The following is a 57671-nucleotide window of genomic DNA, read 5'->3' on the forward strand; positions in this document are numbered from 1 at the left end:
CGAAGTAGAGGGCAAACTTCTGACACCCATCGAAGACGGCGCGCAATGCGGTCTCCATTCGCCGCTCTCACTGACGGCAATCGGCAAGAATGAGCCGCTCAAGCTTGCCAATCCCGTCACGACGAACTGCGCCATGGCGGTGACACTCGCCCAATGGAGCAACGACGTTAAAAACGCAGCACAGGATATCTACGGCAAGGATATCAAGATTACCCAGATCGGCACCGGCTCTGATTATCAATGCCGCAAGGTGAATGGCGCATCCACAGGCCGCGTGTCGGAACATGCCTTTGGCAATGCGCTCGACATCATGTCCTTCACATTCTCGGACGGCAGCAAGACGCAGCTGGAAAGCGGCTGGAATGGCGCCGACAAGGAAAAGGCCTTCTGGCGCGCTGTGCACGGCGCAAGCTGCAAGCTTTTCATGACCGTCATCGGCCCGGATGGCGATGCGGCGCACCGCACCAACATGCATCTTGATCAGGGATGCCACGGCAAAAGCTGCACGGCCCGGATATGCCAGTGAGAAAAGTGCATAACCGCCCGGAATTCATAAAAAAATCCAAATCCGGTTTCTAGTTTGATGCGGTATTATCGATTCCAGAACGGGTCCGCCTGTGACAGAATCACTGGAACCGCTCTCTTTGCCTATTTTGCAGGGTTTCCGAAAAGGATATGGGGCATGCAATTGACCAAAATTATACTTTCCACCCTTTGCGCCATCGGCTTTGTGACCGCCGCTCACGCGGACGCTGTTCCGAAGCGCTCGAAAGATTTTACGGGTAATTACCAGACATTGGTCAAGGACCAGCAGGCCTCGCCACAGGTGGCCGATTGTGTGGCCAGCGGTTATGATCTGGTGAAAAAGGACAAGAAATACGACCGTCTAGGCTTCACAAAAGACGATATTTCGTCGGCCACAACCAATGACACATCATCGAAGTTCAGCGCCAAGGACCCGCGCAAGGTCTCAGCCGTCATCTCGGTGCCGGGCGAAGCGCGTATCAAGAGCACGGGCTATAAATGGGATGGCGTCAATCTGCGTTGCGGCATCACCAATGGTAAGCTGACGGCCATCGAACTGGTTCAAACGAAAGCCGCACAATAATTTGATCGGCAACAGCCACACAGAACCGAGCACCTGATCCCAAGTCAGGTGTTCTTTTTGTCGTCGACATGCTGAGGCAGACCGTTGCGCTTGGTCTCGGCGAATTCTTCCAGTTCTTTCTCGCTCATCGATTCGTACATCTCTTTCGATGCGCCGATTAACTCGCTGACCTTGATCTCGCCGCGCTTGGCCGCCAACGCAGCACCGGCAGCCTTTTGCTGGGCTTGAGATTTTGCAGGCATGAACTCTTCTCCTTTTGCGCCGCCCCAAGGCCAACGCGACGGATAGAAATCAGTTCCCGCCGCTAGTCCTGCTCGCTGTCGAAACGAGAGCGCGCACTGCGTAGCGACGCCCGGTTTGCAACCGCCCATTGCCCCAAACTGTCGATAGGCCCCGCCAGCGAATGACCAAGCTCGGTCAGCGAATATTCGACTTCCGGTGGTGAAGTCGGTCGTACATGGCGCGAAACCAGCCCGTCGCGTTCGAGCGAACGCAGCGTGACCGTCAGCATACGCTGCGAGATTCCTTCAATTTCTCGCCGTAAGGCATTGAAACGCATGGAACCGCTCTGCAAGCTGAAGATAACAAGAATGCTCCACGTGTCGCCAACCCGGTCGAGCACATCACGGATCGGGCAAGAACCCTTGCCGTCCGTCTCAAAGGCCGGTGTGGAAGACAAAAGCGGCGTCTTGGCGTCTGGTCGTGTCGGTATCGTCATAGTCACTCTTATCACATACTCGCTTGTTGGGATCAAACCGGATGCTTGCGTCTGCCCTTCCGCCAAGCCCATGGGCTAACAACCCCACACGTCCAAACGTCCTTATCTTGCCTTTTGGACGGTTACTTCCATGTTTCCTACCCATGTAGAAGTGCGTTCTTCACAAGCCCGGTAGCCTGACATATGTAGTTACCAGAAATAACCTGATTATGAAACATACCTTAAATGGCTGAACTACAAAAGCGTAAGGAAGGAACTGGAATGGCTAAAATCGCACTGATTGGCGCAACGGGTTTTGTTGGCGCAGCAATCTTGAAGGAAGCCGCATCGCGCGGCCATCATGTTACGGCGCTGGTACGCCACCCGGAAAAGGTGGAAAAGCTTGCCAACGTGACCGCCGTGAAAACGGACGTGTACGACACGGATGCGCTCGCCAGCCAGCTTTCAGGACATGACATCATCATTTCCGCATTCAATCCCGGCTGGGGCGACACGAATATTCGTGAAAACCACATCAAGGGCAGCCGCTCGATCAACGAGGCAGCCAAGAAGGCAGGCGTCAAGCGTCTAATCGCGGTCGGTGGTGCCGGTAGCCTGTCGATCAACGGCCAGCAACTTGTCGATTCCGCCGAATTCCCGGCAGAATGGAAAGAAGGTGCTCTGGGCGCCCGCGAAGCGCTGAACGAGCTGCGCAAGGAAAGTGGCCTCGACTGGACCTTCGTGTCGCCAGCGATCATTCTTCAGCCGGGTGAACGCACGGGCAAATATCGTCTTGGCGGTGACGAGCCCGTTTTCAACGACAAGGGCGAAAGCACTATTTCGGTCGCTGATCTGGCTGTCGCTATCGTCGATGAGGCCGAACAGGGCAAGCATATCGGCAAGCGTTTCACCGCAGCCTATTGATTACTGCTTCTTGATCGCATTTCTGCTTTAAAAGCAAAGCCGGACGGTAAATGCCATCCGGCTTTAGAGCGCATCCCGAAAAGTGTGAAACGGTTTTCGGAACAAGATGCGCGTTAAAACAAAGAGTTAGAGCGCCGATCTGATCCAATCAGATCGAAACGCGCTTTAACGTATCAAAACAACCTGCGGAGACCGTATGGAACTCGGAATCTATACTTTTGGCGATCTTGGTCCAGACGTGGAAACCGGAAAGCCGATCGCCCCGCAACAGCGTATCAGCAATCTGATCGAGGAAATCGAGCTGGCCGATCAGGTGGGGCTCGATGTCTTCGGCCTTGGCGAACACCATCGGCCCGATTATTCGGTATCCGCACCCGCCGTTGTTCTGGCTGCTGCGGCCTCGCGCACTAAAAACATCCGGCTGACGAGCGCAGTCACCGTCTTGTCGTCCGACGATCCCGTGCGCGTTTACCAGCAGTTTTCGACGCTGGACCTGATCTCGAATGGACGCGCTGAAATCATGGCCGGACGTGGTTCGTTCATCGAATCCTTCCCGCTCTTCGGGTACAATCTCGACGATTACGACACGCTTTTTGCCGAAAAACTCGATCTGCTTCTAACGATCCGCGACAACGAACGCGTGAGCTGGACCGGGACGACGCGCGCAGCCATTGACGGGCGTGGTGTCTATCCCCGTGGCGTGCAGGAACAGCTGCCCATATGGCTCGCCGTTGGCGGTACGCCAGCTTCCGTCGGTCGCGCCGCCCTGCTCGGATTACCATTGGCTCTCGCTATTATCGGCGGCTACCCGGAACGGTTTGCCCAGCTGACCGATTTTTATCGTGAAGCTGGCGTAAAAGCGGATCATGCGCCGGAAAAGCTCAAAATTGGAATCAATTCGCATGGCTATGTGGCTGAAAACGCTCAACAAGCAGCGGATGAATTCTATCCGTCCTATTCACAAGTCATGGCAAAGCTTGGCCGGGAACGCGGCTGGCCGCCAACCACGCGAGAGCAATTCGACGCAATGCGCAAACCGCGTGGATCTCTTCTGGTGGGCAGTCCGCAGCAGGTCATCGACAAGATTCTCGCCCAACACAGCTACTTCAAGCACGACCGCTTTTTGTTCCAGACAGCGCTCGGCAATCTGCCGCATAAATATACGATGAAATCGATTGAGCTGTTCGGCACCAAGGTTGCGCCGGAAGTTCGCAAAGCGCTCGGCGTGGTATCCGCGACATGAAAAAAGCCCGGTGTCGCGACCGGACTTTTTTTTAAACCAGTTCCACGTCCACGACGCCCTGAATGGCTTTCATTGCGCTCGCAATCTGCGGGCTGACGCGATAACGGTGGGGTAGTTCGATTTCAACTTCGCGCTGCCCATTGTCCTTGATGACGATGAGACTGACCTGTCCGTCGCCGCGCGTGTTGAAATGCGGCGCGATATGGCGAATCGCTTCCGCCGAGCGCAGATAAAGCCGCAGCGCCTTCTGCATGCGGCAGGCCTCGTCTTCCAGCGATTGCACGGTCTGGATGCGCAAGCCGATACCTTCCGGGCGATCCTCCGCCTGCACCGTGATCACCACCGATTTGCCGCTTTCCAGAAGATCGCGATATTGCGCGAGCCCTTCCGAAAACAGCACGGCTTCAAACTGGCCGCTGGCATCCGACAACTGAACAATGCCCATCTTGTTGCCGGTGCGGGTCTTGCGCTCCTGACGCGCCGTCACCGTGCCCGCCAGACGCCCGGCATTGGCGCCGCGCTTCACCGCAGCCGAGAAATCAGCCCAGCTTTGCACGCGCATACGATCCAGAACCGCGCGATATTCATCGAGCGGATGCGCCGACAGATAGAAGCCGACCGCCTGAAACTCTCGATGCAGCATTTCCGACGGCAGCCAAGGTGCGGCCTGCGGCAGAATAAGCTGTTCCTTCGGCGCACCGGACAGGCCGAAAATATCGGACTGGCCGCTGGCGGCATTTTCCTGCGTGCGCTGGGCGAAGCCCATGATGCGGTCCATGCCTGCGCTCATTGCCGGGCGTTCGCGCTTGAAGCAATCCATCGCGCCCGCATTGATCAGGCTTTCCAGCACGCGACGATTAACGATCCTCGGATCAATCCGCTCGCAGAAATCCTCAAGGCTTTCAAACGGCTTCTGGGCGCGCACATCCACAATATGGTCGACAGCAGCTTCACCGACGCCCTTGATGGCAGCCAGTGAATAGAAAATCTGCTTCTCGCCCACTTCAAACGGACGGAACGAGGTCATGACCGAAGGCGGCACGACCTCGATCCCCAGACGATTCGCTTCGCGGCGGAAATCGTTGAGCTTGTCGGTGTTCGACATATCGTAGGTCATCGACGCGGCCAGAAATTCGACCGGGTAATGCGCCTTCATATAGGCTGTCTGATAGGAAACGATGGCATAGGCCGCCGCGTGTGACTTGTTGAAGCCGTAATCGGCAAACTTGGCAAGCAGATCAAAGATCATATTCGCCTGAGCCTTGTCGACGCCGCCATCAATAGCGCCCGAGACGAAACGGACGCGTTGCTTGTCCATTTCCTCGCAGATCTTCTTACCCATGGCGCGACGCAGAAGGTCAGCTTCGCCGAGCGAGTAGCCCGACAGCACCTGTGCGATCTGCATCACCTGTTCCTGATAAACGATAACGCCTTGCGTTTCCTTGATCAGGTGATCGATCTTCGGGTGAATGGAAGCGATTTCCTCTTCACCATTCTTGCGCGCATTATAGGTCGGGATGTTCTCCATCGGACCGGGACGATAGAGCGCGACGAGCGCAATAATGTCCTCGATCCGGTCAGGACGCATGCCGAGCAGCGCTTTACGCATGCCAGCACTTTCAACCTGAAACACTCCGACGGTTTCGCCGCGCGACAGCATTTCATAGGTCAGCTCATCGTCGAACGGCAGCCGGGTCAGATCGATGTCGATCCCCTTGCGCGCTACGAGCTTGACCGCCGTTTCCAGCACCGTCAGCGTCTTGAGCCCGAGAAAGTCGAACTTGACCAGTCCAGCTTGCTCCACCCACTTCATATTGAACTGGGTGACTGGCATATCGGAACGCGGGTCGCGATACATCGGCACCAGTTCCGACAGCGGACGGTCGCCGATCACGATACCGGCGGCGTGGGTCGAAGCGTGGCGATAGAGACCTTCCAGCTTGAGCGCCATATCGAGAAGCCGCCCAACGACCGGTTCCTTCTCGCGTTCCTCGGTGATCTTCGGCTCGGTTTCGATGGCCTGCGCCAGCGACACCGGATTGGCTGGATTTTGCGGCACCAGCTTGCAGAGCCGATCCACTTGCCCATAGGGCATTTCGAGAACGCGGCCGACGTCGCGCAACACGGCGCGCGCCTGAAGCGTACCGAAGGTTATGATCTGGGCGACCTGATCACGCCCGTATTTCTCCTGCACATAGCGGATCACCTCTTCGCGGCGATCCTGACAGAAGTCGATATCGAAGTCGGGCATCGATACGCGGTCCGGATTGAGGAAGCGTTCAAACAGCAGCGAGAAGCGCAGCGGATCGACGTCCGTAATCGTCAGGGCATAAGCGACGAGCGAACCCGCACCCGAACCACGGCCCGGCCCGACCGGAATGCCATGCGCCTTGGCCCATTTGATGAAGTCCGCAACGATCAGGAAGTAGCCGGGGAACTTCATGCGGGTGATGATGCCGATCTCATATTCGAGACGTTCGGCATATTGTTCCGGCGTATAGCCTTCGGCAAGGCCCACGCTTTCCAGCCGCATCTGCAAGCCCTCACGGGCCTGACGTGCAAGTTCTTCTGCTTCCGCAGCGACAGCGGCTTCAGGATCGTCGGATTCACCCGTGAAGCGTGGCAGAATTGGAGCGCGGGTTTGCGTGTACCAACTGCAACGCTCCGCTATCTCAATCGTGTTGTCCAGCGCCTCGGGCAAGTCGGCAAACAGCGCCGCCATTTCGGCGCGGCTTTTCAGATAATGATCCGGCGTCAGGCGGCGGCGATCATCATTGGAAAGGATCTGCCCCTCGGCGATGGCCAGCAGCGCATCATGGGCTTCGTAATCCTCCGCCTTGAGGAAGAACGCCTCATTGGTGGCCACCAGAGGCAATTCCATCTCATAGGCTAGCGCAACAGTCTTGGCTTCCAGAGCACGGTCATAGCCCGCATAACGCTGTAACTCGACATAAAGCCGATTGCCGAATGTCTCATGCAGGAACGCCAGACGCGATTGCGCCCGGTCTGGCCGGTCTGCCGCAAAAGAGCGACCGATTGGCCCGAGCGGCCCGCCTGACAGGACGATGACGTCCTTGGCCAGTGCTGGCAGCCAGCCTGCATCTATATGGACCGGATCGCCCGCAGGCGTATCCAGAAACGAGCGGCTGACCAGCCGCACGATATTCGCGTAGCCCTCTTCCGTCGAAGCAAGCAGGACGAGAGGAGCCAGATCAAGCGCGAGCCTGCGATTGATACTGCGCCCATTGTCGTTGTGGTCGCCGAAGGCAACATCGACCTGACAGCCGATGATCGGCTGCACACCATCCTTCGATGCCTTCTGCGCAAATTCGAGTGCACCAAACAGATTGTTGGTGTCCGTTATCGCGATGGCCGGCGCTTCGTCGGCAATCGCCTGTTTGATGACCTTGCCGAGCGGCAATGCGCCCTCGAGCAAGGAATAGGCCGAATGAACACGCAGATGCACAAAACGCGGCGTGGAAACGCTTCCACTGGCTGCATTGTCTGCTGCTGCATCATTCATTCTATTCACCCTGATCAAACCGAACCGTGCGGGTGGACATACACCCGTTTCATAGGACCGCCTACTGAAATGCTGCTGGTCGCCGGCGACTCTGTCGCCTGAGGCTTTCAGTTTCAGGGAATGTCCCGGCGATGTCCAGAGAGACAGCCGCCGGTATCGAAAGGGTACACAAGAGAACCCTCAAAAGCGCGTTACTTCGAGCCGGTTCATACGGCGAACTTCAGTGATCGCACTCCAAGCTTTGTTACGCATATCAGTGTCCAAAACAGGTTTTCCGCTTTGGATGATATGCTTCAGTCACTTCAGATCGCGCTGACCCAGATGGCGAAGGTTGCAATAAACAGGCTGACGGAGACGAATGACAAAACGTCGTGGACGAGATCGGTCATGTGGAAAACTCCTCTTTGTTCACGTATGTTTATTTTTTGTTCTATTTTTGTTCCAAAGTCAACACCCTGTTTGAGTCGCCAGTTACATTAGGGTTTACGAATAATAAACGCGCAACCGCAGGCGGTATCACGCGCCTGCGGTTTCAATGGCTTAACGATGGAGAAAGTTGGCCGTCTTACAGATCGACGACCTGGCCGTCCTGCAAGGTCACGCGCCGGTCCATGCGGCGGGCCAATTCGTGATTATGCGTGGCGATCAGCGCCGCCAGACCGGACTGGCGCACAAGCGCCTCCAGTGCCCCGAACACATAGGAGGACGTCGTCGGGTCGAGATTGCCGGTCGGCTCGTCGGCTAAAAGCACAAGCGGCGCATTGGCGACGGCGCGCGCAATAGCGACACGCTGCTGCTCACCACCGGAAAGCTCGGCGGGACGATGCGAAGCGCGCTTGCCGATCTTCATATATTCGAGCAATTGCTGTGCGCGTTCCGATGCGGCCTTCTTGGTCAGGCCACGGATCATCTGCGGCATCATCACATTTTCCAGCGCTGAAAACTCCGGCAGCAAATGGTGGAACTGATAGACGAAGCCGATATCGTTACGACGCACCGCCGTACGGTCGTCATCCGAGAGCGCGCTGCAGGAGCGACCGTCGAGAAAGACATCGCCATTGTCCGGGCGTTCCAGAAGCCCAGCCGTGTGCAAAAGCGTGGACTTACCGGCACCGGACGGGGCGACGAGCGCCACCATCTCGCCGCGACGCAGCGTGAAATCGGCGTCTTTGAGGATAACCAGTTCGCGGTCGACTTCCTTATAGGCGCGACTGACCTTCTCCAGCCGCAGAATAATTTCAGCCGCCATTATTCGTACCTCAATGCTTCGACCGGATCGAGCTTGGCAGCGCGCCAGGCTGGGAAAATGGTGGCGATAAAGGAAAGCACCAGTGCCATGACGATGACGGAAATCGTCTCGCCAGGGTCCATCTTTGCTGGCAGCTGGCTCAGGAAATAGAGCTCCGGATTGAACAGCGTCGTTCCCGAAAGCCACGAGAAGAACTCACGCAACCGTTCGACATTCAGGCACACCACCACGCCGAGCACCACACCGGCGACCGTGCCGGTCACGCCGATGGCTGCACCCGTCATCAGGAATATGCGCATCACCGCGCCGCGTGTCGCGCCCATGGTGCGCAGAATAGCGATATCATGCCCCTTGTCCTTCACCAGCATGATGAGACCGGAGATGATATTGAGCGCCGCGACCAGAACGATCAGCGTCAGGATCATGAACATGACATTGCGCTCGACTTCCAGCGCCGAGAAGAAAGTCTGGTTGCGCTGGCGCCAGTCAACAAGTGTCAGCTGGCGACCTGCCGCCTCTTCCACCGGCGCGCGCATCGCATCCACCTTGTCGGGATTTTCGACAAAGATTTCGAGCGACTGCACCTTGCCTTCCTGATTGAAGAAAAAGCTGCGCCTCGGAAAGCGGCATCATCACGATGGAATTGTCATATTCCGACATGCCGATCTCGAAGATCGCGACAATCGGATAGGCTTTTACGCGCGGATTAACACCAAACGGGGTCACATCGCCATCGGGAGAAATCACCCGCAGCGTATCTCCGATGGAAAGCCCCAGATTTTCAGCCATGCGCGTGCCGATGGCGACACCGCCGCTCTGGTCGAAGCCTTGCAGTGTGCCCTGGCGGATATTGCCCGATACAAGCTTCAGCTTGTCGAGGTCTTCCTCGCGCAGACCACGGATCAGCGCTCCATTGCCCGCACCGATGGTGCCCTGCACGAGAGCCTGTCCTTCCACCACCGGAATAGCGAATTTGATGCCGGAAATGCCGTCGATACGCTTGATCAGGTCAGCATAATCATCCAGCGGACGATCAATCGGCTGCATGATCAGATGGCCATTGATGCCGAGAATGCGCGTCAAAAGCTCGGCGCGAAAGCCGTTCATCACCGCCATAACGATGATGAGGGTCGCCACGCCCAGCATGATGCCGGTGAAAGAAAACCCGGCAATAACCGATATGAATGTTTCACGGCGGCGCGCACGCAGATATCGCCACGCGATCATCCGTTCGAAGGCCGAAAAAGGGCCGGACTTCGGCGGCTTCACAGCTGCCTTGGCCTGCCCTTCGGACTTTGCTGCCGCCGCGCCGCTCATGCTTCAGCCGTCAGCATGTTGATGGCGGCTTCCACCGTCAGATTCTGGCGTTCGCCGGTCTTGCGGTCCTTGACTTCAACCTCACCAGCGGCAACGCCGCGCGGACCGACGATCACCTGGGTCGGCAGGCCGATCAGGTCCATGGTGGCGAATTTTGCACCGGGACGGTCATCCGTATCGTCCAGCAGCGGATCGATACCGGCATTGGTCAGTGCGTCGTAGAGCTTCTCGCTGACGCTATCGCAGCCTTCGTCGCCGGGCTTCATGTTCACGATGCCTGCGCCGAACGGTGCAATCGCCTTTGGCCAGATGATGCCCGCATCGTCGTGGAAGGCTTCGATAGCAGCCGCCACCAGACGCGACGGGCCGATCCCGTAGGAGCCCATAGACACCAGATGTTCCTTGCCGTCCGGGCCCTGCACTTTCGCGCCCATCGGTTCGGAATATTTTGTGCCGAAATGGAAGATGTGACCGACTTCAATGCCGCGCGCCGAAACCTGATCATCAGCCTTGACCTTGGCCCAATCGGCTTCGTCATGCATTTCGTCGGTTGCCGCGTAGGGCGTTGTCCAGCGATTGACGATATCGGTCAGCTGCGCATCGTTGCGGAAATCCGTATCCGCGCCTGGCACGGCCAGATCGAGATAGGCCTTGTCGCAATAGACCTGGCTTTCGCCGGTTTCAGCCAGAATTATGAATTCGTGAGACAGATCGCCGCCGATCGGGCCGGTGTCGGCGCGCATCGGGATCGCCTGCAGACCGACGCGCGCAAACGTGCGCAGGTAGGAGACGAACATGCGGTAATAGGCCATCTTCGCGCCCTCATAATCGAGGTCGAACGAATAGGCGTCCTTCATCAGAAACTCGCGTGAGCGCATCACGCCGAAACGCGGGCGGACTTCGTCGCGGAATTTCCACTGGATATGATAGAGGTTAAGCGGCAGATCCTTGTAGGAGCGCACATAGGAACGGAAAATATCCGTGACCATCTCTTCATTGGTCGGGCCGAAGAGCATTTCGCGCTCCTGACGGTCCTGAATGCGTAGCATTTCCTTGCCGTAAGCGTCGTAGCGCCCGCTTTCACGCCACAGATCGGCGGACTGGATGGTCGGCATCAGGATTTCGTTGGCGCCAGCGCGGTTCTGCTCTTCACGGATGATATCGCAGACCTTGTTCAGCACCTTCAGCCCAATCGGAAGCCAGGAATAGATGCCTGCCGACTGCTGGCGGATCATGCCCGAACGCAGCATAAGCCTATGAGAGACGATTTCCGCCTCTTTAGGATTTTCCTTCAGAATGGGCAAAAAATACCGCGACAAACGCATCGTAACCACCGATCCAGAGAGAATGCCTGCTTGCTTCAAGAATCAGGCAAAAATTAAGCATATTTGAAGGTTTCTTATCGGGTTATGCTTGCGTTGAAAACCCGCCTGAAAAAGCTTTGCGCGGAGCGGTTTTCACCATCCACAGGCGCGACAGGCAGGTAAAACGCCCAAAGCCACAAAACACCGCCTCCGAATTCACATTCAATTTCAATATATTACAGATATATCATTAGCTTTTAGGAAAATTCACGAAAGAATTATGACGCAGAAGAAGATTTTTCGTGACAAAAGCTGTGCAGTTCGCTATTTTTTTCATCATAAGAGCAACAACGGAATAAAACCGTTGTTTTCACGCGGTCAAAGTCTTGGGAGGATGGATCCAGGCGCGAGCTACGCAGCCGCCAGTAACATGGAAACGGATCGAACGCGTATTTTATTAGCAAGGCGAAAGCCTTGCTTTTTTTTTTGCATTTGCATTGATCGCGACCCTCGCCGTCAGCTTCCCGAAAAGCCGCGCAATAACCCATTGAATTTGTGTGATTTATAGACCTGCTTTTGCAGGCGACTATTTGCAATATGTTGCCAAAGTAAAACTAGTTTTATTCTTCGGCGCATATCGCGACCAGAGCGAACGAGGACCGAAGCGTGAAATTCCTTTAGTCCCTTATAATTCAGCACCTTACGATAAGATCATAAGTTTTTGATTCAGAGCGTATTTCCCAGCAGTCTGTTTTGCGCATAAAAAGAAAGACTGCCTAAAAATGAGGCAGCCTTGGATTTCTCATTCTGTTTTCGTAAATGCGATTACGTCAAATCCGGGAAAAAATGCGGAATGTCGTCCAGACCAAAACCGCTGATCTGCGTCACATAATAATAGACAGCGAAGATAAGCGTGGCGACAAAAGTGGTACGCAGAAAGGCGCGACCGATGCGCGGTGTTGCCGGAGCGCTGGCCACCGTGCCAAGCGTAACATTATTTTCCTCAGCCTGTGTGCGCAGGCCGACCGGCAGCAGCGCAAAAAGCGACGTCCACCAGATAATGAAATAGATCGCAATGCCGGACATGATGGACATGATTACACTTCCTCCAGCTCAATCAGCGTGCCGTTGAAGTCTTTCGGGTGCAGAAACAGGACCGGCTTGCCATGGGCGCCGGTCTTCGGCTCTCCATCGCCGAGAATACGTGCGCCTTCCGCCTTGAGCTTATCCCGCGCTGCGATAATGTCCTCCACCTCATAGCAGAGATGGTGCACACCACCGGACGGGTTCTTTTCGAGGAAGGCTGCAATGGGTGATCCCTCACCCAAAGGCTCCAGCAGCTCGATTTTCGTGTTGCCGACGTCGATGAAAACCACGGTCACACCGTGTTCCGGCAAGCGCCTGCGGTGCGCCGACATTTGCAGCCAGTTTGCCACGATAAAGCGCGGACGCAGCCTCGATATCCGGAACGGCAATCGCGACATGGTTCAAACGTTCGAGCATCAGCACCTCCCTTGCTGCATATTTATAGCGTGACGGTCAGCGTATCCTATTCACGAATACGGTCACCACAGGCTTTTTGCCCCACGTCTGATTTGCCGCAGCGCGCACCGCGCGGCGCGCGGATTCACGCACCAGCTCGACATCCTTGCGGCGGACGCGGGGAATGCTATCGACGGCCTCGACGACCGCATCGAGCAGGATGTCTTCCATCAACTCGCCCTGACCGTCTTCTTCCGGCAGACCAAATGTCACCAGATCGGGTTCGTCGAGAAGCTTGTGGTCGCGGTCCAGCAGGATGGAAACGGCGACATGGCCGACATAAGCGAGCTTGCGGCGCTCGACCATGCCGATCTCTTCCTCGTCACCGATCAGCTTGCCGTCCTTGTAGATACGGCCAATCGGCGCTTCGTCGATAATTTCGGCCTTGCCGGGGGCAAGACGCAGCACGTCGCCATTGCGGATCTGGGCGACCTGCCCGATCCCTTCCATCGCGCCAAGCGAGCCCTGCGCCACCAGATGCGCAGCTTCGCCATGCACCGGAACGAGAATTTGCGGGCGAACCCAGGAATACATACGCTTTAATTCGCTGCGACGCGGATGGCCGGAGACGTGCACCAATGCATCATCGTCGCCGATGATCTTGATGCCCCGGTCGATCAGGCAGTTCTTGATGTCGAGAATGGCTTTTTCGTTGCCCGGAATGGCGCGCGACGAATAAATGACCGTATCGCCCGGCGACAGGGCCAGACTGCGCATTTCATCGCGGGCCAGCTTGGCAAGTGCTGCACGCGGCTCGCCCTGACTGCCGGTCAGGATCATCACCACGTTTTCACGCGGAATATAGCCGTAATCCTCTTCGCTCAGATATTCCGGCAGGCCTTCCATATAGCCAAGCTCGGTCGCGACAGAAATCGCGCGCTTCATCGAGCGACCGACGACCAGAACCTGACGGCCCGCATCGCGCGCCGCCTCCGTGATGGAGCGTATGCGGCCCACATTGGAAGAAAAGGTGGTGATCGCCACGCGTCCACGCGCATTCTCGATCAGCTCGCGCAGGCTTTCACCGACCTGACGTTCCGACGGGGATTCACCCTCGCGCATGGCATTGGTGGAATCGCAGATCAGCGCCAAAACACCGGCATCGCCAATGGCGCGGAAGCGCGCTTCATCGATGACCGGGCCGAGCGAAGGTTCCGGGTCCATCTTCCAATCGCCGGTGTGAACGACAGTGCCAAGCGGCGTCGTGATCGCCAGCGACACAGGTTCCGGGATCGAGTGCGTGACAGCGACCGCTTCAACCTTAAACGGGCCAACTTCGAACTTTTCACCAGCCTTGTAGACCGTGACCGGAATTTCCGGCGCGCTGATCTCGGACTGGCGCTTGGCTTCCAGCAGACCGGCGGTGAACGGCGTCGCATAGACTGGAACCTTCAGGCGCGGCCACAGATCGAGCAGCGCACCAAAATGGTCTTCATGCGCGTGGGTGATGATGATACCGCGCACATTGTTCTTTTCCGCTTCAAGATAGCGAATATCCGGCAGGATAAGGTCGGCACCCGGCTGTTCCGGCCCGGCAAAGCTCACGCCCATGTCGACGACCAGCCATTCGCGATTATCCGCAGGTCCAAAGCCGTACATAGCGAGATTCATGCCGATTTCGCCCACGCCGCCGAGCGGCAGAAAGACGAGTTCCGGGTTATTGGATCGGGCCATGAAATTTCCTCTGTAATTATACCCTGCTTATAAAGTGGAACCGGATCAGTTTGCACTTCGGGAAGACATGCTTTCGCCGCATCCACTGAACCTAAATGGCTTTAGTTGCAACCCCGGCAAGATAAAAGAAAGCTGTTATTTACGCAGTGTTGCTGCCGTTCCGAAATAAACATCGCCCGCTGTGACCGTAATGCGCGCGCCGTCATTGTCGCGGATCACGAAACGGCAGGCTTCATCGATGGTCTCGAACCGGCCTTCGATGACCTTGCCTTCAACCTGCATCGTGACATTTCCACCAAGACCATGCGCCCGCTCCAGCCAGCGTTTGCGGATCGTATCCAGCCCGCGTCCCTCGTCCCAGACACGATAATTGACCGACCACGCATCGGAAAGAGCGGCAAACAATGTCTCGGCATCGCACTTGCTGCCAAGCGCCTGCAGCGACGTGGCGGCGTATGGCAGATCGTCGGGAAAGGCCACGATGTTGGTGCCGATGCCGATGGCAATCGCAAAGCTATCCTTGGCGAGAATTGATGATTCCAGCAGAATGCCCGACAGTTTCGCACCATCCAGCAGCACATCATTCGGCCATTTCAGGCCGATCTTCGGCGGCACGGCTGGTCCGGTTGCTGCAAAAGCCGCTTCCAGCGCATCGGCCAGCGACAGGCCCGCAACGAAACCGAGCGTTGCCGCCGTTTTCAATTCGTAGGATCTCGATCAGGAGAAGTGTGGAGGCCAGATTACCTTCCGAAGTAGACCAGGCGCGACCGCGTCTTCCGCGTCCACTTTCCTGCCTCTTCGAGACAAGCCAGAGCTTGCCCGGATCACCGCCAGCTGCTCGTTCCAGAGCCACCGCGTTTGTGGAGCCTACCGTCTCGAAAACCTCGAGACGGTAGCCAGCATTTTCGGCGACAGGCGAAAGCGCAAAATGCATTCGATCACCTGTCACAGTTTACTTAGAAGAACGTCTTTGCTGCGGCTTCGGCAAATCCGCCGATTGGACCAGCGAGGAAGACGTAGAAGAGCACGAAAGCGCCCGTAACGCCGAGAACGAGGCGCAGCTCGCCCGCGACCGGCACGAAACCACCAACCGGCTCATCGAACCACATGATCTTGATCATGCGCAGATAGTAGAACGCACCCACGACCGAAGCCACGATACCGATGATCGCCAGCGGGTAAAGACCAGCCTGCACAGCAGCAAGGAAGGTGTACCACTTGCCGAAGAAGCCGGCGAGCGGCGGGATCCCGGCGAGCGAGAACAGGAAGATCGTCATGATCGTTGCCAGCACCGGATTGGTGCGCGACAGACCGGCCAGATCGCCGATGTTCTCAACATTGCCGTCTTTGGTGCGCATGGCGAGAATGAAGGCAAAGGTGCCGAGCGTCATGGCAAGATAGATCGCCATGTAGATGGCCACGCCCTTCACACCGATGGCCGTACCAGCAGCCAGACCCACAAGGGCATAGCCCATGTGGCTGATCGACGAATAAGCCATCAGACGCTTGATATTGCGCTGGCCGATAGCGGCGAAGGCACCCAGAACCATCGAAGCGATTGCGATGAAGATCACAACCTGCTGCCAGTCATGGGTGACCGGAGCGAAGGCTTCGGAGACGACGCGGATGATGAGCGCCATGGCGGCCATCTTCGGAGCGGCGGCAAAGAAGGCCGTTACCGGGGTCGGCGCACCTTCATAGACGTCCGGCGTCCACATGTGGAACGGAACGGCGGAAATCTTGAATGCCAGACCGGCCAGAATGAAGACCAGACCGAACACCAGACCAAGCTCACGCTGGCCGCCCGAAACAGCCTGGGCGATTTCGGCGAAACCGATATGGCCGGTATAGCCGTAAACAAGCGAGATACCGTAAAGCAGCATGCCCGAGGACAGCGAGCCGAGAACGAAATACTTCAGACCGGCTTCTGTGGAGCGAACGCTGTCGCGGTTGAACGCAGCCAGCACGTAAAGCGCCAGCGACTGCAGTTCGAGACCGAGATAAAGCGACAGCATGTTGGAGGCCGACACCATCAACAGCATGCCGAGCGTCGAAATGACGATCAGGACCGGGAACTCGAACTTGTCGAACTTTTCCGCCTTGGCGAAACCGACCGACATGACGAGCGTGACGATGGAGCCGATCAGCGTCAGCACCTTCATGAAGCGGCCAAAACCGTCATTGACGATGGCGCCGCCGAAAGCGGAACCATTCGCCGGGAATAGAACAACCAGTGCCAGCGCTGCAATCAGCACTGCGACGGACAGTCCGTTGACGAGCGTGGTTGCACGCTCGCCAGAGAACACGCCGATCATAAGCAGTGCCAAGGCGCCTACAGCCAGGAGAACCTCCGGCGCTGCAAGGGTCAGATGAGCTATCAGATCAGTCTGCATGACCTTACGCCTTTATTTTCTTACTGTGCCAGCATTGCATTGGCGGCTCCGCCAATTGCAGCGTCGTAATGTTGAACCAGAGCGGTCACAGCACTTGCAGTCGCATTGAAGACCGGTGCCGGATACACGCCGAAGAAGATGGTGAGTACCACGAGCGGATAGAGAATGATCTTCTCACGCGGGCTGAGATCGAGGAGCGCCTTGAGGCTTTCCTTGTCGAGCGCACCGAAGATCACCTTGCGGTAAAGCCATAGCGCATAGGCCGCCGAGAGAATGACGCCCGTGGTTGCGAACAGCGCCACCCAGGTATTGACCCGGAACACACCGAACAGCGTCAGGAATTCACCGATGAAGCCCGAAGTACCCGGCAGGCCGACATTCGCCATCGTGAAGATGAGGAAGGCCACCGCATATTTCGGCATATTGTTCACCAGACCGCCGAACGCTGCAATCTCGCGGGTATGCATACGGTCATAGATCACGCCGACGCAAAGGAAGAGCGCGCCCGACACGATACCGTGCGACAGCATCTGGAAGATCGCGCCCTGAATGCCCTGCTCATTGGCCGCGAAGATACCCATGGTCACATAGGCCATGTGTGCGACGGACGAGTAAGCAATCAGTTTCTTGATGTCTTCCTGAACCAGAGCCACCAGAGACGTGTAGATGATGGCGATCACCGACAGCGTGAAGACAAGCGGCGCGAAATCGGCAGAAGCCAGCGGGAACATCGGCAGCGAGAAACGCAGGAAGCCGTAGCCGCCGAGCTTCAGAAGGATACCGGCCAGAATGACCGAGCCTGCCGTCGGCGCTTCAACGTGCGCATCCGGAAGCCAGGTGTGGACCGGCCACATCGGCATCTTGACCGCAAACGACGCGAAGAAGGCAAGCCATAGCCATGTTTGCATGCCAGCGGGGAAGCTGAACTTCTGCAGTTCGACGATGTTCATCGTGCCAGCCTGCCAATACATGGCCATGATGGCGATGAGCATCAGCACGGAGCCCAGCAGCGTATAAAGGAAGAACTTCAAGCTTGCATAAACGCGACGCTTGCCGCCCCACACGCCGATGATGATGAACATCGGGATAAGGCTTGCTTCGAAGAACACGTAGAACAGGAAGAGGTCGAGCGCGCAGAACACGCCGATCATGAGCGTTTCCAGAATGAGGAACGCGATCATATATTCCTTGACGCGCTTTTCGACAGACACCCAGCTTGCAAGAATGCAGAACGGCATCAGGAAAGCGGACAGCACCACGAACAGGACGGAGATACCGTCCACGCCCATATGGTAGCTGATGCCGCCGCCCATCCAGTCGACCTGCTCGACCATCTGGAAGCCAGCGTTCGAATTATCGAACCCAGCCCAGACGACGAGCGACAGGATAAAGACGAACACCGTTGTCAGCAAAGCGACGTTGCGGATGTTGCGACGCGAAGCCTCGCTGTCGTCCTTGATCAGAAGGATCAGTAACGCGCCGACGAGCGGCAGAAACGTGACCGTTGAGAGAATTGGCCAGTCGGTCATCAGAAAGAGCTCCCGAGCATCATCCAGGTGACGAGCGCGGCGACGCCGATCAGCATCGCGAATGCGTAATGATAAAGATATCCGGACTGCATCTTGACGACGCGGTTGGTGACATCAAGCACACGGGCCGAGATACCATCCGGACCGAAGCCGTCAATGAGCCAGCCGTCGCCACCCTTCCAGAAGACACGACCGAGCCACTTGGCCGGACGAACGAAGAGGAAGTCGTAGAGTTCGTCGAAATACCACTTGTTCAGCAGGAACTGGTACAGACCGCGATGGCGTTCTGCCAGTGCCTTCGGCATTTCCGGCGACCGGATGTAGAAGATCCAGGCAACGATGAAGCCGATGATCATAGCCGTGAAAGGCGACAGCTTAACCCAGGTCGGAACATGATGGTATTCATCGAGGATTTCGTTGGTCGGCAGCGTGAACAGAGCGCCCTTCCAGAATTCGGCATAGTCATGACCGAAGAAGAATTCCTTGAACACCACACCGGCAAGGATTGCGCCGACAGCAAGAACGAACAACGGCACCAGCATCACGGGCGGCGATTCATGGACGTGATGCATGACTTCCGCCGAAGCGCGCGGCTTGCCGAAGAAGGTCATAAAAATTAGACGCCAGGAATAGAAGCTCGTGAACAGAGCCGAGACGACGAGCAGCGTGAAGGCGTAGCCAGCAGCCGGGCTGTGCGAAGCGAACGTCGATTCAATGATCGCATCCTTCGAGAAAAAGCCTGCCGTACCGATAATCGTGCCCGGAATGCCAAGACCCGTAATAGCAACCGTACCGATGAGCATCATCCAGTAGGTAACCGGGATCAGCTTGCGTAAGCCTCCCATGCGACGCATGTCCTGCTCTTCCGACACGGAATGGATAACCGAACCGGCGCAAAGAAACAGGAGAGCCTTGAAGAAGGCGTGCGTGAACAGGTGGAACACCGCAGCGCCGTAAGCGCCGACGCCGAGAGCCACGAACATATAGCCCAGCTGCGAACAGGTCGAATAAGCGATAACGCGCTTGATATCGTTCTGCACCAGGGCAACCGTTGCCGCAAAGAATGCGGTGGTGGCGCCGATGATGGTGACGACCAGAAGAGCCGTATGCGACAGTTCGAAGATCGGCGACATACGCGCGACCATGAACACACCTGCGGTCACCATGGTTGCGGCGTGAATGAGAGCCGAAACAGGTGTCGGGCCTTCCATAGCGTCCGGAAGCCAGGTGTGCAGCAGGAACTGCGCCGACTTACCCATCGCGCCCATGAACAGAAGCAGGCAAACAACGGTCAGTGCCGTTTCCTTGTGCAGTTCATAGCCGAGGAAGTTCAGCACGACCTGACCTGCATCCGCAGCGCCTTCTGCCGGCAGATAATTGGCGGCAGCAGCGAAGATCGTGTTGTAATCAACCGACTGGAACAGAGCGAACAGGCCGAAGATGCCAAGCAGGAAGCCGAAGTCACCAACGCGGTTGACGACGAAGGCCTTCATGGCGGCGGCATTGGCCGAAGGCTTCTTGAACCAGAAACCGATCAGAAGATAGGACGCCAGACCCACGCCTTCCCAGCCGAAGAACATCTGAACCAGATTGTCCGACGTAACCAGCATGAGCATCGCGAAGGTGAACAGCGACAGATAGGCGAAGAAGCGCGGACGATGCGGATCGTGGTGCATATATCCAATCGAATAGATATGCACTAGAGCCGAAACCGAGTTCACGACAACGAGCATGACGCCGGTCAGCGTATCGACACGCAGCGCCCAATCGAAGGACAGCGAACCGGACGTGACCCAATGCAGCACCGGAATGCGCACAGTTTCACCGTCGCCCATTGGAATCTGGAAGAACACGATCCACGAGCAGATCGCGACGATAACCATAAGGCCGGAAGTGATGTATTCACTCGCTTTTGCGCCGATCTTATTGCCGAACAAGCCAGCAATAAGAAAGCCGATAAGCGGAAGGAAGACGATCGCGTAGTAGAGCATTTGCCCGTCAACCTTTCATAACATTGACGTCTTCCACCGCGATGGAACCGCGATTACGGAAGAAAACAACGAGAATTGCCAGACCGATGGCCGCTTCAGCAGCCGCAACAGTCAGAACGAAAAGGGCGAAGACCTGCCCGACCATGTCGCCGAGCTGGCTGGAGAACGCCACGAAGTTGAGATTGACCGAAAGCAGGATCAATTCGATCGACATCAGGATAACGATGACGTTCTTGCGGTTCAAAAAGATGCCGAAGACGCCAAGCGTGAACAGGATGGCCGAAACGGTCAGATAATGAGCGATACCGATTTCCATATGCTTATCCTTAGATGCCTTTGCCCGTTTCGACCTTCTTGATCTCAATCGCCGTTTCGGGCGTGCGAGCAACCTGGGCCGAGATGGACTGGCGCTTGACATTCGGCTTGTGCCGCAGCGTCAGAACGATAGCGCCGATCATCGCGACCAGAAGGACGAGACCAGCAACCTGGAAGTAGAAGACGAAGTCGGTGTAGAGAATGTCGCCCAGAGCAGCGGTATTGGACCGCTCGGCGATATTCGGGATCGGCACAGCGCCCTGCCCCAGCTTCGGTGCAAACATGTTGCTCGCGAAGACGAAGATCAGTTCGCCCAGCAGGATCAACCCGACCAGAGCGCCGACCGGCGCATATTGCAGCGCACCGCGCTTCAGTTCCGAGAAATCCACATCCAACATCATGACGACGAAGAGGAAGAGAACCGCCACAGCGCCGACGTAAACGACGAGCAGGATCATGGCGAGGAACTCGGCCCCGGTCAGCAGGAACAGAGCTGCCGCATTGAAGAATGTGAGGATCAGAAACAGCACCGAATGCACGGGGTTGCGTGCCGCAATCACCATGAACGCGCTTGCGATCATGATGAAAGCGAACAGATAGAAAAACGCTGCCGCAATACCTGTCAGCATGGGGATCCCCCAACACCTTTCCGTGAGCAAAGCCCTATTGCTTTGCCCGCTTTATTCATAAACTCTTGTCCGAGCATCGGACTGACCGAAAATTCGATCTGACACTCGAACTGATCGGGAACCCGATCAGCGATAAGGCGCATCCATCGCGATATTGCGCGCGATTTCGCGTTCCCAACGGTCACCATTGGCGAGGAGCTTGTCCTTGTCGTAGTAAAGCTCTTCGCGCGTCTCCGTCGCGAACTCGAAGTTCGGGCCTTCGACGATGGCATCCACCGGACATGCTTCCTGGCAGAAGCCGCAATAAATGCACTTCACCATGTCGATGTCGTAACGCACCGTACGGCGGGTGCCGTCGTTGCGGCGCGGACCGGCCTCAATGGTGATGGCCTGTGCCGGGCAGATTGCTTCGCAAAGCTTGCAGGCGATGCAGCGTTCTTCACCGTTGGGATAACGGCGCAGCGCATGTTCGCCACGGAAACGGGGCGAAACGGGGCCCTTTTCATGCGGGTAGTTCAACGTCGCCTTCGGCGCGAAGAACTGGCGCATGGAAAGAAAGAACGCGCCGACGAATTCCTTGAGAAGGAGCGATTTGGCTGCTTGAGCGATTGAAGCCATTGTTATTACTCCTTACGCCAGACCGAAGACTTTGAGGAAGGTCGCGGTGGCGACAACCATGAAGAGCGAGATCGGCAGGAAAACCTTCCAACCCAGACGCATCAGTTGGTCATAGCGGTAACGCGGTACGAAAGCCTTCACCATGGCGAACATGAAGAAGCAGAGGCAGAGCTTGAGCATGAACCAGATGATGCCCGGAACCCAGTTGAGGAACCAAACGTCAACCGGAGGCAGCCAGCCGCCGAGGAAGAGCGTGGTCATCAGGGCGCACATCAGCGTGATCGCCACATACTCGCCGAGGAAGAACAGAAGGAACGGCGTGGACGAGTATTCGATCATATGACCGGCCACGAGTTCGGATTCAGCTTCGACGAGATCGAAAGGCGGACGGTTCGTTTCAGCAAGCGCCGAAATGAAGAAGATCACGAACATCGGGAACAGACAGAGCCAGTTCCAGTCGAGGAACGATGCAGGCAGGCCGAGCATGGTGCCGAGGCCGGTGTTCTGCGACAGCACGATATCGGTCAGGTTGAGCGAGCCGACAGTCAAGAGAACGGTGACAATCACAAAGCCGATGGAAACTTCGTAGGAAACCATCTGCGCCGCCGAACGAAGCGCGCCGAGGAACGGGTACTTCGAGTTGGAGGCCCAGCCGCCCATGATCACGCCGTAAACTTCAAGCGAAGAAATGGCGAATATATAGAGAATGCCGACATTGATGTTGGCGATAGCCCAGCCTTCATTGACCGGGATAACGGCCCAGGTTGCCATTGCGAGAACGGCAGAGACGAAGGGCGCAAGGAGGAAGACACCCTTGTTTGCGCCCGACGGAATGATCGGTTCCTTGAAGACGAACTTCAACAAGTCGGCGAAAGCCTGGAACAAGCCCCAGGGGCCGACAACGTTAGGGCCGCGACGAAGCTGCACCGCTGCCCAGATCTTGCGATCCGCATAAAGCAGGTAAGCGACGACGATCAGCAATACGACGAGCAGAACGACCGACTTCAGCGCCATGATCAGCGCGGGTAAGACGTAAGCTGCAAAAATTCCTTCCATTGTTCCGTCTCTCTCTCGCTTACTCGGCAGCCTGCTGGAAGCCGCCAGCCGCGAGCGCCGAGCATTCGGCCATGACGGCGGAAGCGCGCGCAATTGGGTTCGTCAGGTAGAAGTCCTTGACCGGGGAAACGAACGCAGCGCCGCCGCCCAGGTTGGAAGCCTTAGCTGCCAGCGCGACGAGATCGTCGGCGGAAGCAGGCGTGATGGTGTCGATGGCCAGCATGTGCGGGTAGTCCGCATAAAGCTTGGCGCGAAGCTGCTGCAAGCTATCGAACGGCAGGCGCTTGCCAAGGCTGTCCGACAGAGCGCGCAGGATTGCCCAGTCTTCCTTCGCTTCGCCCGGTGCGAAACCGGCGCGGCTGCCAAGCTGTACGCGACCTTCGGTGTTGAGCCAGGTGCCCGACTTTTCCGTATAGGCTGCGCCCGGCAGGATCACGTCGGCTGCATGCGCACCGGCATCGCCGTGCGTGCCGATGTAAACAACGAAGCTCGGGCCCTTACGGGTCATGTCGAGTTCGTCTGCACCGAGCAGGAACACGACATCCAGATTGCCCAGCATGTCGCCAGCTGCCTTGCCGCCCTCACCCGGCACAAAGCCGAGGTCCAGAGCGCCAACGCGCGAAGCGGCAGTGTGCAGAACGGAGAAGCCGTTCCACTCATCCTTGATCGCGCCAACGTCCTGAGCAAGCTTGGCGGCCGTCGCCAGAACCGCACGACCGTTTTCGCCGGTGAGCGCGCCCTGACCGATGATGATCAGCGGACGTTCGGCCTTGGCCAGCACGTCGCGGAAAGCGTTGGCGCCAGCAGCGACGGATGCCAGTGTGTCGGCACCTGCGCCCAGATATTCGTAATTGTAACGCAGTTCTGCCTGTTCGCCGATCAGAGCGACCGGGAAATGGCCCATGCGCTGACGCTTGCGAATACGTGCGTTCAGAACGGCGGCTTCAACGCGTGGATTGGAACCGATGATGAGCAGAGCATCAGCGTTTTCAATGCCTTCGATGGTCGCGTTGAAGAGATAGCTTGCACGACCGTGAGCCGGATCAACGGCAGCGCCATCCTGACGGCTGTCGATATTGGCAGAGCCGAGCGAAGCCATCAGGCCCTTCAGCGCATAGATTTCCTCGACCGAAGCCAGATCGCCTGCAACAGCGCCGATCTTATCAGCCGACGTTGCCGAAACCTTGGCTGCAATGGCAGCGAAAGCTTCCGGCCAGCTTGCGGCGACCAGACGGCCATCCTTGCGGACATAAGGGCGGTCGAGGCGCTGGGTGCGCAGGCCGTCCCAGATGAAGCGGGTCTTGTCGGAAATCCACTCTTCGTTCACCGCTTCGTTGACGCGCGGCATGATGCGCATCACTTCGCGGCCACGCGTATCGACGCGGATGTTCGAACCGACCGCGTCCATCACATCGATGGTTTCAGTCTTGTTCAATTCCCACGGACGCGCCTGGAACGCGTAAGGACGCGAGGTCAGAGCGCCAACCGGGCACAGGTCGATCACGTTGCCCTGCAATTCCGAGGTCATGGCGCGTTCGAGATAGGTGGTGATCTCGGCGTCTTCACCACGGCCGATGAGGCCGAGTTCGGAAATGCCAGCCACTTCCGTCGTGAAACGGACGCAGCGCGTGCAGTGAATGCAGCGCGTCATCACCGTCTTGACGAGCGGGCCGATATATTTGTTTTCGACCGCGCGCTTGTTTTCGCGATAGCGCGAACCGTCGGTGCCGAAAGCCATTGCTTGATCCTGCAGATCGCACTCGCCGCCCTGATCGCAGATCGGGCAATCCAGCGGGTGGTTGATCAGCAGGAATTCCATCACGCCTTCGCGGGCCTTCTTGACCATCGGCGTGTTGGTGAAGATTTCAGGGGCTTCGCCGTTCGGGCCGGGACGCAGATCCCGCACGCCCATGGCGCAGGATGCCGCCGGCTTCGGCGGTCCGCCCTTTACTTCAACCAGACACATACGGCAGTTTCCGGCGATGGAAAGCCGTTCGTGGAAACAGAACCGCGGCACTTCAGCGCCCGCGGCTTCGGCAGCCTGAAGGAGCGTATAGTGATCGGGTACTTCGATCTCTGTGCCGTCAACCTTGATCTTTGCCATCGTTTATCCAAACCTGCGGCTTAAGCCGCATTTTCCAGATCTCAAACTCTTGCGCCTGCCCTTGTATTGGCATGGCCTTTTCCGAAAACCGCCAGGCACTTTTCGGGGCCATACCCTGTCGGGCAGGCTCACACAAACCGTTCAGCCTTATTCCGCTGCTTCCAGACGGATATTGCGGCTCTGCACGGCGTTGCGTGTATAATCATCAATGCGCTTTTCAATCTCCGGACGGAAATTGCGGATCAGACCCTGAATCGGCCATGCAGCCGCGTCGCCAAGCGCGCAGATCGTGTGACCTTCAATCTGCTTGGTCACGTCGAACAGCATGTCGATTTCGCGCTTCTGCGCATTGCCCTTGACCATGCGTTCCATCACGCGCCACATCCAGCCGGTGCCTTCGCGGCACGGCGTGCACTGGCCGCAGCTTTCGTGCTTGAAGAACGCCGACAGACGGGCAATCGCCTTGATGATGTCGGTGGACTTGTCCATGACGATCAGGCCGCCGGTGCCGAACGACGATTTCTTGTCGCGCATGCCGTCGAAATCCATGATGGCGTCCATCATGTCTTCGCCTTTGATGACCGGGCAGGATGCGCCACCGGGAATAACCGCCAACAGATTGTCCCAGCCGCCGCGAATGCCGCCAGCGTGCTTTTCGATCAGTTCGCGGAACGAAATGCCAAGGCCCTCTTCCACGACGCAAGGCGTGTTCACATGACCAGAAATCTGGAACAGCTTGGTGCCGACATTGTTCGGACGACCGATGGACGAGAACCATGCACCGCCGCGACGCAGGATCGTCGGCGCAACCGCAATCGATTCCACGTTGTTCACGGTCGTCGGGCAGCCATAGAGACCCATATTGGCTGGGAATGGCGGCTTCAGGCGCGGCTGGCCCTTCTTGCCTTCAAGGCTTTCGAGCAGCGCGGTTTCTTCGCCGCAGATATAAGCGCCAGCGCCATGGGAGACAAAAATGTCCATATCCCAGCCGCACTTGTTGTCCTTGCCAAGCAGACCGGCTTCGTAGCATTCGTCGATTGCCGCCTGCAGGGCTTCACGCTCACGCATGAATTCGCCGCGAATATAGATATAGGCGGTATGTGCGCCCATGGCGCAACCGGCGATCACGCAGCCTTCGATCAGCGTATGCGGATCGTGGCGCAGAATCTCGCGGTCTTTACAGGTGCCCGGCTCGGATTCGTCGGCATTGACGACGAGGTAATGCGGACGACCATCGCTCTGCTTGGGCATGAATGACCATTTGAGACCCGTCGGGAAGCCAGCGCCGCCACGGCCACGCAGTCCCGATGCCTTCATCTCGTCGATGATCCAGTCACGGCCCTTTTCGATGAAACCCTTGGTGTTGTCCCAATGGCCGCGCGCCATGGCACCCTTGAGGGAGCGATCCTTGAAGCCGTAAATATTGGTGAAGATGCGATCTTTATCAGCCAGCATGTCTCACCTGTTTCCGTTCGTGTTTGCGAATATCGAAGTCATCATACCGGCTTCTTTCCGAATACCTTGATGTATTCCTCGACGCCGCCCTTGGCCAAAGCCTTGGCTTGCTTCACCCAGTCTTCACGCTCGATACGACCGTGGAAGCTGAGATAACCATCAACCCATTCGCGCTCGGCCTTCTTCCAGGCAGAAACCTGCTTGAAGGTGAAGATGCCAAGCTCATGCAGGGTTCCTTCAATCTTCGGACCAACACCGGAGATCAGCTTCAGATCGTCAACTACTTCCGGGCGCTCCATGGCAACCGGACGATTGGCATCGTCAAGCTTGAAGGACTGCTTCGTATCGACCGATGCGGCCTTCTCGGCAGTCTTCGGCACCTTGACGTCCGAAGGCGTCTTCAGGGCCGGATCGGTTTCGGGCGCATTGGTGACCGGCTTTGCAGCGTTCGACGGAGCGACGTTCTTCGCTTCTTCGGCGGCCTTGGCTTCGGCTTCCGCCTTGGCCTTTGCTTCCGCTTCGGCCTTCGCCTTGGCGGTCGCGGCGTCCGATGCCTTGCGGGTTTCGAGACCGATCTTCTTGTAATCCAGATCTTCGGTCAGCGACGTCAGACCGTCGACCGGATTGGACGTTTCACGGCCAATCTGCGGGCCCGGCTTGACGGTGTCGCCCTTGCCAGCTTCGAAAGCGTCGATGATTTCGGCAAGGCGTTCCGGCGTCAGATCTTCATAGGCGTCCTTGAAGATCATGACCATCGGTGCATTGGCGCAAGCGCCCTGGCATTCGACTTCTTCCCACGACAGCGTACCGTCGGCATTAAGCTCGAAGGGATCGTGGTTGATCTTGTGACGGCAGACATCCATCAGCGCTTCCGAGCCACGCAACATGCACGGGGTCGTACCGCAAACCTGAATGTGAGCGCGCGTGCCGACAGGCTTGAGCTGGAACTGCGTATAGAAAGTAGCGACTTCCAGAACGCGGATCAGCGGCATGTCGAGCATGGCTGCCACATGTTCGATGGCAGCTTTCGTGACCCAGCCGTCCTGCTCCTGCGCACGCATGAGCAACGGAATGACAGCCGACTGCTGACGGCCATCAGGGAATTTTGCAATCGTCTTGTGCGCCCAGTCCTGATTTTCCGCGTTGAACGCGAAAGCGGCTGGCTGGACGGCATCATCTGCGAGACGGCGAACGGACATCAGCGGTCAACCTCACCAAACACGATATCGAGCGAGCCAAGAATTGCCGACACGTCAGCCAGCATATGGCCGCGGCACAGGAAATCCATGGCCTGAAGATGGGCAAAGCCCGGAGCGCGCAGCTTGCAGCGATAAGGTTTGTTGGAGCCGTCCGAAACGAGGAAGACGCCAAATTCGCCCTTCGGCGCTTCAACTGCTGCGTAAACTTCACCGGCAGGCACATGGTAGCCTTCCGTGTAAAGCTTGAAGTGGTGGATGAGCGCTTCCATTGAACGCTTCATCTCGCCGCGCTTCGGCGGCACGATCTTGTTGTCGGTATTGGAAACCGGACCGACGCGCTCCTTGCCGAGAAGCAGGTCAACGCACTGGCGCATGATGCGCGCCGACTGGCGCATTTCTTCCATGCGGATCAGGTAGCGGTCATAGCAGTCGCCGTTCTTGCCGATCGGAATGTCGAATTCCATCTCGTTGTAGCACTCATAAGGCTGCGACTTGCGCAGATCCCATGCAGCGCCCGAACCGCGCACCATGACGCCCGAGAAGCCCCATGCCCATGCATCTTCCAGCGACACCACGCCGATATCGACGTTACGCTGCTTGAAAATACGGTTCGGCGTGATGAGGTCATCAAGGTTGTTGAGCGTCTTGAAGAACGGATCGATCCATTTGCCGATGTCTTCAACGAGCTGATCCGGCAGGTCCTGATGGACGCCACCCGGACGGAAATAGGCAGCGTGCATACGAGCGCCACAGGCGCGTTCGTAGAACACCATCAGCTTTTCGCGCTCTTCGAAGCCCCAAAGTGGCGGCGTCAGCGCGCCAACGTCCATGGCCTGCGTGGTCACGTTCAGAAGGTGGTTCAGGATACGGCCGATTTCCGAATAGAGAACGCGGATCAACTGACCGCGCTTCGGCACGTCGATGCCCATAAGGCGTTCAACGGCAAGCGCATAGGCATGTTCCTGGTTCATCGGCGCCACGTAGTCGAGGCGGTCGAGATAAGGCACAGCCTGAAGATAGGTTTTGGCTTCCATCAGCTTCTCGGTGCCGCGATGCAGCAGACCGATATGCGGATCGACGCGGTCGACGACTTCGCCGTCGAGTTCAAGCACCAGACGGAGCACACCGTGCGCGGCAGGGTGCTGCGGACCAAAGTTGATATTGAAATTGCGGACCTGAGTCTCAGCCATGTTCAGCTTCCCGTCGCTCAGTTCGTCTTTGCCTTCTCATCGCCCGGCAGGACGTATTCCGTCCCTTCCCATGGCGAGAGAAAATCGAAATTGCGGAATTCCTGACGCAGTTCGACAGGTTCGTAGATGACGCGCTTCAGCTCGTCGCTGTAACGCACTTCCACAAAGCCGGTCAGAGGGAAATCCTTGCGCAGCGGATGGCCTTCAAAACCATAGTCGGTCAGGAGGCGACGCAGATCCGGGTGGCCGGAGAACAACACGCCATACATGTCGTAGGTTTCGCGTTCATACCATTCGGCACCAACGAAAACCGAAACCGCCGATGGAACCAGCGTGTCTTCGTCTGCCTGAACCTTGACGCGGATGCGCTGGTTCTGACGCGGCGACATCAGCTGATAGACCACATCGAAGCGATTGGCGCGCTGCGGGTAGTCAACGCCAGAAATATCCGTCAGATTGACGAACTGACATTGAACATCGTCACGCAGGAAGGTCAGAACGCTGATAAGGCTCGTCACCGGTACAGAAAGCGTCAGCTCGCCATAGGCCAGCTTCGCCTCTTCGATTGCATCGCCGAGGCGTTCCTTGATGTAGCCGGAAAGTTCACCGAGAGCTTCTTCGCTCATTTCCCTAACTTCCTTATTTAGAACTCACACTGCACTTGCCTTGGGAGACTTTTTGGGAGAAATCCCACGCGGCGGTGTCAGTCGAACCCTAACAAAACCTGTATGGCGCAAACCGGTCCAGGGACCGGATTAACGCTCGATCGTACCCGTGCGGCGGATCTTCTTCTGCAGCATAAGAATGCCGTAAAGCAGCGCTTCCGCAGTGGGCGGGCAGCCCGGCACGTAGATATCAACCGGAACCACGCGGTCACAGCCACGAACCACCGAATAGGAATAGTGGTAGTAGCCGCCGCCATTGGCGCAGGAACCCATCGAGATCACATAGCGCGGCTCGGGCATCTGGTCGTAGACCTTGCGCAGAGCGGGCGCCATCTTGTTGGTCAGCGTGCCTGCAACGATCATCACATCGGACTGACGCGGAGACGCGCGCGGCGCGATGCCGAAGCGTTCGGCGTCGTAGCGCGGCATGGAAATGTGCATCATTTCCACAGCGCAGCAGGCGAGACCGAAGGTCATCCACATCAGCGAACCGGTGCGCGCCCAGGTGATCAGAGCATCAGCAGATGTGACGATGAAGCCCTTGTCGGACAGTTCGCTGTTCAGATCGTTGAAGAAAGCATCGTCGGAACCGACAGGCTTACCCGTGCGCGGGTCAAGAATGCCCTTCGGCTGCGGAGCCACGAGTGTGGTGTTGGCTGTGGTCAATCCCATTCCAGCGCTCCCTTCTTCCATTCATAGATGAAGCCGATGGTCAGGACGCCAAGGAACAACATCATCGACGCGAAGCCAAACCAGCCAATGGAACCGAAGGACACAGCCCACGGAAACAGGAAGGCGACTTCAAGATCGAAGATGATGAAGAGAATCGACACGAGATAGAAACGGATGTCGAATTTCATACGGGCGTCATCGAAGGCATTGAAGCCGCACTCGTAAGCTGAAAGCTTTTCCGGGTCTGGCTGTCGATATGCGACGAGGAACGGCGCAACCAGAAGGGCTACACCGATTACCATTGCGATGCCGAGAAAGATGACAATCGGCAAATAGGAACTTAAAAGCTCGTTCATGATCCTTTATCCGGCTTGAATACGAGGCTGCGCCGCCTGTCATAAGCTTTTTGAAGCCCACGACCATGCGACACATTGCATCTATTGCATCCTCGTCGCCCCAAGCAGCTTCAAAAGGCATGCCGTGCGAACTAAGCGCTTTCGCGGGGACGGTTAGCGCAGCCCGCGTTGAAGCGCAACCCCTCCAGCGCCTTCAGGTGGGCATAGTCGGGTCGAGATGCTTAATAAGGCATGACCTCGGGCCCGAATAACCCGGCTGAACTCGTTCTGCCCCCGTCCTGGCACAGTAAGATCATAATTTTGTGAGGCACTGTCTCATGATGCCTTCCCGCTGACAACAGCAAAGAGAATCAACGGCATTATTAATAAACTACGTTTGCGAACCATTTCGAACGCTTCGTCAGGCGGGAGAAATGCGAGCGCGCCCATGCGATCCATCCCGCTCCCCGCCTCCCGCGAATACACCCGCGCTCTGCTGCACGCAAATTTCTTTCGCGCAAGCCGCAATATTGAGAATGGAACCAGCTCCGCACTGTCTCAGCACGCCAAGCCATGCCTTCAGATCGGCAGAGCAGACTTTATCATAAGGACATTGCTTGGAATCGGAACGAAGGGAGGTCACACATGCAAGATTTTCTGCTCGCTGGCGGCGACCTTCTCGTGATCGGCGTGATCGTTCTCTCGGTCGCCTATCTCTCCTGGAAGCAATTCTCCCGATAAAAGAGACTGGCTCGCACAAACCGGCGGACGAACAAATTCGTCTAAACAGTTTTGGCGATCATTTATAAGGAAAGTTCGAGAAATGGCGTGGAGCGCCACTTTCAGTTCAACAGTGCATTTGATTGTGTTGAAGGAAAGTGGCGCGAGTGACGGGGCTCGAACCCGCGACCTCCGGCGTGACAGGCCGGCACTCTAACCAACTGAGCTACACCCGCGCATTTTTCTAAAGCCCGTAGGCTTCGGTCACCACCGGCGTTTCCGTCGGTGTGAGCGGTCGTTTAAGGGGTTCGCGAACAAGTGTCAAGCGCATGTTTGGAGAAGAATTGCGATATTCTGCAATTCATTCACAAGCTTTGCAAAACACCCCGAAAACAGGCCCACGGCGCAGCAGCACACAAATGCTTGCACGACATGAAATACAAAAAAAAGGGAAACAAATGAGGAGGCGTGGAGCGCCACTTTCAGTTCAACAGTGCATTTGATTGTGTTGAAGGAAAGTGGCGCGAGTGACGGGGCTCGAACCCGCGACCTCCGGCGTGACAGGCCGGCACTCTAACCAACTGAGCTACACCCGCGCATTTTTCTAAAGCCCGTAGGCTTCGGTCACCACCGGCGTTTCCGTCGGTGTGAGCGGTCGTTTAAGGGGTTCGCGAACAAGTGTCAAGCAAGTGCTGGGAAGAAAGCAAAAGAATTTTTGCCTTTCTGTGGAAAGGCTGGTTTTCCCGGCTTTTTCAAAGACATCCTGTTATCCACACCACGCTGACCGCCGCAACAATGACGGCGACCAGCGCGATGAATCACGTGCTGCTTCGGATATTCGCCCTCTCACCCGAACTTGTGATTCAAAATCCCGCATAGCGGGACATTACGAAGAATGTAACTGTGGTGTTACGCGACAATTCTCTCTATTCCATGTATCCATGCCTCCCCGATCCTTTTAGCCGCCAAGGCGCACAGAAAACGGATCGGGATAATATGAAGATCGCGCCGCGATAGACTGACTTGCTGCAAGAGCAGATGGAAAGGAATTGAGATGAGCTGGACACCCCATGGACAACACCTGATAGCTGGCGAGTGGGTTGCGGGGGGAGACGACTTTTGCCTCGACACCGGCGACGGGTCCATCACATGAATTCGCAGTCGGTACGCCCGATCTGGTGGCGCGCGCCTGCGAAGCGGCAGAAGATGCTTTCTGGACTTATGGTTATACAAGCCGCGAAGAACGCGCCCTGTTCCTCGAAGCCATTGCCGACGAAATCGAAGCGCGCGCTGCCGCCATTACTGAAATCGGCACGCAGGAAACCGGCCTGCCGGCGGGTCGCCTTGAGGGCGAGCGTGGACGCACCACCGGCCAGCTGCGCCTTTTCGCCAGCCATATTCGCAAGGCTGACTACCTCGACCGTCGCGTGGACGAAGCCCTGCCCGATCGCAAGCCCGCACCCCGTCCGGAAATCCGCCTGATGCAGCGCCCGATCGGCCCAGTTGCCGTTTTCGGCGCATCCAACTTTCCGCTCGCCTTCTCGACCGCTGGCGGCGACACCGCCGCAGCGCTTGCCGCAGGCTGCCCGGTTGTGGTTAAGGGCCACTCCGCCCATCCCGGCACCGGCGAAATCGTCGCTGACGCCATTCAGGCCGCCATCGCCAAGACCGGCGTGCCGAAGGGTGTGTTCAGCCTCATTCAGGGTGGCGACCGCAAGGTCGGCGAAGCGCTGGTCACTCATCCGCTGATCAAGGCTGTCGGCTTTACCGGATCGTTGGGCGGTGGCCGCGCTTTGTTCAATCTGTGCGCCCAGCGCCCGGAACCGATTCCTTTCTTCGGCGAGCTTGGCTCGGTCAATCCGATGTTCATGCTGCCGGAAGCCATGAAGACCCGCGCGACGTCGCTCGGCGAAGGTTGGGCTGGCTCGCTGACTATGGGCGCCGGTCAGTTCTGCACCAATCCCGGCATTGCTGTGGTGATCGACGGTTCGGATGCCGACAGCTTTGTGCAGTCAACCCGCAGCGCTCTGGAAAAGGTCGCGCCGCAGGTCATGCTGACCGATGGCATTGCCAAGGCCTATCAGGACGGCAAGGCGCATCTCGACAGCCGCAACTCCGTCAAGCCGGTGCTGACCACCGAAAGCAAGGGCCGTGAGGCTTCGCCCAATCTCTATGAGACCACCGGCGACGCCTTCCTCGGCGATCACAGCATCGGCGAAGAAGTGTTCGGCCCGCTCGGCGTTGTCGTTCGCGTCAAGTCGGTCGATGACATGGTGCATCTGGCAAAAGGTTTTGAAGGCCAGCTGACGGCAACCTTGCACATGGACAAGGACGATGCCGCCGCAGCGCGCAAGCTTCTGCCCGTTCTGGAACGGAAGGCCGGACGCGTTCTGGCCAACGGTTTCCCAACCGGCGTGGAAGTGGTCGATTCGATGGTTCATGGTGGCCCCTACCCGGCCAGCACTAATTTCGGTGCAACCAGCGTCGGAACCATGTCCATCCGTCGCTTCCTGCGCCCCGTCAGCTATCAGAACATCCCAGCCGATGTGCTCCCTGCTGACCTCGCGTAAATAAACAGATCAGACGCAGATCAAAGTCTCAAAGAGCTTTGGTCTGCGTCTCATCATTAGAGCGTAAAAGGGCGCCGGTCTCAAAAGTCCAAGTCAGTTTCCATGGACGGATTCCTCAAGGCGCGCACGTTCGCGCAAGCGAAAGCTGCGGGGCGTTTCGCCTGTGAAATTCTGGAAGAAACGCGAAAAATAGGCCGGGTCCGCAAAGCCGAGTGAATAGGCAATATGCTGGACTGACGACGGTATGGCGATCAAATCGTGCTTGGCCACCTCGATCAGCTTATGCGCAATCATATGTTGTGTCGTCTCGCCGGTAAGCCGCCGCACCAGCCGGTTGAGATGGGTTGGAGACAGGCCGAGTTGATTGGCATAAAACGCCACCGGGCGATGCTCGCGAAAATGCCGTTCGATTAGTTCCAGAAATTTTTCCACGCGCGCATCGCTATAGTCAGGGCGCCCGGTCTCATCAAGTGACCCACTCAATCCATGACGTGACACCAGCACAATCATCGTCTTGAGCATGGACTCCAATATGCTGTTTTTATATGGCTTTCTGGAATAGAACTCGACCTGTATCCGATTGACGGTCGAGGCTGCCAGTTCACGATCCTCCAGCGCGGCATCTTCCATCGCCACAAGTCTCGGCTCATTCAACCAGGCTCCGAACGCCCCACCGCGGCGGTCGCAGACAAAGGGCATATGCGGGCGCAATATCGTGATGATGTGCCCATTGATATCGCGTGAGAACGAAAACCCATGGTTGAATCCGGGCGGCACAAGAATAGCGCATGGCGTGCGAAAACTGTGAATCACGCCGTTGAAACTGGCATTGCCTGCGCCATCCTGAATGTACAGGAATTGAAAGAAATTCTCGTGACGATGCAGCGATATTTCAAACTGATACAGGCTGGATCTGGAATACAGCGTCTCACAATGTAGCCAGAAATCGGGCTTTTTATCGGTCCCTTCCCCATAGAGTTCATAGGTTGGAACATCGACGCGCATCATTCTCTCCTGCAGATTGTGTTCGATTTGTACAATTAATTGCAGCAAGAATCCATTGCCAGTTTGCAACGATTCCAAAAAATAAGGGGCATCGTTGCGTTGGGAGGAAATCATGCGCACTAAAGTCGCCATTATTGGTTCGGGTCCGTCCGGCTTGCTGCTCGGACAACTCTTGACGCGCGCCGGTATCGACAATGTCATTCTCGACCGCGCCAGCGAAAATTATATTCTGGGCCGCGTACGCGCCGGGGTGCTCGAAGAAGGCACCGTTCGCCTGATGGAAGAAGCCGGCGCCGCCGAGCGCCTGCACCGCGAAGGCCTGCCGCATGACGGTTTCTCGCTTGCCTTCGACGGTCGTGATCACCGCATCGATCTTCACACCCTCACCGGCAAGCGCGTGACCGTCTATGGTCAGACGGAACTGACGCAAGACTTGATGGATGAGCGGCACAAATCCGGCACTGTCGGCATTTATGAAGCCGCGAATGTTACGCCGCATGATTTTGACGGCGCATCGCCTTACGTCACCTACGAAAAAGATGGCGTCACGCACCGGATCGATTGCGACTTCATCGCCGGTTGTGATGGCTATCACGGCATCAGCCGCAAATCGGTGCCCGAAAAGGCCATCACCAATTTCGAAAAGGTCTATCCTTTCGGATGGCTTGGCGTTCTGGCGGATATTCCGCCGGTCGATCACGAACTTATCTACGCCAATCACGAACGCGGTTTCGCGCTGTGCTCAATGCGGTCGGAAACCCGCAGCCGCTATTATCTGCAGTGCTCGCTGGACGAAAAGATCGAGGATTGGAGCGACGACCGCTTCTATGACGAATTGCGCCGTCGTCTGCCCGTGAACCATGCGGAAGCTCTGGTGACAGGCCCCTCTTTCGAAAAGTCGATAGCGCCGCTTCGCTCCTTCGTTGCCGAGCCGATGCGTTTCGGAAAACTGTTCCTCGTCGGCGATGCCGCCCATATCGTTCCGCCGACCGGCGCGAAGGGCCTCAATCTGGCGGCCAGCGATGTCCACTATCTTTTTGAGGGCTTGCGCGAGTTCTATCTCGAAAATTCTGCAGCGGGCGTGGATGCCTATTCGGCCAAAGCACTGGCGCGCATTTGGAAAGCGGAGCGCTTTTCCTGGTCGATGACGAAAATGCTGCATCGCTTTCCTGACATGGAAGCTTTCGATCAGAAGGTTCAGGAGGCGGAGCTTGACTATATCAGCCATTCTCACGCGGCATCGACCGCGCTGGCGGAAAACTATGTAGGATTGCCGTTCTAAACATAAGCAATCACACATACGGCGCGCTGCTTTGTACTTAAGTGGCGCGCCATCGTGCCTATCGGTGCGCGTCGGGCTTGAATGCGAGGAAATATCGGACTTAAATCCTTGAAAGAAAGTCTGTGCGCAGCGGTGTTGAATCATTTCTTATTTGGACACTAACATAACCAATGAGTTATGATTTCGGCAGACAATATCATTTTACATAAACAGTCAGATCGACATTCTAGAGCGCAACCCGAAAAGTGTGGAGACGGTTTTCGGAAAGATGCGCGTTAGGCAAAAGTTGGGACGCGCCGATCTAATGCAAACAGATCGAAACGCGCTCTAAAATAGGACATTCCATGCGATACTGAGACGGTCAGGCGCAGGAATGTTGGGCAACCGGGAGGAAGACATGAAGAAAATTGCACTCACCGCGCTGGCGGTATTGTCGCTCACCGCATCCGCGGCTTATGCCGATGTGGTCAAGGTTGGCGTTATCGGTCCGTTTTCGGGACCGTTTGCCATTCAGGGCAAGAATTTCAAGGCCGGTATCGACGCCTATATGGCCGAACACGGCAACAAGGTCGGCGAAGACACGGTGGAAGTCGTTTATCGCGATGTACCGCAGGCCGATCCCGCGCAGTCCAAGGCACTGGCGCAGGAACTCGTCGTCAAGGAAGGCGTGCAATATCTGGCAGGCTTCTATTTCACGCCTGACGCCATGGCCGTCACGCCGATCTTGAAGCAGGGCAATGTGCCGATGGTGGTGATGAATGCCGCCACGTCCGCAATCGTGACCAAGAGCCCCTATGTGGTGCGCACATCGTTCACGACCTGGCAGACCTCAACCCCTATTGCCAAAGTGGCAATCGACAAGGGCGTGAAGAAGGTCATCTCGGTGGTGAGCGATTACGGTCCGGGCGTCGATGCGGAAAATGCTTTCAAAGCCGCTTTTACGGAAGCTGGCGGTGAAGTGGTGGAAGCCATCCGCATGCCGCTTGCCACCAATGATTTCAGCCCGATCATGCAGCGCATCAAGGATTCCGGTGCGCAAGGCGTTTTCGCCTTTCTACCGTCCGGTCCCACCACGCTCGGTTTCATGAAAGCCTATGTCGATAACGGCCTCAAGAAAGACGGCGTACAGCTTTTTGCGCCGGGCGACCTGACGCAGGAATCCGATCTTCCCGCCCTTGGCGAAACGGCGCTTGGCGTGCTGACGACCTTCCATTATGCGATTTCGCACGATTCTCCGGAAAACAAGAAGTTCGTCGAAGAAGCGGGCAAGGCCATCGGCAACCCAGCTGAATTGTCCTTCCCGTCTGTCAGCGCCTATGACGGCATGCATGTCATCTACAAGATGATCGAAGCAACCGGCGGCAAGAAGGATGCGGAAAAGGCTGTGGAAGCCGTCAAGGGCATGGAATGGATCAGCCCGCGCGGCCCGGTTTCCATCGATCCGGAAAGCCGTCACCTGACGCAGAATATCTATCTGCGTGAAGTCGCCAAGGCGGAAGACGGCACCTATTACAACAAGGAAATCCAGACCTTCGAAAAGCAGGGCGATCCGGGCCTCAAGGCCAAGTAATTCACCTGCTTCACGGTTCAGCCCGCCTTATATTCCAAGGGATATGAGGCACTTGCGCTCCCGGAACGTTCCGGGAGCGACTTTCTCTCCGCCTCCGGCCAGAGAATCGATCTAGAGCGTTCCAGCTAGAACGGAATCATGGAACCGCTCTATCTCTTTGTTTTACGCATTATCCTACGCAAAACCGCTATGCACTTTTGCCGGAAATGCTCCAATAGGATTACTCAATGCAGACTGTGCTCAGCATTGCTGTCGATGCCCTCGCCTATGGCATGGTGCTTTTCGTCATCTCTATCGGCCTTTCGGTCACCATGGGCCTGATGCGCGTCGTCAATCTGGCGCATGGCGCCTTTGCGATGATCGGCGGCTATTTCGCGTCTTACGCCGCGCATCAGCTTGGCCTCAATTACGGTTTTGCCATCATCATTGCCGTTATCGGCACGATGATTATCGCTGTTCCGGTGGAGCGCCTGCTCTATCGCCGCATCTATGGCGCACCGGAGCTGACGCAGGTTCTGATGACCATCGGCATCACATTCTGCATCATCGGTCTGACAAACTATATTTTCGGCCCGACGCTGAAGACCATCCCACTGCCGGAAATGCTGCGCGGCTCGATTGATCTCGGCTTCCGCGCCATCGCCAAGCATCGCGTTTTCGCCATCGGCTGTGGCCTCGCCGTTGCAATCGGCCTCTGGTACATCGTTGAACGCACCGCCTTCGGCGTCAAACTTCGCGCTGCTGTCGATAACGCCAATATGGCTGCCGCGCTCGGCGTTCGGACCGAAATCGTCTATGCGATCAGCTTTGCGCTCGCTATCGGCCTTGCCGCATTCGGCGGTGTCGTCGGTGCTGAACTGCTGCCCGTCGAGCCCTATTACGCGCTGCGCTATATGGTGACGTTTCTTGTGGTCGTTTCCGTCGGCGGCGCTGGCTCCATCCCGGGCGCTCTTATCGCCTGTCTGCTGCTCGGCGCTATCGACACGACGGGACGCTATCTCGCGCCAGAATATGGCGAATTCTTCTTCTATCTGGCGGTGATCGTGATCGTTACCCTGTTTCCACGCGGCCTTGCCGGAAGGTTGGCCAAGAAATGACCGACATGTCGCAAACTCTCCCCCAAAACCGCAATTCCTATGCGGGCCTGATTGGCGTCATCGCCATCATCGTGGCCAGCATCGTCGGCTGGTTCCTGTTCCCCGACAATCTGGCGCTTCTGACACGCATCATCGCCATCGCGCTTCTCGTACTCTCGCTCGATCTCGTCACCGGCTATTGCGGCATCGCAACGCTCGGCCATGCAGCCTTGTTCGGCGCTGGCGCTTATGGCGCGGGCATTGCCGCAGCGCATTTCGGCGTGACCGACCCGCTGCTCATGACGCTGATCGGCCTCGCCGCTGGTGCCGTCACCGGACTGGTTTCCGGCTTCGTCATCTTGCGCGCCCATGGATTGGCGCAGCTCGTATTGTCGATTGCCGTGGTGCATCTTTTCCACGAAGCGGCCAACAAGGCATCCAACTGGACCGGCGGCAGCGATGGCCTGAGCGGCATTTCGCCCGATCCGATCTTCGGCATGTTCGAATTCGATCTTTATGGACAGACCGCCTATATTTTCGGTGTCATCCTGTTGATCGTGTCGTTCATTTTCCTGCGCTATGTCGTGCGGTCGCCTTTCGGCATGCTTTGCCGGGGCGTGAAGGAAGATCCGATCCGTATCCACGCCATGGGTGCTTCGGTTCATTCGGCGCAGCTTCGCATGTATGTCATTTCCGGCGCCATTGCCGGTATCGGCGGCGCGCTGAACGCCATTTCAACGCAGGTCGTGGGTCTCGACAGCCTCAGCTTCACCATGTCGGCGGAAGCGCTGGTCATGCTGGTTCTGGGCGGCACGGGTACTTTGTTTGGCGGTCTGATCGGCACCGTCGTCTTCATGTGGTTCGAAGATCTGGTTTCTGCCGCCAATCCGTTCCACTGGCTCACCATGGTTGGCGCATTGCTGATCCTCGTGGTGCTGTTCGCCCCGCGTGGCCTTTATGGCACCGCTGTCAATTATTTCGAGAAGCGGAAGGCGCACAACCCATGAGCACCGTGTTTGAAGTCTCAAAACTGCGCAAGAATTTCGGTGGTCTTGCCGTCACGAACGATGTCTCGCTCAGCATGGCCAAGGGCGACCGTGTTGCCCTGATCGGACCGAACGGCGCAGGCAAGACCACATTCGTCAATCTCGTGACGGGAAACCTTCCCGCCACCTCCGGCACAGTGACGCTGGGCGGCGAGAATGTCTCGAAACTCAACGCCATGCAGCGCGTCCGGCGCGGTCTGGTGCGCTCATTCCAGGTCACGCGGCTCTTCTTCGACATGACGCCGGAAGAACATGTCGCGCTCGCCGTTTTGCAGCGAGAAGGCAAGACGGGCCGCATTCTCGGCGATTATCATAAAATGCCGGGCGTGATGGATGAGGTGCGCGGTATTCTCGACACGCTCGGCCTGCTGCCGCTCAGTCAGCTGCGCGTCAGCCAGATCGCTTATGGCCAGCAACGACTGCTGGAGATCGCGCTGGCACTGGCGCTACGTCCAAAGGTGCTGTTGCTGGACGAACCCGCCGCCGGTGTGCCGCAAAGCGATACGGGCCGCATCGAAGAAGCGCTCGACCGCCTGCCAGCCGATCTCGCCGTTTTGATGATCGAGCACGATATGGACCTCGTTTTCCGCTTTGCAAAACGCGTCATCGTGCTTGCCGCCGGAACAGTGATTTTCGACGGCCTGCCGCAAGATGTCGTCCAGGACGCCCGCGTCCGTGAAGCCTATCTGGGGAGCTATGCGCAATGAGTGCAGCCTCGCTTGAAATCCGCAATCTTTCGTCCGGTTATGGTCCTACACGGGTCATTGAAGATGTGTCGTTCAAAGCCGAACCCGGCTCACGGCTGGCCATATTGGGGCGCAACGGCGTTGGCAAGACCAGCCTCTTTGCGACCATCGCCGGACAAACCCGGCGCTATGGCGGCGAAATCCTGCTCGGCGGCCAGAATATCGCGACACTGCCGTCAGCTGCCCGTGCGCTTGCCGGTCTTGGCTATGTACCGCAGACCCGCGATGTGTTCCCCACGCTGACGGTGGAAGAAAACCTGTTCGTCGGCTTGAAAAAACGACCAAAGGACGCGCTTGAGGAAGCCTATGCAATGTTCCCCCGCCTGAAGGAGCGCAGGCGTAACCTCGGCTCGCAGCTTTCCGGCGGCGAGCAGCAGATGCTTTCAACGGCGCGCAGCATTCTCGGCAAGCCGACGGTGCTGCTGCTGGACGAGCCGCTTGAAGGCCTCGCACCGGTCATTTGCGAAGAGCTGATGGCAGCATTCTCGACACTGGCGCAAAAAAGGCGACATGACAATCCTGCTCGTCGAACAACGGATCCAGAGCGCGCTAGACTTCGCCGATCACGTTATCATTCTGGAGCGTGGCCGCATTGCATGGTCGGGCACGTCCGAACAACTGGCGTCAGATCATCACGCAGTTGAAGAACACCTGGGCGTCGGCGGCTTGCATTGATCGAGCGCCGCTAGCATCATCAGAGTTATAGGAGATTATGGCGGGCATTGTCCCGCCATAGTCGTTTTAGCGGCTTGGCGCATTAATCGTCACAAACCGGCAGCCAAATGAGGGTTGTCTGTGCTTATCTTGCAATATTTTCAGAGAGATAAAATGGTGGGCGATGAGAGACTCGAACTCCCGACATCTTCGGTGTAAACGAAGCGCTCTACCAACTGAGCTAATCGCCCGACTGATTTGTCAGTCGCGTGAGAGCCGTTTAGGCAATTCGTGCGACAAGCGCAAGAGCAAATTTTGGCAATTCGCACAGTTTCGACCATTTTTCCAAAATGAACAAATTCGATGCGCCATGAACACCCCAAACTATCGGCAGCTGAGCGGACGGTAGAGTTGTTTTCAAGGGGATCGGGCTGGCGCTGCTAATGCCACGTAAGATAGGGCATTCGATAAAAGCACAGCTGCCGTTGGCTTCTCACGCACAAATATGACGCGGATTTAAAAATCAGAAGAAACTAATTCTATTTTATCACATTTCACTAATTAATCTTTCTTGAATTTTCCCCGTGGGGAAATCGCATTATCTCGCAATGTATTTGGAACATGGAGAAGAATTATAATGCGTAATGTCATTCGCGTTTCTTTGACCGGCCTCTTTCTCGGTGCAAATCTCACAGCAGCCCTCGCGCAGGCGACGCCAGAGCAGATGGAAATGGCCTATAGTGCAGCCCGCAATCAGCTCGGCGTGCTGACCTATTGCAAGGACAAGGGCTATACCGACGATGCAGCCATCGAAATCCAGAACAAAATGCTTGGCTTGATCCCTCCTCCCGCCGATACGTCGAAGGCCGAAGCTGCCGAAGAAACCGGCAAGCAGGGCAAGGTTTCCGTCATGGGTATGGAACAGGATCTGGCCACCAGCGCGAAGGCGCAGAATGTTTCGGAAGAAAAATTGTGCCAGACCATGGCAGACGCTGTGAAGCAGGCCGGTGCGCAGCTCCCAAAGTAAGCGCCGCTGGATAAGCGAAAAGAACCCCGCTCAGGCGGGGTTTTGTTTTTTTGGCCTTGTGCGTCGGAAACGATCGTTCAGCCCCAATGCTTGGGTATATTTCAGCAATTTATTAATCATACAAAGCGCTTATCTTCTGTTTACCATGCAACTTAAGAGCGCAAAAAGAATTGCCCGTGTAATTTGGCTCCAGGTCAAGACGACCAGCTAATAAAAGCAGAGTCTCAGGAGCAACACCATGTCCAAGCTTTTCTCGCGTTTTCGCAAAAATGAATCCGGCGCAACCGCTATCGAATACGGCCTCATCGCCGCTCTAATCGCAGTCGTGATCATCGGCGCAACACAGTTACTCGGAACGAGCATTCGCACCCAGTTTACGGCGATCTCCACTGCTATCACCGGCGCTGGAACAGGCAACTAATTCAATCTTCTTCAAAAGTGCAGGGGTGCCCGGCACCCTGCACTTTTTGAACGCGCTTTAAATTTCATGCACCCGTTATTCAATTCCTCAATTTGATATATTTTCTGTCTCATTCTTTAAAAATTCGTCAGATATAGAATGTCTGATGATCGGTATGGGTAGAAGGCCCATGCTCAAATTGCGGAAATCAGCTATCACACCGTAATCTTTAGTGATTTTGCCGCTTCACGCCGTTTCTGCATAATGTTCGTCGAAAGAATGTTTGCCAAATGCTGCAACATTCAGCGATGTACAGCGTTCGAGCTTTGAAGGAGCGAAGGCCATGTCATTAAAATCACTTCTGATCGCCGTTGGCATAGGCATATCCGGACTGACGCTCACCGCGTGCGTGTCCGAAGGCTATTATGGCAGCGGCGGCGGCTACTACGACCCTTACTATGTGCAGGGCAGCTATATCGGCACCGGCGTTGTCTATGATAGCGGACGCTATTATCGCAATTACCCGCGTTATTATCGGGATTCACGCTATCGCGATTACCGTTATCGTGATCGGGATCGTCGCCCGAATTACAACAGACCGGACCGACCGCGCCCGCCGCAAGGTGAGCGTCCGCGTCCACCGCAAGCCGAGCGCCCATCGCAACCACGCCCGGAAGCAAGACCTTCGAGCAGCAACAGGCCCCGCGCCTATATCAGACCGCGAGGCAATGAGCCGCGGTAGGTCGAGAATCAAAAAGGCTGCGAAATTCGCAGCCTTTTCTTTTTTCAGAGCTTGATCACATATTCCTTGCGGGTTGTTTCCAGCACGTCCCAGCTGCCCTTGAAACCGGGCCGGATAACGAAACTGTCGCCCGCTGAAACTTCACGGCTCGATCCGCCCTCCTCGCTCAAGATCGAGCGACCGGAGAGAATATGACAGAACTCCCATTCGTCATATTCGATCCGCCATTTTCCGGGCGTGCTTTCCCATATGCCGGCAAAGAGCGTGCCATCGGCATTTTCTTCCAGATTCCATGTCCGGAATTTTGGATTACCAGCGAGAACGCGCTCCGGCAGCGGAGCGCCCTCTTCCGGTTCAATGCCGGTCAGGTCGAAGTCGAGAAACCGGCTCATCCGGTCAGACCTTGGCGAGAGCCTGTTCGATATCCGCTATGATATCATCGGCATCCTCGATGCCGATAGACAGACGCACGACATCCGGACCAGCGCCAGCCGCCACTTTCTGCTCGTCGCTCAGCTGCCGATGTGTGGTCGAGGCCGGATGAATCACGAGCGAACGCGTGTCGCCTATATTGGCCAGCAGCGAGAACAGGTCGAGGCTATCCACGAATTTCACGCCCGCATCATAGCCGCCCTTGAGACCGAAGGTGAAAACCGAGCCTGCGCCCTTCGGCGAATATTTCTGCTGAAGCGCATGATATTTGTCATGTGGCAGACCAGCATAGTTCACCCATGATACCTTCTCATGACCATGCAGCCAGGAGGCAACCTTCTGTGCATTGTCGCAATGGCGCTGCATGCGCAACGGCAGAGTTTCCACACCGGTCAGAATCTGGAAGGCGTTGAATGGCGAAATCGCCGGGCCGAAATCGCGCAGGCCAAGCACGCGGGCCGCAATGGCAAAGGAGATATTGCCGAAGGTCTTATGCAATTCCAGACCAGCATAATCTGGACGCGGTTCGGTCAGAAGCGGATAATTGCCCGACTTCGCCCAGTCGAAGGTTCCGCCGTCGATGAGGATGCCGCCCATGGAATTACCATGGCCGCCAATGAACTTGGTCAGCGAATGCACGACAATATCCGCGCCGTGTTCGATCGGGCGCACGAGATAGGGCGAAGCAAGCGTATTGTCTACGATCAAAGGCAGGCCATGCTTGTGGGCGATTTCGGCAATCGCTTCGATATCCACGACTATGCCGCCCGGATTGGCAAAGCTTTCAATGAAGATTGCGCGCGTCTTGCCATCGATCTGCTTGGCAAAGTCGGTCGGATTGCTGGCGTCGGCCCAGCGCACCTGCCAGCCGAAGGATTTGAACGACTGACCGAACTGGTTTATCGACCCGCCGTAAAGCTGGCGCGCAGCGACGAAATTATCGCCGGGCTGCAAAAGCGTATGGAAAACGAGCAGCTGCGCGGCATGCCCCGATGCCGTTGCGACAGCTGCGGTGCCGCCTTCAAGCGCTGCGATGCGCTCTTCCAGCACCGCCGTCGTCGGATTGGTAATACGTGTATAAATATTGCCGAACGCCTGTAGCCCGAACAGGGAAGCCGCATGATCCGCATCTTCGAACACGAACGACGTCGTCTGATAGATTGGCGTTGCACGCGCGCCCGTTGTCGGATCAGGCTTTGCGCCTGCGTGAACGGCCAGTGTTTCTATGCCGGGTGAGCGTTTGGACATCTATTCCTCCTGATAACGAATGCCACTCTTTGAGAGCGGACGTTAGGCTCTGCCAAAAAGAAAGCAAAGGAGGAATTTTTCGACTGATATCAAAGCGCGGAATTTTATTCCCGCTTCATACGCTATCCGATCAAGCGCGGGTATTCTATCGCGGGACAACGATCCATGATGACGGTGAGCCCTGCTTCTTCGGCACGCTTGCCAGCTTCTTCATGAACAACGCCGAGCTGCGTCCACAAAACGGATGGACGCTGCTTCATGGCGAGGATTTCATCCACAATACCCGGCAGCGAATAAGGCTCACGAAACACATCGACCATGTCGATCTGCTCTTCAATATCGGCCAGACGCGCCACGACGCGCTGGCCGTGAATTTCCTTGCCGACCTGCCCCGGATTGACGGGAATGACGCGGTAGCCCTTGGAGAGCAGAAACTCCATCACGCCATTGCTTGGGCGCTCTGGCTTCGGGGAGGCACCAAGAAGCGCAATTGTTTTGACGGATTGGAGAATGTTGCGAATTTGGTCGCCAGACGGATTGTTCATGTTCTTACCTCACCAGTCTCAACTGCGCGACCGTATTTATCGTTCGCACGACAGGATGCCGCTTGCAACACAAGGGTCCACGCTTCTATTCCTATAAAGATTGGGAGGACTGGATGAATATCAATATGACAAGACACACAAGTCTGGCTCCGGTGATGGATATCGACAACTTGCGCACTTTCATGAAGCGTGAGTTTCCGCAGCTTGGTACGAGTTTCGAGATTGTTGCGATTGATGAAGGTTCCACCACGATGCGCCTTCACGCCGACGAGCAACATCTGCGTCCCGGCGGCACGGTTTCCGGCCCTGCGCTATTCGCCCTGGCCGATGTTGCTGCCTATGCGGCTATTCTGGCGCATATCGGCCCGGTCGCGCTGGCGGTGACCACCAATCTCAACATCAATTTCCTGCGCAAGCCCTCACCCGGCGCGGTGGAAGCTGTCGCGCAACTTCTGAAGCTTGGAAAACGCCTCGCCGTCCTCGATATCAGCCTGACCGATGGCGCGACTGGCGAACTGGTTGCTCATGCAACAGCGACTTATTCAATCCCACCGCGTTAAAAGCACCACAAAAACATAGGGTATTATAATACCAAATAAACAAGCCATTGATTTTATTATGCTTTTAAAATCATCGTGCAAATACGGGACTTGACGGCGGGGCAGAGTTTGTGTATCGACCCGCCGGAAGCGCGCGAAACTTAATTTTTTGCACGCCCGTTCGGGTTGGATATCACCAACACAAGCAACAAAAAAAGCCCTGATGTTCATATCGGGGATTAGTCTAAGGAAGACTTCAATGGCAACTTTTTCTCAGAAGCCGGCTGAAGTGGTGAAGAAGTGGGTACTGATCGACGCCGAAGGTCTCGTCGTTGGTCGTCTCGCAACTATCGTCGCCAATCGCCTGCGTGGCAAGCACAAAGCAACCTTCACCCCGCATGTTGACGATGGCGACAATGTCATCATCATCAATGCCGACAAGGTTGTTCTGACCGGCAAGAAGTACACCGACAAGGTTTATTACTGGCACACCGGCCATCCGGGCGGCATCAAGGAGCGCACTGCTCGCCAGATTCTCGAAGGCCGTTTCCCGGAACGCGTTCTCGAGAAGGCTATTGAGCGTATGATCCCACGTGGTCCGCTCGGCCGTCGCCAGATGAAGAACCTGCGCGTTTATGCAGGTCCGAACCATCAGCATGAAGCTCAGCAGCCGGAAGTCCTCGACGTCGCAGCGCTGAACCGCAAGAACAAAGGGAATGCATAATCATGGCTGAGCAGCTCAACTCGCTCGAAGAACTCGGCACTGTTGCCAAGACCGAAGCTGCCGCTCCGGTTCACGTCCAGAAGCTGGACGCACAGGGCCGCGCTTATGCCACCGGCAAGCGTAAGGACGCCGTTGCACGCGTTTGGGTCAAGCCGGGTTCCGGCAAGATCACCGTCAACGACAAGGAATTCGAAAAGTACTTCGCACGTCCGGTCCTGCAGATGATCCTCCAGCAGCCGATCATCGCTTCGAACCGCGCTGGCCAGTTCGACATCGTTGCTACCGTTGCCGGTGGCGGCCTGTCCGGTCAGGCTGGTGCCGTTCGTCACGGTATTTCCAAGGCCCTCACCTACTACGAACCGGGCCTGCGCACGGTTCTCAAGAAGGGTGGCTTCCTGACCCGTGATAGCCGCGTCGTCGAACGTAAGAAGTACGGTAAGGCCAAGGCTCGCCGTTCGTTCCAGTTCTCGAAGCGCTAATCCGTTTCAAGGAATATTCCCAAGCGCTCCGGCGCTTGGGGCCAAATTTCCGAACGGCGATATTTCCATCGTTCGGATCTACAAAAAAAGCGAGCCGCAAGGCTCGCTTTTTTGGTTTCTACCGTCCTCCGACCCCTATTCAAAGGAGGCTAATTTACACTATACTTATATTATTTTATATTTTTTCTAGTATTTTTATTTTATAATTTTTTTAACAGGATAATTATTTTGACCTATATTCCTTTTGGGAAAGTCAATTTTATATTGACTGCGCTCACCTCTGTTCAATTTTTACTTTCTTCTGCAGCTTACTCCCAGAGCATAACCGACAATGTCGAGAAAGCTTATTTCGACAGGGCCATCATCTTCGGCGACAGCTTGAGCGATAACGGCGCATTCAGTGAGTTTTTCATAGAAAAACTTAAAAAAAATGTACACGACCGACGGACGCTTCAGCAATGGACGCGTCTGGAACGAGTACCTTTTCCGAGACCAGGAAAGGGGCACGAAATTTCGACCAACTCGTCAGCCCACTGGTGATTTCGGCAGCAACACCCCGAACGGTGGCACCAGTGTGAACTACGCCATAGGCGGCACAAAATATGAGAACCACAAAATACCGGGGATGATCCCCTCTATTGCTGAGGAGGTGACCGAGTTCATTCGTGGGACGAATACCGTTTATCCTCAGACCATCTCTCCACACACCATCGTTTCTCTATGGGCGGGGGGGCAATGATGCTTTGGATGCAATCAAGCACGATGAATCCACGCGAGTGAAAGCTGCATTTAGCGGAAATGAATTGTTCACTTCACTGGAACGCCTTTATCGGGTGGGAGCACGGCAATTTCTGGTGCCCGATATGCCTGATTTTTCGAAAGTTCCGCGCTATGCAAATGCGCCCGGCGTCATTGCTCGAGAAGCAACCGATGATTTCAACAAGGCCATCGCCACCAGCATCGCTATCTTTAAGCAAAGGCACCCGGATGCTGTGATCTACGCCCCGCAGATACCCGATATCCTTGACATGGTGGTGAAGCACCCCGGCGTTTTCGGCTTCTCGAATGCGACTGGAAATTGTGTCGATACGCCCTCATGTCTCGACCAGCCGCGCGGTTCGGCGATACAGAATGAATATGTTTTCTGGGATGATATTCATCCTACAACCCGCACACACAATTACATTGCGAACTACATGCGGGAATATTGGTCAAACCCCGACTTGGCGGGTTTCTACGTCCGGTCTCCCAATGGCCTGTTCAAGACCGAGCGCAACTTCTTCTTTCCGACGTCCGATAAGATAGTCTCGGGCTATCTGGACGGAAACAGATCGCTATACAAGATGAATCCTGGAAAGCTGACGCTGACGGGAGAAAACAAATACACCGGCAACAGCTTCGTGGCGGAAGGCGGGTTGGCGCTTGGTAATGGCGGCGAAACCGGCTCCGTTATCGGCGACGTTGATTTGATGCAGAAAGACGCCTTTCTGTCGTTCAATCGCAGCAACCTGCTCGAATTCGACGGCAAGATTACCGGCGATGGTCGCGTACAGCAGGTTGGAGACGGCATGACCATCCTTAACGGGCAGAACAGCTACAAAGGGGTGACCGACATTTACGCTGGGGAATTAAAGGTAAACGGCTCAATCACTTCGCCGGTTCTGGTCCACTCCGGCGGTACACTGAGCGGCACCGGTTTTACCGGCAGCATAGTGGCTGGAGCCGGTGCGCATGTTTCCCCCGGCGACTACCGTTCGCCGCGCATGAAACCATTGAACGTGAATGGCGATATCGATCTGAAATCTGGCAGTGTTCTCGACGTGAAGGTCGATGCCAACGGCAACACTTCAGGGATTTATGCTAGCAACAAGGCTATGCTCGCCGGGAGCGTTAAATTCGGCGGCCATCCAAAGTTGACCGTTGACGAAATCAACGCCCGGGTAGGCAAAACAAGCGTATTCGTGAAGGCCGACAACGAAGTCAATGGCCGCTTCAGCGACGTTCTTCCCGCCTATCACTTCATCACCGAAAAACTTGAATACAGGCCGAATGAAGTCGAAGTCACCTTCGCAACGGCGGGCAAGTCATTTGCAGAATCTGCGGTAAGCAACCAGCAACGAAGGGTTGCAAACGCATTGCAAGCGCTCGGCCACGATCAAAAGCTCTACAAGAACGTGCTTACATCGCGGATGGAAGACGATTTGTCAGAGGCCTATACCGAGCTGTCTGGCGATATTTACGCATCCACTTTAACCTCGCTTCTTTATGACAACCAACTGCCACGCGAAGCCGTGACACAGCGCATGAATGATCTGTCCGACAGTCGCTTCAATCATTCGGCGCTGAATGCTCCGCTTAAAAACGGCGTATGGGGACAGGCCTATAATTCCAGAGCGCATTTCCAGAGCATTGGAGAAGCGCAAGCTATGAGCCGCAGCGCGACGGGCTTCATCACCGGCATTGACGGCCAACTGTCGGATAATTGGCAATTGGGTCTCTTCGCCGGTTATCTGCAATCCTCGCTCAATAGCGGCCTGTCGTCTGCGAAAGTCGATAGCTATCAGATCGGCGCCTATGGCGGCTATGCATGGAAGAACTTCAACCTGACTTTTGGTGGCAATGCCAATCTGCACGACATCGACAGCAAGCGCACAATCCGCTTCAAGGAAGTCTCAAACGATAATCGCGCAAGCTACAAAGGCAACAGCTTCCATGGTTTTGCGGAACTCGGCTACAACATCAACACCAGTCTGGCGCTGCTAGAGCCATTTGCGGGCATTTCCTATGCTTATGCGAAAATCAATGGCTTTACGGAAAATGCGGCTGTGACCGCCCTCTCCGGCTCTGGCGCAACCAGCGATCTTTTAACCAACTATCTCGGCGTGCGTCTTTCGAACAAATATGCGCTCTCCGAAAACACCAGCGTCAATACGAAGCTGGCGCTCGGCTGGCAGCATAATAGCGCCGACCAGCCGGAAACAATGCTGCGTTTCAGCGACGGTCCCGGCTTCATGGTTGAAGGTCTGCCGCTCGACAAAAACATGTTCTACGCACATGCCGGGTTGGACCTCAATCTGGCGCATAACACGTCTCTCGGATTGCACTACCGGGGACAATTCGCGACCAAGGCGCAGGATCACGCGATCAAAGTGAACCTCGCGGTCAACTTCTGACGATCAAACAACGGAAAGCGGGCCTTCGGGTCCGCTTTTTGCTATGAATTTCAGGAATCAGCCAGCAGGGAGCCAGCATGATGTCGTCCAGCCGCTTTGCCGTCACACCGGAGCCACCTTATTACGTCGTGAGTTTTGCCTCGCAACGCATTGGCGACGACGATGGCTATGGCGATATGGCCGTTCGCATGGCCGAACTCGCGGCGCAACAACCCGGATATCTTGGCCTCGAAAGCGCCCGAGACGCGGAAGGTTTTGGCATAACGAATTCGTTCTGGGCGGACGAAGACAGTATTCGCGCATGGAAGCGCGAAGTGGACCACCTTGTGGCGCAAAAGCTTGGTCGCCAGCAGTGGTATGAGACCTATCGCGTGCGCATTGGCCGTGTCGAACGCGCTTACGGTTTTGATAGAGACTAAAACCTCTTCCCAATTTCTGGCGTGACCGGTTATAGAAGTCAGAACTTCACCGGGGAACGGCCATGCCATCCAAGACCATTGATCACGCATTTACCGCACGCAGCCTGACGAGCGCTGCGACCGACCCGACCCATGCGGGCGTGCTGTCTTTCATGCGGCGCGTCTACACCAAGTCGCTGAAGGGCGCGGAAGCCGTTGTCTGGGGCATTCCGTTTGATGCAGCTGTGTCCAACCGGCCCGGTGCGCGTTTCGGCCCGCAGGCGATCCGGCGCGCATCGGCGATCTTCGACAATGATCCGCAATATCCGTTCCAGCGCGACCTGTTCGAAAACCTCGCTGTGATCGATTACGGTGACTGCCTGCTCGACTACGGCAACCATTACAAGACGCCAGCCACGATCGAGCGTGAAGCAACAAAGATCCTCAAATCCGATGCATTTTTGCTGACACTTGGCGGCGATCATTTCGTGACATGGCCGCTTCTGAAAGCCCATGCCGCGAAATATGGCCCGCTGGCACTGGTGCAGTTCGATGCGCATCAGGACACGTGGTTTGACGACGGCAAGCGGATCGATCACGGTTCCTTCGTTGCCCGCGCCGTGCGTGATGGCATCATCGATCCCGACCATTCCATTCAGGTCGGCATTCGCACCCATGCGCCGGAAGATTGCGGCATCAAGATCATTTACGGTCACGAAGTCGAAGACATGACGGCAGCAGAGATTGCCGACACCATTTTGAAACGCACTGCGGGCAAGAAGACCTATCTGACCTTCGATATCGATTGCCTTGATCCGGCCTTTGCGCCCGGCACGGGCACGCCGGTGGCGGGCGGCCCTTCGTCCGCCAAGATGCTATCGATCCTGCGCAAGCTCACGGCGCTTGACTTCGTCGGTGCGGATGTGGTCGAGGTTGCACCAGCCTATGATCATGCCGATATTACGGCTATCGCTGGAGCGACAATCGCAATGTATTATCTGGGTCTGCTGGCAGAGCAGAAAGAACGACGATGACGGTGCCGCGTTTATGCGGTTGAGAAACTGATTCAAGCGGTTGAAAGACCGATTCCGGATATTGTCGTAACTTTATGAAATCAAAAGGCAAAAGCATGAAACCGAAAATCTTCATCGATGGCGAACACGGCACCACCGGCCTGCAAATCCGCAGCCGTCTGGCCGAGCGCGACGATCTTGAAGTGATTTCAATCCCGGAAGCCGAGCGGCGCAACAAGGATTTGCGCGCCGACTATCTGCGCTCTGCCGACATTGCCATTCTGTGCCTGCCCGACGACGCTTCGAAAGAGGCCGTCTCCCTGCTGCGGGATCACAATTCGACCCGCATCATCGACACTTCGACCGCCCACCGCGTGCATCCGGAATGGGCCTATGGTTTTGCCGAACTGGCCAAAGGCCAGCGCGAACGCATCGCCGAAACGAGACTCGTCGCCAATCCGGGCTGCTATCCAACCGGCGCGATCGCGCTTGTTCGCCCGCTGCGCGATGCAGGGCTGTTGCCGTCTGACTATCCGGTCAGCGTCAATGCCGTCTCCGGCTATACCGGCGGCGGCAAGCAGCTGATTGCGCAGATGGAAGACAAGAACAATCCGGACTATCTGGCCGCTAACAACTTCCTTTATGGCCTGCCGTTGCATCACAAGCATGTGCCGGAATTGCAGCTGCATGGACGCCTCGACCGTCGCCCGATCTTCAGCCCGAGCGTCGGACGTTTCCCGCAGGGCATGATCGTGCAGGTTCCGCTGTTCCTGAACGAGCTTGAAGGCAGGCCGTCGCTGACAAAGATTCACGCAGCCCTGAGCGAGCATTATGCCGGTCAAGACATTGTCGAAGTTGTGCCACTGGAGGAAAGCGGCAAGCTTCCGCGCGTCGATGCGGAAGAACTTGCCGGCAAGGACGGCATGAAGCTCTTTGTCTTCGGCACCGAAGGCGACGATCAGGTCAATCTGGTCGCCCTACTCGACAATCTCGGCAAAGGTGCTTCGGGTGCCGCTGTCCAGAACATGAACCTCATGCTTGGCAAAGCCTGATGACGACTGAACCGGTATTCCCCGGAAAATGGAATGTCGGTTCATTCGAACCACTGGCGGATACGCATTCAAGCCTCGTCTGGAAGGTCGAACGCATCGATCATCCGGGCGAGGTTTTTGTTATCAAGCAGCTGAAACCCGCCGGAATGGAGGAAATGCGCGGTGCGCATTATCTGCGCTGGCGGGATGGGCACGGCGCGGCGCGCCTGTACGATCTTGAAGATAGGTCGATGCTGCTCGAATATGCGGGCAACTATCATCTCGACGAACACCTCAAAAGCGGGCTTGACGCAGATTGTCTGGTGATCTTCGGGCAGGTTCTGGAAGCATTGCACACACCCTCGCCTGCGCCGGTGCCGTCAGACCTGCAACCGCTCGACAGGCACTTCTCCGGCCTTTTCGCAGTCGCAGATCAGACGCCGATCTATGCGGAAGCCGCAGCGCTTGCAAAAGAGCTGCTGGCGACGCCGCACAAGCCCATTCCGCTGCATGGCGACATTCACCACGAAAACATCCTGCGGGGACAGCGCGGCTGGCTTGCCATCGATCCACACGGGCTGATTGGCGATGCGGCCTTCGATGCCGCCAATATCTTCTACAATCCGCTGGATCGTGACGATCTCTGCCTCGACCTTGATCGCGCAAAGCGCATGGCCGAGCATTTCGCGCCAATCATTGGTCGCTCGCCGTCCTATATTCTTGATTATGCCTTTGCCTATGGCTGTCTTTCAGCCGCGTGGCACCGCGAGGATTGCAATGGTGCCGACGAAGCGCGGGAGTTGAAGATTGCCACCGCGCTGAGATATTTGCGCCAGACGGCTTATCCTGCGTAAGCGCCCTTGGTGCCGCGCCAGTGCGCGACTGCGAAAGCCAGTACGATCAATGCGACGAACTGATGTGTCAGGCCCATATGCAGCGGCACGCTCATCAGCAACGTTCCGATGCCGATGACTGCCTGCACCAGAACCAGGCCGAGCAGAACTATAGTGCGGCGCGCATGGGTCGTGCCCGGCGCGTCTTTCCACACCTGAACGGCATGGAGAACAGTAAGAACCAGCACCGTATAGGCGAACATGCGATGCACGAACTGTACGGTTTTCGGGTTTTCAAACAAATTGCGCCACCACGGCGACTGGATGAAGAGGTCGGACGGAATGATCGCGCCGTCCATCAAAGGCCAGGTGTTGTAGGTGAGACCGGCATGAAGCCCGGCCACCAGACCACCAAGATAGATCTGCACCAGAACGGCAAAGACCAGCCACCCGGCGAAGCGCTGCACCGACCGCTCCGCCGGACGCTCGGTATAGGTGACAAGTCCTCTGGCAATGTAGAAGACCGCGGTAATGATCACGCAGGCCGTGGTGAGATGGATTGCAAGCCGGTACTGGCTGACACTGGTAAGCTCGCTCAGACCGGATGCAACCATCCACCAGCCAATGGCGCCCTGAAAGCCGCCCAGCGCCAGAAGCCCCAGCATGCGGTATTTCAGCCCGCCCTTCAGACGCCCCGTCGCCCAGAAGAAAGCAAGCGGCACCGCAACCAGAAAGCCGACGAAGCGCGCCAGCAGGCGATGCGCCCACTCCCACCAGAAAATATACTGAAACTCTTCAAGGGACATGCCCTTGTTGATCTGTTGATATTGCGGGATCTGGCGATATTTATCGAACTCTTCCACCCATTCAGCATGGTCGAGCGGGGGAATGACGCCATGGATAGGCTTCCATTCGGTGATGGAAAGGCCAGAGCCGGTCATGCGGGTGGCCCCGCCCACCATCACGATGGCGATCAGCACGACAAAAACCGCATAAAGCCAGTAACGCACAAGGCGCCGGTCGCGTTCGTCCTTCGACGTTCTTGAGCTTCGCTCTCCGCGCTGCGCCATCGATGCTGCCGTCATGCCATTCATCCTTCAAAACATCTGGAGGGATACATGCAGCATCGATCCGTGAGTTACAAGGCAAGCCCACGCGACATGCCGCCGCGTTTTTTGCCCTTTCGCAGACAGGGTACAGCGGTTAGTGATGGTGCGGGGAAAAGGAGAGACGCAATCATGCCCGTAAGGCTGAAGAAACTGATCGGCACATTTCTGCTGGTAACGCTGGTGATCGTCTATGCGGTTCTGGCTACGATCATCGCCGTCGCGCATCTCGGCAATTCTCCGGCATGGGTGCATCTCCTCTATTTCATTGTTTCAGGCCTGCTCTGGGTCCTGCCAGCCATGGCGATCATCTGGTGGATGGCCCAGCCACCACGTAAAAAGCAGCTCTGAGCATATTCAAGGGGCGCAATACAGCATGACTGAGCGGGGCAACATAGCGGGATCGGCCACGCTTACGGAACGCATTATCAGCGATTTTTCCGAAATCGAGCGTCTCTGGGCGATAGGGCCTGCCCTGCACGGCGCACCGCAATCCTTCGCCTGGATTGATTGCTGGCATCGTTGCGTCAACACTGACTGTTTCGTCGCCGGAATTTTCGATGCTGAACGCCCGGTTTTTCTCCTGCCGTTGGAAGTCATCCGCCAGAAGGGCATGACGATCGCGCGCTATCCCGGCGGCAGCCATGCCAACGGTAATTTCCCATGGTTGGCCGCAGCACGGTCATCCGCAGTCAACCGCAAAGCTCTGGACCGGCTCATTGCCGCCATATGCAAGGCGCGACCGGATATCGACGCTTTGGCGCTGACGCGCCAGCTTGACGCCGTTGATGATATCGACAATCCGCTTTTTACCCTTGGGCAGAAACGAAACCCGAATCCGGTCCTGATGGTCTCGCTTGATGGTGGTTTTGACGCGGTGCTTAATCGCACCAACCGTCGCCGCAGATTGAAGAAGCACCGCCAGCATGAGCGCCGCTATCAGGAAGCCGGCGGCTGGCGCATTGAACAGCCGCAGACACAGGACGAATCCGACCGCGTTCTCGACCTTTACTTCGCCATGAAAGCCGGACGTTTCCGGCAGATGGGCATAAGCGACCCGTTTGCCAGCAAAGCCGTGCAGGCTTTTTTCAAGGCACTCTACGGGCAAGCTCTCACGGCACCAGCGCCCATCTGCGAATTGCGGTTTCTGGAAGTGGGCGGCATTATCCGCTCGATCGTCGGCAAGAACCTGACCGATAGCGGACCAACTGCCGAATTTGCCGCCATTGCCGATGATGATATGGCGCATGCCAGCCCCGGCGAGTTTCTCTTCTTCGAAGACATAAAGCGCTGTTGCGATGCCGGTTATGCGGTCTACAGCTTCGGTGTGGGCGATGAGCCCTACAAGCGCGACTGGTGCGATATAGAGCTTGAAATCTTCGACACTGTTCTGCCGCTGTCGGCAAAAGGCAGGCTCTTTGTGGCGCTGCAATCCACTCGCAGCGCTATTGCCAGCACAATCAAGCGCAATCCCCGACTCTGGCGGCTCGCCAAGCGTATACGGGCAAAGCTTGCCCGGAGATAAGTTGCGATTTTGATTCAGCTTTCCGCTTTAAGACGCTGTTTTTGAATCGAATTATGCGCGTGGCTGCGGGGTCTTGTCGTCCATCAGAATGACGACATCTTCATAGCCACCCTGATCAAGATCGAGTGCGGCAAGCGCTACATCATTGTTCTCGGGATCGACTATGCTCATCACAACCGTCGCGTCATTATCAGCAACACGGCGAATCTGTGCAGAGGAAGATGGGCCGCATTCCACGATCACGAAGTCATAAACGGTTTCGAGCGCATCGAGAATGAGCGGCAGACGATCGACGGCGCGCATGGCTTCAACCGGGTCTGCTGCACCGAGCGGCACGACATGCGCCTGCGAAAAGCGGTCGCTATGAATGACTTCATTGAAGCGTTTCTCGCCAGTTAGAAGCTCGGTGATGCCGGGCAGTTTATGCCCGTCGAGCATTGCGCTCCCCACCGTGCCCTGAGCTGTCATATCCACCAGAAGCGCACGCTTGCCACGGTCGGCCAGATCGCGCAACAGCCGCACACTCGTTGCCGACGCTTCGTCGCCTTCGGGCGAAACCACAACAATGCGCTTGTCGCGACCGTCGAGCAGACGATTGGCAATGGCTTCCACGCCATTCGGGTTCTTCGGTGCAGGCATGGTCGTCTCCTTCGCCGATGGCGCAGGTGTCGTCCGTGCGTCAGAGCCAGACGATCTCGTGATAAAAGGCACTGTCCAGGACCGGCGCGGAGCAGCAACCGGCACTTCCTGCTCGGAAAGGGTCGGCGGAACGGCAGCCGCTTGGGCGGCAGCGGTAATCACCGGCATTTCGATTTCCTCGACAGCCTCAACGCGTCGGCCATGGGCGGTCACGAAGGCCCGCCCGCTGAACAGTTCACGCAGCAACACGAAGATCGAGAGTAACAGCAGCCCCGCCACAAAGGTTGCAGCAACAGTCGGCAAAACCATTGGGAAATAGGGAAGCGCTGGTGCGTCGCCCGACAGAATGCGTGCATCGACAGGCACATAATTGCGATCAATACGGGAAGCTGCCTCACGATAACGGGTCAGATAGG

General features: G+C 56.6%; 50 protein-coding genes, 3 tRNA genes and 5 pseudogenes (2 of these 58 cut by a window edge). 25 read left to right on the forward strand and 33 right to left on the reverse strand.

Annotated features, from left to right (window positions below):
• Positions 1-526, forward strand: the 3' portion of a protein-coding gene (locus QLQ11_RS04090) for an extensin family protein (protein ID WP_283735828.1). The gene continues 488 nt to the left of window position 1, outside the view; only the last 526 of its 1014 coding nucleotides appear in the window; the start codon falls outside the window, past its left edge; its stop codon occupies positions 524-526.
• Positions 527-682: 156 nt separating this feature from the next.
• Positions 683-1108, forward strand: coding sequence for a type IV secretion system effector BspC (gene bspC / locus QLQ11_RS04095; RefSeq protein WP_121535863.1), 426 nt, complete (start codon positions 683-685; stop codon positions 1106-1108).
• Between the two features lie 44 nt (positions 1109-1152).
• Here the strand turns inward: bspC and QLQ11_RS04100 are convergent, their stop codons facing one another.
• Together QLQ11_RS04100 and QLQ11_RS04105 are read right to left on the reverse strand one after the other, a co-directional pair.
• The gene (locus QLQ11_RS04100; RefSeq protein ID WP_121535860.1) at positions 1153-1350 is read right to left on the reverse strand and encodes a DUF3008 family protein; all 198 of its coding nucleotides are present in this window, start codon (positions 1348-1350) and stop codon (positions 1153-1155) included.
• 62 nt (positions 1351-1412) lie between these two features.
• Positions 1413-1826, reverse strand: a complete 414-nt coding sequence (locus QLQ11_RS04105; protein WP_121535857.1) for a helix-turn-helix domain-containing protein — start codon at positions 1824-1826, stop codon at positions 1413-1415.
• Between the two features lie 261 nt (positions 1827-2087).
• On the opposite strand from QLQ11_RS04105, the gene QLQ11_RS04110 reads away from it, so the two are divergent.
• Both QLQ11_RS04110 and QLQ11_RS04115 read left to right on the forward strand, forming a co-directional pair.
• Positions 2088-2729, forward strand: coding sequence for an NAD(P)-dependent oxidoreductase (locus tag QLQ11_RS04110; protein WP_109368813.1), 642 nt, complete (start codon positions 2088-2090; stop codon positions 2727-2729).
• A gap of 196 nt (positions 2730-2925) precedes the next feature.
• A complete protein-coding gene (locus tag QLQ11_RS04115) occupies positions 2926-3972 on the forward strand; it encodes an LLM class flavin-dependent oxidoreductase (RefSeq protein WP_124915639.1) in 1047 nt (348 codons plus the stop codon).
• A gap of 31 nt (positions 3973-4003) precedes the next feature.
• Here the strand turns inward: QLQ11_RS04115 and dnaE are convergent, their stop codons facing one another.
• The 24 genes and pseudogenes from dnaE to QLQ11_RS04235 all read right to left on the reverse strand — a co-directional run bounded on the left by dnaE (position 4004) and on the right by QLQ11_RS04235 (position 32048).
• Positions 4004-7495, reverse strand: coding sequence for a DNA polymerase III subunit alpha (gene dnaE / locus QLQ11_RS04120; RefSeq protein ID WP_371835918.1), 3492 nt, complete (start codon positions 7493-7495; stop codon positions 4004-4006).
• A gap of 565 nt (positions 7496-8060) precedes the next feature.
• Positions 8061-8744, reverse strand: a complete 684-nt coding sequence (locus tag QLQ11_RS04125; RefSeq protein ID WP_283735827.1) for an ABC transporter ATP-binding protein — start codon at positions 8742-8744, stop codon at positions 8061-8063.
• Positions 8744-10061: pseudogene (locus QLQ11_RS04130) on the reverse strand (lipoprotein-releasing ABC transporter permease subunit). Before QLQ11_RS04130 ends, QLQ11_RS04125 begins: the two are co-directional and overlap by 1 nt.
• Positions 10058-11386: a proline--tRNA ligase gene (gene proS, locus QLQ11_RS04135; protein WP_121535845.1), complete on the reverse strand. Its 1329-nt coding sequence runs from the start codon at positions 11384-11386 to the stop codon at positions 10058-10060. Before proS ends, QLQ11_RS04130 begins: the two are co-directional and overlap by 4 nt.
• An 804-nt stretch (positions 11387-12190) precedes the next feature.
• Positions 12191-12460, reverse strand: a complete 270-nt coding sequence (locus tag QLQ11_RS04140) for a DUF1467 family protein (protein WP_121535842.1) — start codon at positions 12458-12460, stop codon at positions 12191-12193.
• A gap of 2 nt (positions 12461-12462) precedes the next feature.
• Positions 12463-12868 (reverse strand): annotated as a pseudogene (gene mce, locus QLQ11_RS04145) (methylmalonyl-CoA epimerase).
• 36 nt (positions 12869-12904) lie between these two features.
• The gene (locus QLQ11_RS04150) at positions 12905-14581 is read right to left on the reverse strand and encodes a ribonuclease J (protein ID WP_121535835.1); all 1677 of its coding nucleotides are present in this window, start codon (positions 14579-14581) and stop codon (positions 12905-12907) included.
• Between the two features lie 135 nt (positions 14582-14716).
• A pseudogene (locus tag QLQ11_RS04155) lies at positions 14717-15515 on the reverse strand (biotin--[acetyl-CoA-carboxylase] ligase).
• Positions 15516-15537: 22 nt separating this feature from the next.
• Complete coding sequence (gene nuoN / locus QLQ11_RS04160; protein ID WP_109368803.1) at positions 15538-16974, reverse strand: NADH-quinone oxidoreductase subunit NuoN; 1437 nt, start codon at positions 16972-16974, stop codon at positions 15538-15540.
• Between the two features lie 20 nt (positions 16975-16994).
• A complete protein-coding gene (locus QLQ11_RS04165; protein ID WP_109368802.1) occupies positions 16995-18503 on the reverse strand; it encodes an NADH-quinone oxidoreductase subunit M in 1509 nt (502 codons plus the stop codon).
• Positions 18503-20494 carry an NADH-quinone oxidoreductase subunit L gene (gene nuoL, locus QLQ11_RS04170; protein WP_109368801.1) on the reverse strand — a complete coding sequence of 664 codons (1992 nt, stop codon included), beginning with the start codon at positions 20492-20494 and terminating at the stop codon, positions 18503-18505. Before nuoL ends, QLQ11_RS04165 begins: the two co-directional genes overlap by 1 nt.
• A gap of 7 nt (positions 20495-20501) precedes the next feature.
• Positions 20502-20810: an NADH-quinone oxidoreductase subunit NuoK gene (nuoK, locus tag QLQ11_RS04175; RefSeq protein ID WP_006466598.1), complete on the reverse strand. Its 309-nt coding sequence runs from the start codon at positions 20808-20810 to the stop codon at positions 20502-20504.
• A 10-nt stretch (positions 20811-20820) separates the two neighbouring features.
• Complete coding sequence (locus QLQ11_RS04180) at positions 20821-21438, reverse strand: NADH-quinone oxidoreductase subunit J (protein WP_109368800.1); 618 nt, start codon at positions 21436-21438, stop codon at positions 20821-20823.
• A gap of 126 nt (positions 21439-21564) precedes the next feature.
• Positions 21565-22056 carry an NADH-quinone oxidoreductase subunit NuoI gene (gene nuoI, locus QLQ11_RS04185; protein WP_078338429.1) on the reverse strand — a complete coding sequence of 164 codons (492 nt, stop codon included), beginning with the start codon at positions 22054-22056 and terminating at the stop codon, positions 21565-21567.
• Positions 22057-22068: 12 nt separating this feature from the next.
• The gene (gene nuoH, locus QLQ11_RS04190) at positions 22069-23112 is read right to left on the reverse strand and encodes an NADH-quinone oxidoreductase subunit NuoH (protein ID WP_109368799.1); all 1044 of its coding nucleotides are present in this window, start codon (positions 23110-23112) and stop codon (positions 22069-22071) included.
• 19 nt (positions 23113-23131) lie between these two features.
• Positions 23132-25216 (reverse strand): NADH-quinone oxidoreductase subunit NuoG, encoded by a 2085-nt coding sequence (gene nuoG / locus QLQ11_RS04195; RefSeq protein ID WP_283735822.1) that lies wholly within the window; start codon positions 25214-25216, stop codon positions 23132-23134.
• Between the two features lie 147 nt (positions 25217-25363).
• Entirely contained in the window at positions 25364-26671 is a 1308-nt protein-coding gene (nuoF, locus tag QLQ11_RS04200) for an NADH-quinone oxidoreductase subunit NuoF (RefSeq protein ID WP_121535820.1), read from the reverse strand.
• Between the two features lie 41 nt (positions 26672-26712).
• Positions 26713-27870, reverse strand: a complete 1158-nt coding sequence (locus QLQ11_RS04205; protein ID WP_121535817.1) for an NADH-quinone oxidoreductase subunit E — start codon at positions 27868-27870, stop codon at positions 26713-26715.
• A complete protein-coding gene (locus QLQ11_RS04210; protein WP_109368795.1) occupies positions 27870-29060 on the reverse strand; it encodes an NADH-quinone oxidoreductase subunit D in 1191 nt (396 codons plus the stop codon). The genes QLQ11_RS04205 and QLQ11_RS04210 overlap by 1 nt, the downstream gene beginning before the upstream one ends.
• A gap of 17 nt (positions 29061-29077) precedes the next feature.
• Positions 29078-29686 (reverse strand): NADH-quinone oxidoreductase subunit C, encoded by a 609-nt coding sequence (locus tag QLQ11_RS04215; RefSeq protein ID WP_109368794.1) that lies wholly within the window; start codon positions 29684-29686, stop codon positions 29078-29080.
• A gap of 129 nt (positions 29687-29815) precedes the next feature.
• Positions 29816-30397 carry an NADH-quinone oxidoreductase subunit B family protein gene (locus tag QLQ11_RS04220; RefSeq protein WP_010661172.1) on the reverse strand — a complete coding sequence of 194 codons (582 nt, stop codon included), beginning with the start codon at positions 30395-30397 and terminating at the stop codon, positions 29816-29818.
• Positions 30388-30753: an NADH-quinone oxidoreductase subunit A gene (locus tag QLQ11_RS04225; protein WP_078338422.1), complete on the reverse strand. Its 366-nt coding sequence runs from the start codon at positions 30751-30753 to the stop codon at positions 30388-30390. Before QLQ11_RS04225 ends, QLQ11_RS04220 begins: the two co-directional genes overlap by 10 nt.
• 858 nt (positions 30754-31611) lie before the next feature.
• A tRNA-Asp gene (locus QLQ11_RS04230) sits at positions 31612-31688 on the reverse strand.
• A gap of 283 nt (positions 31689-31971) precedes the next feature.
• A tRNA-Asp gene (locus QLQ11_RS04235) sits at positions 31972-32048 on the reverse strand.
• 458 nt (positions 32049-32506) lie between these two features.
• Here QLQ11_RS04235 and QLQ11_RS04240 point away from each other — a divergent pair.
• A pseudogene (locus QLQ11_RS04240) lies at positions 32507-34022 on the forward strand (aldehyde dehydrogenase (NADP(+))).
• Positions 34023-34115: 93 nt separating this feature from the next.
• On the opposite strand, the gene QLQ11_RS04245 reads toward QLQ11_RS04240, so the two are convergent.
• The gene (locus QLQ11_RS04245) at positions 34116-35027 is read right to left on the reverse strand and encodes a helix-turn-helix domain-containing protein (RefSeq protein ID WP_283736119.1); all 912 of its coding nucleotides are present in this window, start codon (positions 35025-35027) and stop codon (positions 34116-34118) included.
• A gap of 112 nt (positions 35028-35139) precedes the next feature.
• Here QLQ11_RS04245 and pobA point away from each other — a divergent pair, with 112 nt between their 5' ends.
• The 6 genes and pseudogenes from pobA (at position 35140) to QLQ11_RS04275 (ending at position 41422) form a co-directional block, all read left to right on the forward strand.
• Positions 35140-36309, forward strand: coding sequence for a 4-hydroxybenzoate 3-monooxygenase (gene pobA, locus QLQ11_RS04250; RefSeq protein ID WP_109368791.1), 1170 nt, complete (start codon positions 35140-35142; stop codon positions 36307-36309).
• 397 nt (positions 36310-36706) lie between these two features.
• On the forward strand, positions 36707-37879 hold the full coding sequence (locus QLQ11_RS04255; protein WP_124915632.1) for an ABC transporter substrate-binding protein: 1173 nt from the start codon (positions 36707-36709) through the stop codon (positions 37877-37879).
• 227 nt (positions 37880-38106) lie between these two features.
• On the forward strand, positions 38107-38976 hold the full coding sequence (locus QLQ11_RS04260) for a branched-chain amino acid ABC transporter permease (RefSeq protein WP_109368789.1): 870 nt from the start codon (positions 38107-38109) through the stop codon (positions 38974-38976).
• Positions 38973-39962, forward strand: coding sequence for a branched-chain amino acid ABC transporter permease (locus QLQ11_RS04265; protein ID WP_283735819.1), 990 nt, complete (start codon positions 38973-38975; stop codon positions 39960-39962). Before QLQ11_RS04260 ends, QLQ11_RS04265 begins: the two co-directional genes overlap by 4 nt.
• Positions 39959-40708, forward strand: coding sequence for an ABC transporter ATP-binding protein (locus tag QLQ11_RS04270; protein ID WP_283735818.1), 750 nt, complete (start codon positions 39959-39961; stop codon positions 40706-40708). The genes QLQ11_RS04265 and QLQ11_RS04270 overlap by 4 nt, the downstream gene beginning before the upstream one ends.
• Positions 40705-41422: pseudogene (locus tag QLQ11_RS04275) on the forward strand (ABC transporter ATP-binding protein). Before QLQ11_RS04270 ends, QLQ11_RS04275 begins: the two are co-directional and overlap by 4 nt.
• 154 nt (positions 41423-41576) lie before the next feature.
• On the opposite strand, the gene QLQ11_RS04280 reads toward QLQ11_RS04275, so the two are convergent.
• Positions 41577-41652, reverse strand: a tRNA-Val gene (locus QLQ11_RS04280).
• Positions 41653-42038: 386 nt separating this feature from the next.
• On the opposite strand from QLQ11_RS04280, the gene QLQ11_RS04285 reads away from it, so the two are divergent.
• The 3 genes from QLQ11_RS04285 (at position 42039) to QLQ11_RS04295 (ending at position 43570) form a co-directional block, all read left to right on the forward strand.
• Positions 42039-42428, forward strand: coding sequence for a pore-forming ESAT-6 family protein (locus QLQ11_RS04285; RefSeq protein WP_140024779.1), 390 nt, complete (start codon positions 42039-42041; stop codon positions 42426-42428).
• A 238-nt stretch (positions 42429-42666) separates the two neighbouring features.
• Positions 42667-42849 carry a Flp family type IVb pilin gene (locus QLQ11_RS04290; protein WP_121535787.1) on the forward strand — a complete coding sequence of 61 codons (183 nt, stop codon included), beginning with the start codon at positions 42667-42669 and terminating at the stop codon, positions 42847-42849.
• Positions 42850-43171: 322 nt separating this feature from the next.
• Positions 43172-43570, forward strand: coding sequence for a hypothetical protein (locus QLQ11_RS04295; protein ID WP_371835919.1), 399 nt, complete (start codon positions 43172-43174; stop codon positions 43568-43570).
• 44 nt (positions 43571-43614) lie between these two features.
• On the opposite strand, the gene QLQ11_RS04300 is transcribed toward QLQ11_RS04295, so the two are convergent.
• From QLQ11_RS04300 to QLQ11_RS04310, 3 genes are all read right to left on the reverse strand, one after another.
• On the reverse strand, positions 43615-43962 hold the full coding sequence (locus QLQ11_RS04300) for a cupin domain-containing protein (protein WP_283735816.1): 348 nt from the start codon (positions 43960-43962) through the stop codon (positions 43615-43617).
• A 4-nt stretch (positions 43963-43966) separates the two neighbouring features.
• Positions 43967-45250, reverse strand: a complete 1284-nt coding sequence (locus tag QLQ11_RS04305; RefSeq protein WP_109368754.1) for an O-acetylhomoserine aminocarboxypropyltransferase — start codon at positions 45248-45250, stop codon at positions 43967-43969.
• Between the two features lie 122 nt (positions 45251-45372).
• Entirely contained in the window at positions 45373-45795 is a 423-nt protein-coding gene (locus QLQ11_RS04310; protein WP_283735815.1) for a CoA-binding protein, read from the reverse strand.
• 113 nt (positions 45796-45908) lie between these two features.
• Here QLQ11_RS04310 and QLQ11_RS04315 point away from each other — a divergent pair, with 113 nt between their 5' ends.
• The 9 genes from QLQ11_RS04315 (at position 45909) to QLQ11_RS04355 (ending at position 54006) form a co-directional block, all read left to right on the forward strand.
• Positions 45909-46355, forward strand: a complete 447-nt coding sequence (locus QLQ11_RS04315) for a PaaI family thioesterase (RefSeq protein WP_283735814.1) — start codon at positions 45909-45911, stop codon at positions 46353-46355.
• A gap of 238 nt (positions 46356-46593) precedes the next feature.
• Entirely contained in the window at positions 46594-47058 is a 465-nt protein-coding gene (gene rplM / locus QLQ11_RS04320) for a 50S ribosomal protein L13 (RefSeq protein WP_078340528.1), read from the forward strand.
• A 2-nt stretch (positions 47059-47060) separates the two neighbouring features.
• On the forward strand, positions 47061-47537 hold the full coding sequence (gene rpsI / locus QLQ11_RS04325) for a 30S ribosomal protein S9 (protein WP_078340527.1): 477 nt from the start codon (positions 47061-47063) through the stop codon (positions 47535-47537).
• A 228-nt stretch (positions 47538-47765) separates the two neighbouring features.
• Complete coding sequence (locus QLQ11_RS04330) at positions 47766-48077, forward strand: hypothetical protein (RefSeq protein WP_283736124.1); 312 nt, start codon at positions 47766-47768, stop codon at positions 48075-48077.
• Between the two features lie 125 nt (positions 48078-48202).
• Entirely contained in the window at positions 48203-50710 is a 2508-nt protein-coding gene (locus tag QLQ11_RS04335) for an autotransporter domain-containing protein (RefSeq protein ID WP_371835920.1), read from the forward strand.
• Between the two features lie 80 nt (positions 50711-50790).
• Positions 50791-51129, forward strand: a complete 339-nt coding sequence (locus tag QLQ11_RS04340; protein ID WP_283736118.1) for an antibiotic biosynthesis monooxygenase — start codon at positions 50791-50793, stop codon at positions 51127-51129.
• A 62-nt stretch (positions 51130-51191) separates the two neighbouring features.
• On the forward strand, positions 51192-52142 hold the full coding sequence (speB, locus tag QLQ11_RS04345) for an agmatinase (protein WP_171317775.1): 951 nt from the start codon (positions 51192-51194) through the stop codon (positions 52140-52142).
• Between the two features lie 95 nt (positions 52143-52237).
• Positions 52238-53173, forward strand: a complete 936-nt coding sequence (gene argC, locus QLQ11_RS04350) for an N-acetyl-gamma-glutamyl-phosphate reductase (protein WP_121536292.1) — start codon at positions 52238-52240, stop codon at positions 53171-53173.
• Positions 53173-54006 (forward strand): aminoglycoside phosphotransferase family protein, encoded by an 834-nt coding sequence (locus QLQ11_RS04355; protein ID WP_283735812.1) that lies wholly within the window; start codon positions 53173-53175, stop codon positions 54004-54006. The genes argC and QLQ11_RS04355 overlap by 1 nt, the downstream gene beginning before the upstream one ends.
• Here the strand turns inward: QLQ11_RS04355 and QLQ11_RS04360 are convergent.
• Positions 53994-55070 (reverse strand): COX15/CtaA family protein, encoded by a 1077-nt coding sequence (locus QLQ11_RS04360; RefSeq protein WP_109368748.1) that lies wholly within the window; start codon positions 55068-55070, stop codon positions 53994-53996. The genes QLQ11_RS04355 and QLQ11_RS04360 overlap by 13 nt on opposite strands.
• Before the next feature lie 153 nt (positions 55071-55223).
• Between QLQ11_RS04360 and QLQ11_RS04365 the strand changes: the two genes are divergently transcribed.
• Both QLQ11_RS04365 and QLQ11_RS04370 read left to right on the forward strand, forming a co-directional pair.
• Positions 55224-55442, forward strand: a complete 219-nt coding sequence (locus QLQ11_RS04365; RefSeq protein WP_109368747.1) for a DUF2842 domain-containing protein — start codon at positions 55224-55226, stop codon at positions 55440-55442.
• A 25-nt stretch (positions 55443-55467) separates the two neighbouring features.
• Entirely contained in the window at positions 55468-56616 is a 1149-nt protein-coding gene (locus QLQ11_RS04370; protein ID WP_283735811.1) for a GNAT family N-acetyltransferase, read from the forward strand.
• Positions 56617-56667: 51 nt separating this feature from the next.
• Here QLQ11_RS04370 and QLQ11_RS04375 read toward each other — a convergent pair whose 3' ends face one another.
• Positions 56668-57671 carry the 3' end of an exopolysaccharide transport family protein gene (locus QLQ11_RS04375; protein ID WP_283735810.1) on the reverse strand. 1183 nt of this gene lie beyond the right edge of the window, so 1004 of the gene's 2187 nt are visible here — the last part of the coding sequence; its start codon lies off the right edge, out of view; its stop codon occupies positions 56668-56670.

The organism is Ochrobactrum sp. SSR (genome assembly GCF_030067775.1).
GTDB classification, from domain to species: Bacteria; Pseudomonadota; Alphaproteobacteria; order Rhizobiales; family Rhizobiaceae; genus Brucella; species Brucella teleogrylli.

What these genes read in the sequence shown, in the direction of transcription:
- bspC (WP_121535863.1), top strand. Translation starts at nt 683, where the DNA reads ATGCAATTGACCAAAATTATACTTTCCACCCTTTGCGCCATCGGCTTT.
- QLQ11_RS04100 (WP_121535860.1), bottom strand. Translation starts at nt 1,350, where the DNA reads ATGCCTGCAAAATCTCAAGCCCAGCAAAAGGCTGCCGGTGCTGCGTTG.
- QLQ11_RS04105 (WP_121535857.1), bottom strand. Translation starts at nt 1,826, where the DNA reads ATGACGATACCGACACGACCAGACGCCAAGACGCCGCTTTTGTCTTCC.
- QLQ11_RS04110 (WP_109368813.1), top strand. Translation starts at nt 2,088, where the DNA reads ATGGCTAAAATCGCACTGATTGGCGCAACGGGTTTTGTTGGCGCAGCA.
- QLQ11_RS04115 (WP_124915639.1), top strand. Translation starts at nt 2,926, where the DNA reads ATGGAACTCGGAATCTATACTTTTGGCGATCTTGGTCCAGACGTGGAA.
- dnaE (WP_371835918.1), bottom strand. Translation starts at nt 7,495, where the DNA reads ATGAATGATGCAGCAGCAGACAATGCAGCCAGTGGAAGCGTTTCCACG.
- QLQ11_RS04125 (WP_283735827.1), bottom strand. Translation starts at nt 8,744, where the DNA reads ATGGCGGCTGAAATTATTCTGCGGCTGGAGAAGGTCAGTCGCGCCTAT.
- proS (WP_121535845.1), bottom strand. Translation starts at nt 11,386, where the DNA reads ATGCGTTTGTCGCGGTATTTTTTGCCCATTCTGAAGGAAAATCCTAAA.
- QLQ11_RS04140 (WP_121535842.1), bottom strand. Translation starts at nt 12,460, where the DNA reads ATGTCCATCATGTCCGGCATTGCGATCTATTTCATTATCTGGTGGACG.
- QLQ11_RS04150 (WP_121535835.1), bottom strand. Translation starts at nt 14,581, where the DNA reads ATGGCCCGATCCAATAACCCGGAACTCGTCTTTCTGCCGCTCGGCGGC.
- nuoN (WP_109368803.1), bottom strand. Translation starts at nt 16,974, where the DNA reads ATGCAGACTGATCTGATAGCTCATCTGACCCTTGCAGCGCCGGAGGTT.
- QLQ11_RS04165 (WP_109368802.1), bottom strand. Translation starts at nt 18,503, where the DNA reads ATGACCGACTGGCCAATTCTCTCAACGGTCACGTTTCTGCCGCTCGTC.
- nuoL (WP_109368801.1), bottom strand. Translation starts at nt 20,494, where the DNA reads ATGCTCTACTACGCGATCGTCTTCCTTCCGCTTATCGGCTTTCTTATT.
- nuoK (WP_006466598.1), bottom strand. Translation starts at nt 20,810, where the DNA reads ATGGAAATCGGTATCGCTCATTATCTGACCGTTTCGGCCATCCTGTTC.
- QLQ11_RS04180 (WP_109368800.1), bottom strand. Translation starts at nt 21,438, where the DNA reads ATGCTGACAGGTATTGCGGCAGCGTTTTTCTATCTGTTCGCTTTCATC.
- nuoI (WP_078338429.1), bottom strand. Translation starts at nt 22,056, where the DNA reads ATGGCTTCAATCGCTCAAGCAGCCAAATCGCTCCTTCTCAAGGAATTC.
- nuoH (WP_109368799.1), bottom strand. Translation starts at nt 23,112, where the DNA reads ATGGAAGGAATTTTTGCAGCTTACGTCTTACCCGCGCTGATCATGGCG.
- nuoG (WP_283735822.1), bottom strand. Translation starts at nt 25,216, where the DNA reads ATGGCAAAGATCAAGGTTGACGGCACAGAGATCGAAGTACCCGATCAC.
- nuoF (WP_121535820.1), bottom strand. Translation starts at nt 26,671, where the DNA reads ATGCTGGCTGATAAAGATCGCATCTTCACCAATATTTACGGCTTCAAG.
- QLQ11_RS04205 (WP_121535817.1), bottom strand. Translation starts at nt 27,870, where the DNA reads ATGTCCGTTCGCCGTCTCGCAGATGATGCCGTCCAGCCAGCCGCTTTC.
- QLQ11_RS04210 (WP_109368795.1), bottom strand. Translation starts at nt 29,060, where the DNA reads ATGGCTGAGACTCAGGTCCGCAATTTCAATATCAACTTTGGTCCGCAG.
- QLQ11_RS04215 (WP_109368794.1), bottom strand. Translation starts at nt 29,686, where the DNA reads ATGAGCGAAGAAGCTCTCGGTGAACTTTCCGGCTACATCAAGGAACGC.
- QLQ11_RS04220 (WP_010661172.1), bottom strand. Translation starts at nt 30,397, where the DNA reads ATGGGATTGACCACAGCCAACACCACACTCGTGGCTCCGCAGCCGAAG.
- QLQ11_RS04225 (WP_078338422.1), bottom strand. Translation starts at nt 30,753, where the DNA reads ATGAACGAGCTTTTAAGTTCCTATTTGCCGATTGTCATCTTTCTCGGC.
- QLQ11_RS04245 (WP_283736119.1), bottom strand. Translation starts at nt 35,027, where the DNA reads ATGCGCGTCGATGTTCCAACCTATGAACTCTATGGGGAAGGGACCGAT.
- pobA (WP_109368791.1), top strand. Translation starts at nt 35,140, where the DNA reads ATGCGCACTAAAGTCGCCATTATTGGTTCGGGTCCGTCCGGCTTGCTG.
- QLQ11_RS04255 (WP_124915632.1), top strand. Translation starts at nt 36,707, where the DNA reads ATGAAGAAAATTGCACTCACCGCGCTGGCGGTATTGTCGCTCACCGCA.
- QLQ11_RS04260 (WP_109368789.1), top strand. Translation starts at nt 38,107, where the DNA reads ATGCAGACTGTGCTCAGCATTGCTGTCGATGCCCTCGCCTATGGCATG.
- QLQ11_RS04265 (WP_283735819.1), top strand. Translation starts at nt 38,973, where the DNA reads ATGACCGACATGTCGCAAACTCTCCCCCAAAACCGCAATTCCTATGCG.
- QLQ11_RS04270 (WP_283735818.1), top strand. Translation starts at nt 39,959, where the DNA reads ATGAGCACCGTGTTTGAAGTCTCAAAACTGCGCAAGAATTTCGGTGGT.
- QLQ11_RS04285 (WP_140024779.1), top strand. Translation starts at nt 42,039, where the DNA reads ATGCGTAATGTCATTCGCGTTTCTTTGACCGGCCTCTTTCTCGGTGCA.
- QLQ11_RS04290 (WP_121535787.1), top strand. Translation starts at nt 42,667, where the DNA reads ATGTCCAAGCTTTTCTCGCGTTTTCGCAAAAATGAATCCGGCGCAACC.
- QLQ11_RS04295 (WP_371835919.1), top strand. Translation starts at nt 43,172, where the DNA reads ATGTCATTAAAATCACTTCTGATCGCCGTTGGCATAGGCATATCCGGA.
- QLQ11_RS04300 (WP_283735816.1), bottom strand. Translation starts at nt 43,962, where the DNA reads ATGAGCCGGTTTCTCGACTTCGACCTGACCGGCATTGAACCGGAAGAG.
- QLQ11_RS04305 (WP_109368754.1), bottom strand. Translation starts at nt 45,250, where the DNA reads ATGTCCAAACGCTCACCCGGCATAGAAACACTGGCCGTTCACGCAGGC.
- QLQ11_RS04310 (WP_283735815.1), bottom strand. Translation starts at nt 45,795, where the DNA reads ATGAACAATCCGTCTGGCGACCAAATTCGCAACATTCTCCAATCCGTC.
- QLQ11_RS04315 (WP_283735814.1), top strand. Translation starts at nt 45,909, where the DNA reads ATGAATATCAATATGACAAGACACACAAGTCTGGCTCCGGTGATGGAT.
- rplM (WP_078340528.1), top strand. Translation starts at nt 46,594, where the DNA reads ATGGCAACTTTTTCTCAGAAGCCGGCTGAAGTGGTGAAGAAGTGGGTA.
- rpsI (WP_078340527.1), top strand. Translation starts at nt 47,061, where the DNA reads ATGGCTGAGCAGCTCAACTCGCTCGAAGAACTCGGCACTGTTGCCAAG.
- QLQ11_RS04340 (WP_283736118.1), top strand. Translation starts at nt 50,791, where the DNA reads ATGTCGTCCAGCCGCTTTGCCGTCACACCGGAGCCACCTTATTACGTC.
- speB (WP_171317775.1), top strand. Translation starts at nt 51,192, where the DNA reads ATGCCATCCAAGACCATTGATCACGCATTTACCGCACGCAGCCTGACG.
- argC (WP_121536292.1), top strand. Translation starts at nt 52,238, where the DNA reads ATGAAACCGAAAATCTTCATCGATGGCGAACACGGCACCACCGGCCTG.
- QLQ11_RS04355 (WP_283735812.1), top strand. Translation starts at nt 53,173, where the DNA reads ATGACGACTGAACCGGTATTCCCCGGAAAATGGAATGTCGGTTCATTC.
- QLQ11_RS04360 (WP_109368748.1), bottom strand. Translation starts at nt 55,070, where the DNA reads ATGACGGCAGCATCGATGGCGCAGCGCGGAGAGCGAAGCTCAAGAACG.
- QLQ11_RS04365 (WP_109368747.1), top strand. Translation starts at nt 55,224, where the DNA reads ATGCCCGTAAGGCTGAAGAAACTGATCGGCACATTTCTGCTGGTAACG.
- QLQ11_RS04370 (WP_283735811.1), top strand. Translation starts at nt 55,468, where the DNA reads ATGACTGAGCGGGGCAACATAGCGGGATCGGCCACGCTTACGGAACGC.